The following is a 45,565-nucleotide window of genomic DNA, read 5'->3' as shown; positions in this document are numbered from 1 at the left end:
TCATTGCCGCCGTCAAACGTGGGCACCAAGTGTTAGATTCCATCCACTAGGCTAGACGCCGGCCAAACAAGGCTGTGTCGTCAAACCGCCAAAGCCGACACAGTTGTCGGATGTCGTATGCTGAGCGTGAACGCACCTACCGCTTGCGCACAGGAACGCTTCCTTCGCGCTCCTGCAAACGATTGGCTCGACTTGTACTGCCGTCCGCCAGGCAAGAGACGTGCCCGCCAAGGTTCATACGAGCTTCAAAGGCGACACCTGGAAGGATGTTATAAAGTGATGAACACCGCGGGTCTCAAATGGGCGAGTGCTGCGCATCACTTATTTATAAGCGGGCGTACCAGATCGATCTCGGCGCCCCTTCAAGAAATTCGTCGCGCATAGACGGTCCTTCATATTCGATTCGACGCAATCCTCTTCAGCCGGACATTGCGCCGCTTAGTTTCAAGTTCCGAACGCCAGTAGTCTGAAAAGGCATGCCCGGCAGGAGACTGAGCTCGCTGCCGGGCCGGGTACGCCTTGGGAGGTGGCGTAAGTCAGCGACTTCGGGGCGGTGGGGCCACTCAGTCCGAGCGTTTGCGGCAGCCAAGCATGTACCGTGCCAAGCAAAAAAGCATTAAAAGCAGCCGATGGGTCAGCTTCTTGTGCGTCGCGTACTCTACATTGTCGGCTATTGGACATGCCGAACGTACCTCTCGACAGACCGACGCTTGAACCAGAGCGCATCCGCAATGCGCTTCGCAGGCCTGTCGACCGCGCGAACTGGTGGTGACCGGGTATTAGCTCCGAAGTGTTCGCCGGTTGACCCTCAGTGCGGACTGTCACTTTTTAAAGAAGGAAATCTTTGTACCCTGCATTCATGAGCGCGCGGCCACGAGAGACGGCGCGGCGAATGCGGTCGCGCAGATGATCGCGAGGATCCCTCCAGTCGGCATGGACGCGCCGTTCACCAATCAGAGCTTCGGCGAGCTCGCGATGTGACGCCCCAGCAAGTGAGCCGTCGAGCGCACGAAGAACGAATGTCAAACGGGGACCGCGTTTTTCTGGCGGAAACAAGCGGGCAGGCAGCTGCTGCCCCAGACTTAGAGCATTGAGGCACTCGAGCGCCCTCAGGCGATGCTTCAAAAGCGTCGCGGGCCAGATCGCCTCGGTGCGGAGGCAAACAGGGTGCAAGATATCGGCGCCAGCGACGGCGAGCTGGAGCGTATGCTCCGCATTGCGAAGAAGAACATGCTGGCCCTTGTCGGGCGACAGCAGGACCGTCGCACGACATGGCAATGCCGAGAGCTCGAACGGCCATGTCGCCGATGATGCAGACAGTTGTTCTGCAATGATCGGCAGCACATGGACGCACCAGAGCGGACACCAGAATACGACCGAATTGCGCCCATAAGACTCTGCGAAACAGAACACCCCAGCGTGACAGGTCGCCGGCCGACGCGACCACGTCGAGCAAGGGTTGGTGAGACCAGCTATTGGCCTGCTGACGCGCTGCGATCAGATCACGCTGGAATGCTGGATTGCGGCGTAAGAACTCCCAGGCCCATTCGCGCGGCGTCAGACCAGTGGTGTAATCGTACGATCTTTCATCCCGCCAGTCAGCCTGATCAGCCCCAGTCACAAGAACTGTAGGCATGACTGTGCCGCCTGCCCCGAGGACGTCGAAACATCAAGCCACTTGGAGAGGCACAGGCGCTGAAAGCACGGGACGTCAATGGCGCCGTTTCGTCGAGCCGTGTGCCATTGGCACTGTCGAGGAAAGACGCACGCAAACAGCGACCAGACCGTTGAAACCGCGCAGCAACGGTCAGTGCGGTGTGAGCGGGTCAGAGGAATTGATTTCCTAGCGGCTATCGGCTCCTGCGCCCCGTTCCAGACGTCCCTTGAAGGCTCGATAGAGCGGACGATGGATTGCACGCCCTTCGTCGGCAAAGTTGTCGTAGCGAGCGCGATAGGGTGGGTCATTGAATGCCTCCTCGGGGGAATTCCCCGCTATTGGAGACGAACCTTCGCGCTATGGCATCCTGTGCAGTTGCACAGGTGAAGCCGACTTATCAGTGAACCGAAAAAACGAAACCGGCGAGAGGGGCAATGGCCTGTTTGGTGATGCTCGCCGAGCTTTCTCTGCGGCCGATATCGAGATCGAGCACGGCTGTGCGTTGCTTGAACCTAGGATGCAGCCGATTTCCCAGGCCGACTTGCCCCGCACTGCACATTGCAGGCAACGTGAGCGAGACACCAGGACCATTCACTGGCAGGAGAGCTTGCGGCAATCGGAAATATCAAAACAGGTTGCGAGGACCTGAAGACCTTGTTCGTAGCGGTCCGCGCCCGGAAACGCTCGAGTGCGCTCTTCGGCGGCAAAAGTCATGGCGGCAACCTGATGATCGGGATTCTCACACCACAGCAGGTGCCAAACTGCGCGCCTTTCTTGGAAAACCTTTTGCTGACGGGCGGATCTCCATGCGCATCATGGAAGCCGTACTTGTTAGAAATAAGCCTGTCCTCAGCCTGTGCTTGAGCCTTTCTGGCCTACGCCGACTATCCGGTCGAACTGTGGGCGGAAGGCATCCGGGAAAGGCGGATTTCTCGCGTGCACGCTGTGGCGGATCCTCGTGTCGTCGCTGTCATCCAGGATGGTATCGATTGTAAATGTGTTATTTGCATCTCGGTTCGAATCGCTATGTCCGATTCTCCGGTCTGCCGGGGACACGAACTGCGCCGCTAGCAATCAGCGCATCAATGCGGTCTTGATTGATCCCAGTCTCGCGCAGAACCTCCACTGAATGCTCGCCGAGATCGGGGGCAGGACGATCGAAAACGAGTGCAGAGCCTGAAAGCTTCAGCGGCTCCAGCGCGACGCGATAGCGGCCGCCGTAGCTGTGTTCGACGTCGCGGACCAGTTCGCTGGCCACATCAGGATCGGCCAGCGCCTGATCGATACTGCGTACAGGGGCCAGCAGGATACCGGTGGGTGCAAGGCGCGTAAGCGCATCATCGCTGGTCAGCTGACGCAGACGACCTGACAGGATACCGGCGATCTGGTCCCGGTTTGTCCAAGCCCCCTTCCCCTCCAGCAGCGGTATGATCTGCTTGCTGAGGTCCAACGCGGCGGCAAGATCGGGGAGGGATGCGGGGTAAGCCACCAGAGCAATCGCCCCGTCCAAGGTGGAATAGATGCCGTAAGGCGCTGGCTGGTGACTGTGGCTAATGCCATTTCGCCCTCGACTTGCCGGCTCCTGTGCGTTCAGCGCATAGCAAGACTCCGACGCCAGCAAGTGAAGCGCGCACGACATCATATCCACACGCACCCACTGACCAAGCCCTGTCTGATCGCGCTGGCGCAATGCCGCCTGAACGCCGATGACTGCTTGTGATGCCGTGTAGGTATCAACAACGTAGGCACCGGCAGGAACGGGCGGACCATCGGCTGCCCCACCCAGACTGGCGATGCCCGACAGGGCTTGGATAATCAGATCCAGCGCCGGCTTGTTTCGGCTTGGGCCGGCGGGATCATAAGCAGCTATCGAGCAATAGATCATTCCAGGGTGCTCCGCGAGAACGGCGGAACTGCCTATACCCATCCGCTCCAAGACTCCGGGTCGGAAATTTTCCAGAATGACATCCGCCTGGGAGATCATCTCGCGAATGACCGCTTGCCCCTCAGGCGTTTTCAGATCAATGGACAGTGAACGCTGGTTGCGATTCATGCCCAGGAAATAGGGACTGGGTGCGTCTGGGTCCGCCGTCGGCTCCTTGATCCATTTACGCTGATAATCGCCAGCCGGAGCCTCAATCTTGACGACTTCCGCCCCAAGCGAACCAAGATACTGCGCTGCGATTGGTCCTGCCGCATAGTGCGTGAATGCCAAGACGCGAATACCCTTCAGTGGACGCACGTGATCGTCCTCCTGCGGGCGGGCTTTCGCTCCTATAGAAGTATTCTGCATTTGAGTGCCTCCGTTGGTCGCCGTTTCCTTGCCGATTCATAGTTGCGGTTGTTCGCCGAGATGTGCTCACAGAAACCACCCCACTCGCGCTCCCCAGCCCAGACGGCAAACGCGGCGCACGCGTCAAGCGCCGGCGCGGCGCCCCATGATCGCCGCGATATGGACGACCGTGAATCAAATGCCTGTGGCCGAAATATCAGGGAACTGCTCAAGACGCGGGCACTCCGAGGAAAAGTGAGAGAAGTGTCCTGCGACTGATCAATTCGGGTGGTCGGGTCCGGTCCCGCTGGATTCGCAGCGGGACAAAAATTCCTGAGTGTGCTCGCCGAGCTCAGGCGCAGGAAGCCGAATTCCGGTTTTGTAACAGTCGAATTGCAGCGGCTGCTTCACGTGCCATTGGCCGCCGTCCTCTGGGCTAAGCCGGACAAATAGGTCTCGTGCGCGCAACTGCGGATCTGTTGCGACTTCATTCAGGTGAAGCACTTCGCCCCAAGGAATTTCGATACTACTGAAAATATCTGCCCACGCCTCTCGCGTTTCCTTGGCGATAGCGGCAGCAAGTTGCGCGCGATAGTCAGAAGCGTATTGCACCCGGTCCTGATGGCTTGCGGAGGCCAGTTGCGCCAGACCAGTCGCCCGGCACAAAGCCTGCCAGTAGTGATCTTCCTGCACGATGCTCAGCGTAATGAGCTTGTTATCTGCGCAAGCGAACGTCCCATTGGCGGGTTCGTCCGTGTATACCTCTGCCATTGGTCTTCCGTTTAGGCTCGCGTAGAGATACGGCGTCATCCATGACACCAGACTATCGGTCATAGCCAGATCGATGTAGCAGCCGTGTCCGGTTCGCTCCCGCGCCAGTAGAGCCGAAACGACACCCAGTGCTGCCAGGGTACCCGAGGCGAGATCGGCAAGGGGCAATTGAGACTGTGTCTGCGGGTGTCCGGTTCGACCCTGCTGAAATAGAACCCCGGCCAAGCCTTGGCAGGAGAGGTCGTGGGCTGGACGCCTGCGGTAAGGGCCATTCTGACCGAAGCCAGTCAATGAGAGATATATCAAACGGCGATTTACTGGACTGAGTTCCTCGTAACTCAATCCGAGTTTTTTCATCACGTCCGGCCTATAGCCTTCGATGAGAACGTCTGCAGTTTTACTCAACTCAAATAAGGATTCCTGACCGGCTTCTGACTTGAGATCGAGGACGACACTTCGCTTGTTGCGGCTCAACGAGGAAAAAAGGCTTTTGTGCTTTCGAGCCGGATCACCTCCGTTTGGCCTTTCGATAAGAGTGACATCCGCGCCTAGATCTGCAAGTAACAAGGTAGCATAAGGGCCAGGGTATTGTTCCGCCAGGCTGAGTATCTTCACTCCTTCGAGTGGTGATGCGGTCACTAGAACCTCCTGCCAATTTTTTACAAATGTTGAACACCGCGTTTGTGACGCACCGCTATTAGATGGAGGTTACCCTATTCAATGTTGCAACAGTGATAAGAGTTCGTTAAACATCGTAACTCTGCGATCAACAACGATTGTCTTCCGGGTATTCAGGTATGGAAGATCGATGGTGAGATCTTGTGCCTCCTAGGCACCTATGTGTTCGCCAGGGCTATTGCCATTACGGCTGGCCGACACGATCGCCAAGGCCAAAGCACTTCTTGGTCCCCGTCCCAATTCAACATGGGGCTCAAGGTGCTCGGTAAGCGCCCCGTAAAGGACGCGCAGGGCGGCGGCTCTACCGCTCTGCACGATGCCTAGGTGAGCCTGGCCAGCAAGAGCCATCGCAAGCTGCCCATTGCCCTTGCGCCGCCTCACCGTGCAGAGCCAGGGATCGATCGCGCCTCATGTCCATGATGTGCCTCGACACCCCTGCCCTGGCGGTGTGTAGATCATATGAGCAGCCGGTCTTCGTCACTCAGATCGTCCGCCAACTAATGGGTATCTGCCGATCGAAGCCGGATACGGGATGCCTGATGCAGCAGATGGTCCCAACCAACTTCGGTGTGAGCTTCACTGCTTGAGTTCTGCACGGTGACACCGAACTCGCGCCGGAGGTCGATTCTGTGACTACGGGTGCACTCCTTGTCGGATTCTCGACGATGTCGGACATATGACGCAACGCTGCGAGAGCGATCGCGTTGTTCCGAAACGGTTTTCCCAGTTGGCACGACAGATGCTGTTCTATGCCCAAAAGCACTGCGACGCCGCACCGACTGAGAAGGACCCAGCTGATGATCACGTTTTTGGAAGATGCGGGTGCCGCCGCAAACAATGAGCCTTCCCGAGCAGACCGAAGCCATCGTGCTTTCATTCCTCTGGCTGTCCAGACATGACTGAATTCGATTTCCGTCCAACACTGAATGCACCCGACGATGATCCCTATCTTTGGCTTGAAGATATAGAAGGCGAACGGGCACTTGAGTGGACCGCCAGCCAATCGGCCAGGACCCTGGGGCACTTCGGTGGACCCCAGTTCGACCGCGACCACGACGCCCTGACTGCGATTTTCGACCGTCCCGACAGGATTCCCCTGATCAGGCGCCGCGGTCAGTACCTCTACAATTTCTGGCAAGATGCCGGGAATCCGCGCGGACTATGGCGCCGGACCACCCTTGCCGTCTACATGAAGGCGGATCCCCAGTGGGAGGTACTGCTCGATCTGGACTTCCTCGCCGCGAGAGACGAAGAGGACTGGATCTGGGGCGGTGCGTCGATCGAACCGGAGAGACGGGAAAGAGCCGTTCTGCGCCTGTCGCGCGGCGGCAGCGACGCGGTCGTGCATCGCGAATTCGATTTGAACTCTCTGAGCTTTGTCGCCGACGGTTTCAATCTCCCGGAGGCCAAGGGCGACATTGATTGGCTCGACTCCAACACGCTTCTGCTTTCCAGTGCGCTTGGTGATGACATGGCCACCCGCTCCGGCTACGCGCGTACCGTGCGGTTGTGGAGGCGTGGCGTGGATGCGCTCACCGCACCGGTAATCTTCGAGACCGGTTCCGAATCCCTCGGCGTATCTGGTCATCTGGACCGCACCGCCGAGAATGAGCGCCTTTGGTTTATCGAAAAACCGGCCTTCTTCGAGGTGATAGGCCGAATCGGCGACAGGAGCGGGCCGAAGACGCAGATCGACCTTCCTCGGGACGCCCGGTGGGATGGATTCGGCGACTGGCTGGCGGTAAAGCCGCGCAAGCCCTGGACGGTGGGAGGGACGACCCATGCCGCCGACACGCTGATCGGCATCTCGCTGTCCTCCTTCATCGCCGGCGAGCGCAGTTTTGCCACCCTCTTTGAACCAGGCGACAGGCGCTCCCTGCAGTCGTTCTTCTGGAATGACGGGAAGCTCATTATCTCGTACCTCGTCAACCTCGTTCCGCGTTTCGAGATGTTCACCCCCGGCCGCCAGGAATGGACGCGCCGAGCGCTGGACACCGTGCCCGCCGAAGGGACTGTTCACCTCTGGTCGCTCGATGCGGGGGATCACGAGACGAATGGAGAGGTCCTCATTTCGGCTCAGGACCCAATCACGCCGCCGCAGCTTCTCCTGTTCGACCTCAATGCCGCCCCGCCTCTCGGCGCTCCAGTTATCCTGAAGCGCAACCCAGAGAATTTCGACGCATCCGGACTGGTGGTCACGCGCCACGAGGCGGTCTCGAGCGATGGTGAGATGATTCCCTATACGCAGGTCGGTCCGGCTGACGGGAACGGGCATGCCCCGGTTCACCTCACCGCCTACGGCGGATACGGCGTATCGCTCCTGCCCTCCTACAACTCCTCGCTCGGCAAGCTGTGGCTCGAACGCGGCGGCACGTGCGTAGTGGCGAACATCCGGGGCGGCGGCGAGTTCGGCACCCGTTGGCACGAGGCCGGGCGCAGGCAGGGCAAGCGCCTCACCCACGACGATTTCGCCGCCGTTGCCGCCGACCTGGTGCGACGGGGCATTACGCTGCCGAGGCGGATTGCCGCCGAGGGCGGCTCAAATGGGGGCCTGCTGATTGCCAACATGCTGACCCGCTATCCTGAGCACTTCGGCGCGCTGTTCTGCACAATTCCGGTTGTCGACATGCGCCGCTACACCAAGCTTTTGGCGGGCGCGAGCTGGATCGACGAATATGGCGATCCCGACAAGCCGGACGATTGGACTTTCCTGAAGGAAATCTCCGCCTATCATGCCGCGGCGCCGGGACAGCCCTATCCGCCTGTCCTGCTTGCCACCACGAAACGCGACGACCGCGTCCACCCGGGCCATGCGCGTAAGATGGCTGCAAAGCTGCAGGCCTTTGGATATCCCGCTTACTTCTACGAGCCCAGTGCGGGCGGGCACGGCTACGGCAAGGACAATCGCGAGCGGGCCGCATTCATTGCCTTGGGCACCAACTTCCTTCGCAGCGCGATCGGCTGGCAAGCCGAAAGCGCTCATTGACGACCGGGAGCGCGACAGGAGCAAAATAGGAATAAGTGAGTACAGATCGAATGGCCGAAACAATTGTACAAATAATGAGTGCCAAAGTTTATGTAAAGTTTGCGACGGCGCTCAGCCTATCCCACAAAATAGAGCAGACTATACCAAATGCAGCCTATCATGTCTGAAAAGCAAGGAGACAATACCATGGCAACAAAGCAAACGAACGTGGCGCGGGGAGTAGCAGCGGCCATCGTCCTGGTGCTGATGGGGCAGCAGGCCGTCGCGGCGGAGCTTGCACGAGCCCTGTACGTCCCTCCACCTCCCCTGCGCGACCCTCCGCCTCACCCGCGCGTCCCTTCGCCTCCCCCGTGCCTCCCGACTCCTTCAATCTGGATCATGGCAGAACCAAGCCCTTGCCATATCACAATCGCGAGCGGGCGGCATTCATTGCCCTGGGCAACAATTTCCTTCGAGCGCGATCAGTTGGCAATCCGATAGCGTAGATGGGGCGAGACGCACAAAAGCAAGGTCTCAATAAGTACGCCAATAAGTGCGAGAGTGGCGCAAATAATGCGTGCCTGCTCTCTGTCGATATCAATAAATGCAGAAGGACTATTCACATTGCAGTCTATCATTTCTGAAGAACAAGGAGACAATATAATGGCAACAAAGCGAACGAACGTGGCGCGGGGAGTAACAGCGGCCGTCGTACTGTTGCTGATAGGGCAGCAGGCCGTCGCGGCGGACCTTCCAGAAGAAGTCCCGTGTGACCCGGAGGAGGTTGCCTCGGTCACGGAATGGCCGAGCCCCTGGCAAATCCGCCTGCGTGGGTTGGGGGTCATCACGCAGGATTCGGGCTACGTTGATACGGTGCCTGGCTCCGGTCTTTCCTATTCGAACACCGTGACGCCGGAACTCGATATCTCGTATTTCTTCAGCAACAACGTCGCCGCCGAGCTTATCCTCGGCACCACCTATGCCAACATAGCAGGCGAAGGCGCGATCGGCGGGCTGGGGAATATCGGCAAGGTTTGGCTGCTGCCGCCAACGCTCACATTGCAATATCATTTTACCGATTTCGGCGCCTTCAAGCCGTATGTCGGCGCCGGCGTGAACTACACGGTCTTCTATAACCAGAATACCGGCAGTGCCGATGCTCTCAAGGTTAAGAACACGTTTGGTACCGCGCTGCAGGTCGGGTTCGACTACATGGTGGACCAGCACTGGGGCGTCAACTTCGACGTGAAGAAGCTTTTCTTGAAGCCAGACTTCGACGTCACCGTGGCCAGCGCGCAGCTGACGGGGAAGGCGAAGCTAGATCCCTGGCTGATAGGCGCAGGTGTCACCTACCGATTCTGATAGCGAACGGCGAAGGCGGCTTGCTGATAGCCGATCTGAAATGAAGGGCGCCTTGTGCGCCCTTTTTGCGGTCGTCCCTGCACGGGCGACACTTGGCGGCGCCCTCTTCCAGCGGACCAAAAGGGGGCTCCGGGTCAACGCGGACCTCGACTAACGCCTGAAATGGAAGTGCTTAGACGCGCTTTGGATCAGGATGGCTTTTGCTATTGTTGATGGAATGCTGCAACCAGGCTCTTTGCCGGCATCGGTCTCCCCGAGGTCATGTCTGAGCTTATGCGCCTGCGGCACTCCTCGACGCCGATAAGATGCGTTGTTCAGCCATGCTGTGACAGCTGGCTGATCTTTTGCTGCAGCAGCGGGGCTGGCGCCCGGAAGCATTCCTCGGCAGCCCAAGGCCGGCCGTTGTCCTGCCCCTCGCTTGACCCATGGCACGGTGCCGCGCTCCAGCTCGACAATGATGCGGTCTGTGATCTCCTGATTGAGGCTGGCGCCCGAGCGCCCGCCCCTGCCTGCACCAGCCACTCCGCCGGCGAAACGCTTGCTATTGCACGCATCGTTTTGTCCTCCGCTCGCCAATCGCGGCTTTCCGCGGAAGCGGGGTGGGCGGCGAGTCGCGACCGGAAGGGCCCGCCGTCGAAGGCGGACCGCATCCGAAGGACCGGAACGAAGAGAAGGACCCGAAGCGCAAGCGAAGGGTTGCGGGGCGCCGCGGCGGGCCTAGAAGGGCGAGCCGCCCACCCTGCGCCGCCGGGAAAAAGCCCAACAGAAAAGAATTGCGGGGGCCTGACGACCCATGCCAGGGGGCGGAGCCGAATGGCCGAGACCGCCTGAGCTTGCCGAAAAGCGGGCTCAGTTCACGAGCACCCGGCGCGAGCCGCTAGGCGCGCGGGCGCCCGCTACGTCCGCAGGCTGGACAGAAGCTCGCACGGATCAGCGTCAAGCACCGCAGTTACGTCGAGAAACTCAATGATATCGAGACGCCGCTCTCCACCCTCGTACTTGGCCACGAAGGATTGCGGGCGACCAAGCTTGTCAGCCACCTGCGCCTGGGTCAGGCCTTTGGCCTTGCGCAGCGATATCAGCTGGGCCAGAAACCGCTGGTGGCGGGGCGATCGAAGAGATTTGGGCATGTAGGCGAACCGGTCAGGTAAAGACCGGCTCAGCGACTAATCCCGGTTTCGGATTATCCCATTTTGGGATATTGTGCGTTGCATCCGGCGCTCAACAGGCGAGGTTCACAGCAGACATGAATCGATTAACGGGAACAGATGGGACTCAAAGCTCAACGCTTCGCGACGAGGTCCCCTGGTCCGAAAGCCTCACGCCGTACGACAAAGAGCATTTCACGATCTATATGCGGCTACTGGACGCATCAGCTGACGACGCCAGCGAAGAGGAAATGGCGCATCTGATCCTCGGCATTGATCCGGCAAAGGAACCGGAGCGCGCCCGAAAGGCTCTCCGCAGTCATCTCGACCGTGTGAACTGGATTGTGACCACCGGCTACAAGGAATTGTTCGGCAACTGACGAATTGCGCAGTGCGCGCTTTTCAAAAACGAACTCCCTGCCCCGCCATTCATGAGCGCCGCGGCCAGTGGCGCGGTGGACGGATGCGGCCAAGCAGATGGTCGCGAGGATTTTTGAGTCGACCTGGACCCGCGGTTTGCCAATCAGCGCTTCGGCAAGTTTCCCGGTGCGAAGCCTCCGCAGGCGAACCGTCGACAGCCTGGAAGACGAAGCGGAGATGGCGGCCACCCGCTTACGGTTGAAAACAGGGTCTTTGGCGAGCGTCCGTCCGCACTTAGACTGCTGAGACATTCGAGTGCCATAGACGTGTTTCAACTGCCCAGTGGGGCCAGATCGCGTCGATGTGGAGCTGGACCGACAGCAAAAAGCCAGCGCCCGCACGACAGGCTGGACGTCCTAGTCAGTAAGTATGGGCATTCGGCTTGAACACCAGCATACCGCTGCATCACGCCTCAAAGAGTTGCGACGAACGTCCCAACACGCCAAGCTGACGCGCGGCACAATGATATCGAGCAATTTCCGGCATTCCCGCCATGCGGCCCCAAGTTCTGCCGGAATGCGGATTGCGCAGCCAGAACTCCCAGGCCCAGTCTCACCGGGCCAGATGGGCGGTGTAGTTATATGACTCTTCATCCCACCAATCCGGCTTGTCGGCTGCATTCCCAATTCATGAGCTAAGCCCGCACAGAGCACAGAGGCGTCGGTCAGGCATCACGCGGCCATCGGGTCGAAATAACAATAATGCGGCTTCTACGCCATTTCGTCCCGCACGTCCCCAGTCGAGCCAGCCCTTGGAAACTCGGTATCGCACACGCCCATTGGAGAATGCGCCAGCCGAAACAGCCTGTGTACGGGCATAGGCTGAACCAAAGGACGAATTTCAGTTTCTTAGAGAATTGGCCAAAGGACGAATTTCAGTTTCTTAGAGAATTGAAGACCGTGAGGAGGCCAGCAGCGATATGGCCTGGTTTTGCGTGCGCACGCCAAGCTTCTTCTTGGCATTGTCCAGATGGAAAGCGGCGGTGCGCGGCTTGAGGCCCAAGATGCAGCCGATGTCCGAGGCGGACTTGCCGCGCGCGGCCCATTGCAGGCACTCATATTCGCGGGGTGTCAGCAAAACGCCGTCGACCATTCGATTGCCCGAGAGTTTACGGCGAACATGAATGTGAAAGTACGTCGCCATGAGTTGGAGCGCCTGCTCATACTGCTTGGCAACACGCAGGAACGCGGAATTGGGCTCATCCGCGGCAAAGGTCATCGCTGCAACACAGCCCCTGCGATCGACAATCGGGATCGTCAATCCACGGCAGATGCCGAACTCTGCCGCTTCAGCGAACAGCCTTTGCTGAACCTGCGATATCTCAGCGCCACGAAGATCCGGTTCCCATAGAAAAGGACATCCGCCACACCGCGCACGCAAGACGATTGGATCGAGGTTCTGATACCGGTTTTGCAGATAGTGCGCGGTCCAGGGAGGCGGATAATTCGAGATCAGCTTGGGCTCGCCGGAAGGTTGCAGTGGCAAGGACAGATAGGCAAACGTAAGTAGATCAAGTCTTGTGGCCACGCTGGCCATTGCTTCCCGGAAATCTGTCTGATCGACACTCTCCGACAGCTGTTCCAGGAATGTCTCGAAGATACCTGGCAGGCCCCTCGTCATTGTCCTGACTCAATCGCTCCATCTGTCTGCTGCGCGCCACCCGGCCTGTAGATCAATCGTAAGCTGGCCCGCACAAACGTGGCCGGGCTTTGTCCGAGATGCTGCAGCATCCTCCCAGCGCAATAATGCAGACACGGCTTTCTTGGGATGAAATGAAATCATCGCCGCCCCTGCATCATACAATCGTGAGAAGTCATCCTGCGCCACCATGGTCGGCGGCATCGAAAGGCGTCATCAATCCAATGATTGCCGCGTCAACGTCGGTCGGGACAAAGAAGAGGACAACTGATAGGCGCTCATCTTCGCCGCTTTGAGCGCTATGATCCGGAACGTATCGTTGCGCCGCTTTCTGTTTATTGGTGGGCAGATCGACTCCGAATATTGGCATGGATAGAGGTGCCGCTGTTCTCCGCTAAATTCAAGTACCAAGCTATCAGCTTAACCCGAGCCCAACCCAAGCCGGCACTATCGCTCGACACTGCTGCGGCGACATTCCATTAAAGGCTCTGAAGCACTTTGCGAAGTGCGAAGCAGACATGAACCCGCAGGCCTTGGCAACGTCGATAATGGGCATCCGCGTGCCTTCGATCAGGCGCTTCGCATGGTCTGTGCGAATCCGGAGATAGTGACGCACCGGCGGAAGTCCGATATGGGAAGCGAACAAGCGTTCCAGCTGGCTGCGCCGCGGACTCTTTGCCGTCGATGATCTGAGCGGTCATGTTACCTTTCCTGTAGCCGCGTCGCCGTCGTTTCCAGGGCATGCCAGAGCGATCCGGCGGACGAGCGCGCGCCCAGCACGGCGATATGAGCGTCGCTGCGGCGGATGACGAAACAGCTCATATGCTCAAGCCCGGTACGCGTCGCGCGGCCCGGGCCAAAGTCCGCGAGATCGACGTTAACAAGCTTCGACAGCAATGCCTCGACAGGCCTTGAGCCGGCGGGCGAAACGATCTCGAACGCGACCCAGCCATCGGTCTGCTCGGTCACCGAGCAGCCGGGGGCGAGTTGCTTGAGCTCGGCGGCAAAATCCAGCTCGGCGCGGCCTTCGTACTCGATCATCCACTGATCCGGTCCGGTCCACAGCGCGGCAACCCCCTGCCCTGCAACCCAGCGACCGGGTCCGGGAAGAGTGAGGCCGAACGGCGTGGGCTCAACGGTTCCGCGGCGCAGCGCCAGAGAGGCAAGCGCGAGACCCGCGTTCTCACGGATCTCCAACGCCCCGAACGATGCGAGGCGTGGAAGTGCGGCGCCGAGCGCAGTGATGGGTCTCAGGTCACTCACGAAGACGTGCTCCTTCAGGATCGACAAAATGCGCCGGCACGACGCGCAGGCGTGCACTTTCGCCTTCGAGCGGGTTCGCGGCCACGATCACCTCGCCCAGCCGTTCATCGCCGTTCTCGAGGAAACCGAGCCCGATCATCGAGCCGACATGCGGACTGTAGCAAGCCGACGTGATCCAACCCTGATCGGTATCGAATTTCCTCGGTGCGACTTCCGCAAAAAGATGCGAGCCGCTGACCACCTTCCCGGCAGGATCGACGGGCCGCAGGCCGACCAGGCGTCGCCTGTCACCCGCAAGGCCCTTGCGCAGCGACATCACGGCGCCGACGGAATCCTTCTTCTGCGACACCATACTGCCAAGGCCAACCATGAGGGCCGTCGCCTGTCCGTTCAACTCAGGGCCGGCGGCGTGTCCCTTCTCAATCCGCAGCACGCCCAGAGCCTCGGTGCCATAGGGCGTCGCTCCGAGATCGGCTCCCAGTTCCATCAGCCGCTCCATCAATGCGTGGCCGTATCGTGCGGGAACCGCAATCTCATAGGCGAGTTCGCCCGAGAAGGAGATGCGGAAGAGCCGCGCGCGCAGGCCGTCGCAGACGGTGAGCTCCGCGCAAGCCATGAAGGGGAAGGCCTCGTTCGACAGGTCGAACTCGTCAACGATGCGGGCGAGCAGAGCGCGCGACTTCGGCCCGGCGACGGCGATCTGCGCCCAGGCATCGGTCGTGGAGGTGAGCTGGACGTCGAGTTCCGGCCACAGGCATTGCCGCGCGAACTCCATGTTGCGGTAGACCAGACCGGCGTTGGCGGTCGTCGTGGTGACTACCCAATGATCCTCGGCCAGGCGTGCGCAGGTGCCGTCGTCATAGCCAAATCCGTCTTCGCGCAGCATAAGCCCGTAGCGGACTCGGCCGACTTTCAGCGTGGCCATGATGTTGCAGTAGAGCCGGTTGAGAAACTCGCCCGCGCCCGCGCCCTGGACATCGATCTTGCCGAGCGTCGTCACATCGCACAGGCCCACCGCGCTGCGCACGGCCCTGGCCTCGCGGTCCACGCTCTGGCGCCAATGCGTTTCGCCCGCACGCGGGAAATATTGCGCGCGCATCCACTGGCCGACCTCGACGAACACCGCGCCTTGCGCTTCTGCCCAATGATGCGTCGGCGTCAGGCGGCGCGGTCGGAAATGCGGCCCTATATCGCCGCCGCCCAGGACCGAGAGCGTCACTGGAGTGTAAGGTGGGCGGAAAACCGTTGTTCCAGTTTCCGGGATCGACCTCCCGGTCAGCTTCGCCATCACGGCAAGCCCGGTCACGTTTGCGGTTTTGCCCTGGTCCGTCGCCATGCCCAGTGTCGTGTAGCGTTTCAGATGCTCTACCGGCCGCATGTTCTCGGCATGGGCGAGCTTGATATCCTTCACTGTCACGTCATTCTGGAAATCGACCCAGGCGCGCTTCTTGCCCGGTACATGGAAGACGGGCGCAACCGTGTAGTTTGCCTCCTCGGCGCGCGGCAAATCGGGCAACGATGCCGCGATTCCAAGTTCGTCCATCGCACGCTGTGCGGCTCGCGCGCCGGAACGCAAGGCGTCGGCGGTGGAAAAATTGCCCGCCGCTGCACCTGCCGGAATTAATCCCAAGGGCCCCTCCTCCCCAGGCAGGAACGCCTGCAGCGGTTCATTCCAAACAGGCCGACCGCGATGATGCGAAGCGAGCTGCACATTTGGGTTCCAGCCGCCGGACACCCCCAGCGCGCCGCACTCGATCCATTCGGACCTGCCGTTTGCCTGAACCTCGATCGACTTCAGGACAAGCCCGCCGCGTGAGCCAGTGACCATGCCGCCCGCGATCAGTCGGTAGTCACCGCGAGCCTTCGCCTCGGGGCGCGCGTCGATCACGGCCGCGACATGGACGCCCTTGGCGGCAAGGTCGCGCGCGGTGCGGTGACCGTCGTCATTGTTGGTGAAGACGGTTACCGTATCGGACGGACATGCCGCCCAGCGATTGGCGTAAGCCCGCATCGCGCCGGCCAGCATGATTCCCGGACGGTCATTGTCGGCAAAGGCGATGGGGCGCTCTGTCGCGCCCGCCGCCAGTACCGCGCGTTTCGCCGTGATACGCCAGAGCGTCTGGCGCACACGCCCGCTCGCCTCTGGGAGATGATCGGAAACGCTCTCCACCGCGCCATAGATGCCGTGATCATAGACCCCGAAAACCGTGGTTCGACGCATCACGCGAACATTCGGCAGGCTCTCGAATTCAGCCTCTAACGCTGAGATCCAGTCGGTGGCTTGCCCTCCGTCCAGCGTTTCTGTCTCGGACAGAAGCCGCCCGCCCAGGCGGAAATCCTCATCTGCCAGTATCACGCGCGCGCCTGAGCGCGCCGCCGTCAGCGCCGCAGCCAGCCCGGCCGCACCCCCTCCGATCACCAGCAGGTCGCAATGTAGGAAGCCCTTGTCATATGCATCCGGGTCGGCCTGCATTGAGAGGCGTCCGAGGCCCGCCGCCTTGCGGATCGCCGGCTCGTAGAGCTTTTCCCAGAAGGCTTTCGGCCACATGAAGGTCTTGTAGTAAAAGCCGGCGGTGAAGAAAGGCGACAGCAGGTCGTTCACCGCTAATGCATCGAAGCCGAGTGAGGGCCAGCGGTTCTGGCTTCGCGACTCCAGACCGTCGAACAGTTCCACCGTCGTCGCGCGCGTGTTGGGCTCCCGCCGCGCGCCCGAGCGCAGTTCTACCAAGGCGTTCGGTTCCTCCGAGCCGGCAGACAGCAGCCCGCGCGGGCGGTGGTACTTGAAGCTGCGCCCCATCAGACGAACGCCATTGGCCAGCAGCGCCGAGGCGAGCGTGTCGCCGGGATGGCCCTGGTAGCGCTTGCTGTCGAAACTGAAGTCCAAGGTCTGCGAGCGGTCGATCAGCCCTCCGGCAAGCCGTGTCATGTGCCGCACCTCGTCCGCGAAAGGGCGACATTGCGGGCCAGCTCCGCACCGAGGACTTCATGGGTGACCGTGTCGCGCGTCACCACCAGCCATGACCGGTCACCCTGCTCGTGGAACCACAGCTCGCGATGCACGCCCGCCGGGTTGTCGCGCAGGAAGACGTAATCGCAAAAGGCGGCCTCGGCATCGGGCGCGGTTGGGTCTGGACGGTCGATGAGCCGCGCGTCGCCCAGATAGGTGAATTCCTGCGCATCGCGCAGGCCCAGAAGTGGATGTGGGATCAGCATTGGACCGCCTTAGTGGAGATTGGGCTGGGCACCGGCGCCGCGCTCGTCGACCACATGGCCGCGTGCGAAACGATCGATGCGGTAGGCGCGCGCGGTCTCGTGGGGTGCGCCGGTGGCAAGAAGATGGGCGAAGGCATAGCCGCTGGCTGGCGTCGCCTTGAAGCCGCCATAGCACCAGCCGCCGTTGAAATAGAGGCCATCAATATGCGTGCGGTCGATGATCGGCGAACCGTCCATCGACATGTCCACCACGCCCCCCCACATGCGAAGGAGCCGCGCCCGCCCGATCATGGGCATCAGTGCCATGCCGCCTTCGGCGACGTCCTCCACCACCGGCAGGTTGCCGCGTTGGGCATAGGAATTGTAGCCGTCGATATCGCCGCCGAAGACAAGTCCGCCCTTGTCGGACTGGCTGATGTAGAAATGGCCTGCCCCGAACGTGATCACACCGGGAATGGTGGGTTTGAGCCCCTCCGTGACAAAGGCCTGCAAAACATGGCTTTCGATCGGAAGCCGCATTCCAGCCCTTGCCATGACGCGGCCCGAGGAGCCCGCCACCGCCACGCCAACGTTATCAGCGGCGATATAGCCGCGCGATGTCTCCACGCCACGCACCTTGCCGCGATCGACCCGGAAACCGGTCACCTCGCAATTCTGGATTAGGTCCACGCCGTGGCTGTCGGCCCCGCGGGCATAGCCCCAGGCCACGCCGTCGTGCCGCGCTGTGCCAGCACGCGGCTGCATCAGGCCGCCTTTGATCGGGAAGCGCGCGTTGTCGTAGTTCAGGAACGGAACCATGGCGCGCAGTTCCTCTCGACCTAGCAGCCGGGCGCCCGCCCCCGCTAGCATCATGGCGTTGCCGCGGCGGCGAAAGGCATCACGCTGCGCATCCGTATGAAAGAGATTGATGATGCCGCGCTGGGAAACCATCGCGTTGAAGTTGAGCTCCTGCTCCAGTCCTTCCCAGAGCTTCATCGAGAACTCATAGAAGGGCTGGTTGCCGGCAAGCAGGTAGTTCGACCGGATGATCGTCGTGTTTCGCCCGACATTCCCGGATCCGAGCCAACCCTTCTCCAGCACGGCGATACGGGATCGCCCGAAGGTCTCGGCCAGGTAATAGGCCGTCGCCAGGCCGTGGCCGCCTCCACCGACAATCAAATAGTCATAGGAAGGCTTTGGATCGGGATTGCGCCAGAGCGGCCGCCACCCGGTGTGCCCCTTGAGCGCTTCAGCAAAAACGCGGAAGCCCGAAAACTTCATGTCAAGAACTCCTTGGACTGCCGAGACTATGTCACGGCAAGGGCAGTGTGGTGTTTTCAAAATTGACTCATGTGTGCTTTTGCCGGACATGTGCGAACAATGTGGACGATAGGATTTCCCAGGGGATGATTGACGGGAATCACGGCAGCGCGCAGCGATACGGCTTCCTGTTGATCGAAGGCTATGCCCTGATGTCCGCGGCCTCCGCGGTCGAGCCGCTGCGCGCCGCCAACCTGCTTAGCGGGCGCACCCTTTACGATCTGAACTTCATCTCGGCCCAGGGCGGGTGGATGCGCAGTTCCGTCTCGGGCGCGTTCGAGACAGAACCTGTTTCAGAAGCAGGCTCTGATTTCGACATTCTGTTCGTCGTCGCCGGCGGCAATCCGCTCACCTATCGGGACGAAAGAATCCTGGCGTGGCTACGCCGTCTCGCCCGGTCGGGAGTGCGTTTGGGCGGGATCTCAGGCGGGGCGGCAATCCTGGCCGCGGCGGGTGTGATGTCGTCACGCCGGTTTACGATCCACTGGCAACACATCGATGCAATGCGCGAGATCTATCCTGAGGCGCTGATCGAACGTCGCCTCTTCGTCATCGATCGCGACCGCTTTACCTGCGCCGGCGGCATGGCCCCCCTGGACATGGCCCACGCCCTGATCGCTTCAGATCACGGTGTGGAATTGGCCCGCGCGGTCAGCGATTGGTTCATCCATACCGGCATCCGGCAGGCCGAGGCCCCGCAGCAATTGGACCCGGTGCGCAGGTATGATCTGCACCATCCCGCTCTGGTCGCCATGGTGGAATTGATGACGAGCCATATCGCGGACCCGCTAAAGCTGGAGGATCTGGCTCATCTGAGCGGTATCGGGGCGCGGCAATTGGAGCGGCTGACAAAGAACCAGCTTGGACAGAGCGTGATGCAGTTCTATCGGTCTCTGCGGTTGGAGAAGGCCGACGAGATTCTGCAGCAGTCGAACCTTCCGCTCGTCGAGGTGGCGCTTGCCACGGGCTTTTCCAACCGTAGTCATTTCTCACGCGCCTTTCAGGCCCACTTTGGCATGGGCCCCGCCACTCGACGCAAACGGCGCGGCCGCGAAGAGGCTCCGGATCAGTCTGACCGAAGAATCCTGGGGGAGAAACTAAGCAGCGGGGCCCAGTAGAGCGTTCCAAGCAGGCTCTTAGCCTTCGGCACACACCGGTCCCAGTGATCTCAACTTATTGAGGAAGGGTTCGGGAAGCGGCGTGCTGCGACCATTTTTTCGATCGACCAGCACGTGAGTGACTTCAGCTGTAGCCATTGGCTTACCTTCGATCCATAAACCTTGGCCCACAAGAAATGATGATCTGCCAGTCCGGAGTAACAATGATCCCACAACGATCTTGTTTGGATACTTTATCTCTGCGCGCAGGTCCATGGCTATCCGCGCAATCGGCAGTATATAGTCGTCGGAAGCCAGCATCGTGTCGAATATTGCCCTGCCAGCGGCAAAATAGGACGAGTATACACCGACGTTCACATGACCCAGAGCGTCGGTATCACAGAACCGGACATGCTCGTCAGCAAAATGCTGGAAAAGCTCAATATCTAGGAGTCGTGCGTCGTTCATCTTGTCACCAACGAAGTCAGTTGGATACGCAAGCTGCGCCCGTCATCTCGAGAAGCGTCCATCGGCTGTGTCCCCACTCACCAACCCGCATTCAAACGCCAGTCACTGTACCTGGGAGGTTGTGCCGCTGAATATATCTCTAGTGATTACCTGCCCCTCCACTGGGGCTTGCGCTTTTCCATGAAAGCCCGTGGTCCTTCGAGGCTATCTTCAGAGTTCGCTATAGCTTTGTACTTTTTCAATTCACTTGGCGGGTTTCTAACCGCCGCAAACCCGTCCTTTGCCGAGAGGTGCGATGTATAGCGCATAACTTCTTTGAGACCTTCAATGGCGAGCGGGGCCGATTCGCAGATCTTCTCGGCATGGCGCATCGCCGCAGCCAGAGCCTCTCCCCGGGGAACAACCTCGTTCACAAGGCCCCATCGAGCAGCCTCAGACGCCGAGATCGCCTCGCCCGTCATCATGAGGTGCATTGCGACATTGTACGGTATACGGCGATGCAGGTTCTGAATGCCGCCCGCCATGGGCAAAAGCCCGATCCGCGTCTCGGGGAGAAGGAAGCGCGCATGCTCGGCCGCTACGATCATATCGCACGCGAGCGTGATCTCGAAGCCCCCTCCCGCTGCGGCGCCGTTGACAGCGGCTATTACCGGCTTTGTCAGACCCCAGAACTCCGAAATGCCACCGAACCCCCCAGGGCCATTACCGACTTGCGTGTCATAATAGAGGTCAGCGGTTAGGCTTTCATCGGACTCCTTCAAGTCCCAACCGCCGCTGAAGATGCGGTCCCCGGCGCCTGTGAGGATTGCCACTCGTAGGTCTTCGTCTTCCTGAAACGCTGCGAACGCAGCATAAATTTCTCGGCTCGTACGGCGAGAGATGGCATTCGCCGGCGGGTTGTCGATTGTGACAACAAGTATCTGTCCGTGGCGCTGAGTGCTAACTAGTGCGGTCATAGCGGCAGCCTTCTGATTAGTGCTTCGTATGTTGATTTTTGATGGCGGCTCTAACCGGCAGCGCGTCTACCGCAATCACTTCAGTGTCAGTAATAATCACAGGATTCACATCGAACTCAGCAAGCTCGTCCTTCAGAGCATCAGCCATAATCGAGAATTTCGAGAATGCTCGGGCCAGTGCATGGACATCATACGGTTTCTCGCCACGACGGCCGTCGAATATTGGTCGAATCTTGAGGCGGTCGATTAGCTCTCGCGCGCGCTCCTCGTCGAAGGGCGCTAGCGCAATCTGCCGGTCGGCAAACAACTCGATCCATTTCCCTCCCGGAGAGACGGTTACCAGCACGCCGAACTGAGGATCGACAACCATGCCAAAGCTCATCTCGACGCCGGAGGGGCTCATCCTCTGGACCATCACCTTAGGTCCTAGACGCTGCGTCAAATCCTTGTACGCTTCGGTCACCCGAATAATGCTGTCCAGATTCAGCAAAACTCCACCGACGTCGGACTTATGATGGATCCCCGGCATCGCAGTCTTCAACACCACAGGAAAACCCGTCCTGTCGATCGCCGTCAGCACCTCCTGCAGATTCTCGCACTCGTAGTATGCCACCACCGGAATATCAAAAGCCTGCAATACCGACAGGCCAATCTTCTCACCATCGGAACCCGGCTGCGCGAGCAGGGCTTTAGCATTTTCAAGAGCTGATTGTGGGACCGAGAGGCCGACCTCCCTCGCGGCATTTTCTAGTCGCGCTTTAAAGGTGTCGACGGCCTTCACCGCCGTCATCGCGCAATCGACCCCGTTGATGAGAGGAACGTCGCAATCCAACAATCGCGTAGCTATCTTAGAGTTCGCAATCCCCGAAAAGCTGCTCATCATAAACATCGGTTTTCCGGTCAACCGCTGCGTCTCAGCCACGATCTCGGCATAGACGGTCCCAAATTGAAAGGCGTCCCCTGCCTCGGTTGCAATAGCGCCAAATGCGCTGTTGGGATCACGCATCATCAACTCTAAACAACGCGCAAAATGTGCTTTGGCGTCGGTACGGCTACCCCATGCATCCAGTGGGTTCTCCGCGATCATACCGTCGTCCAACTGGTCCTGCAGTTGGGCCAGCGTGGACTTACTAAGCTCAGCGAAAGTGGCGCCCTTGTCTTCTGCGATATCAACCATGAGTTCGCGCAGCCCGCCGGAATCCATCGCCACGCAGAGCCCACCTGAATTGGCATCCTTGACGTGCGCGAGTAACTGGGCTGTCGCCGCCAAGTCATCGAGCGTCTTGACCGAGATCACATTGTAACGGTCGAACAGCGCTTCATAGGTCGACGCATCGCCGACGACCGCTCCACTATGACTTATGGCCATAGCTGCGCTCTTTGCCGTCCGGCCAACCTTGAGCGCGACAATCGGTATGCGCTTGCTAGCGGCCTTTCGTAGCACTTCCACGAAACGTGCGGGGTCACGGACCGTCTCGATAAACAATGCAACTGCTTTGGTCGAGGGCAACTCTAGCGCATAATCTAAGTAGTCCGCCAATGTGGTATTGATTTCCTGGCCGGACGACACGGTTAAATTGTACCTAAGACGCGTTAGATCTGTGGCTAGCGCTTGAATGACAGACCCGGAATGGGCGATCAATGAAACGTTTCCAGGCGCGGCCTTGGTAACCGGACAGGAGCTAAACGTTGCATGCGTGCCGTTGGTGAAGTTCTGAAACCCCATCCCGTTACCACCGCAGATCGGCATTCTCGCTTCGGCGGCGATACTGGCCAGACGATCGCGTTGTTCCATATTCCCGCAGTCCGCGAATATGACAGCAGCTCGTACGCCTAGCGCTACACATTCCGAGAGCACTTGCTCCAAGAGTCTCTGATTGACTGCAATTACCGCCAGGTCTGGCGCCTCTGGCAGTTCAGATACCGCGCTGAAGCAGTCGACATTTCCGATCTTCTTATACTTGCTGTTTACGGCGTAGAGTCGCCCGCGGTACCCACGCTCAACCATGTGATCAACTGCGCTTCTGCCTAGGCTTCCTTCAGTTGCCGAAGCACCGATAATCACGGCGGAACGAGGTTCAAGCAATGGCTTTAGCCAGTGGTTGGAGGGCACTTCGGAATTCTCCTTGAGGGGCAATTTCTTACAGCCAACATAGCCATGCTGACCCACATGCACATTGACATTTCATGCCACATTTTCGATAGTGCCCGCCAACAGGGGTCGTTGTCGACACCTAGGAGTACATCATGACGATTGCAGTTCTGAAGCTGCCCACTATTCCAATGCGCGTCTGCAAACCGGTCCTGGCCCATATGCGCGATCACGGCGTGGCGATCCCAGCACGTGATGCGCGTACTGGGTTTGACCTTTCGAAATTTCAAGTTGACGGTAAGCGTGTATTCCTCTGCGAGTGTATCGCTCTTATGGAGTTTGCCGCGCGGGAGATTTCCGAGCCAGCGTTTGGCCTGAAGCTCGGCCGCACCTATAGTATTTATGACCTTGAGATTATCGGCTACATGATGCTGAACTCAAAGGATGTGGGAGACGCTCTACGGACGTTTGTGCGGTATTTCAAACTTCGTGCCGACGGTTGTCGATTCGACCTTATTAGAAGGCCAGACGCGACTGCAGAGTTGACTTATTCAATAATCGCCCCCGGCGTCGCTGAATGCAGACAGGATGTTGAACTGGCGCTCGCCTGGGGCATGCAGATAATACGCACGCTATCAAGCCGTACCTGGCGCCCGATTCGCGTGCAATTCGAGCATACTGCCTTGGCCCCTATCGAGGATTACAGGGAGGTTTTTCAATCGCCAGTTCATTTCGGACAGGGTTCCAGTTCCATTCTTTTCGACAGTAGGGTGTTGGAACATCCCGTCGCCAACGCAGACCCAAAGTTGTTGGGCATTCTGCGGGACCAGGCTGAGAGCCTTATATCACGAGATACCTACTCCGCTGATCTGGCTTCGCTCGTAGGCGCGCAGATTGACCAAGCTCTGCTGCTGGGTAAGGCTCCTCGAATCGACTGGATTGCTAAGCAGTTGGGCATGACCACACGAACGCTTCAACGTCGCCTGGACGAACAGGGATTAATGTTGCGTGATTTAGTCGACGCCAAGCGGAAAGCCGTCTCGACCGATCTACTGGAGAAATCTGATTACGGTCTTGCCGACATCGCGATGATCTTGGGCTACTCGGAGGTCAGCGCATTTGTTCGAGCTTTCACACGCTGGACGGGTATGCCCCCAAAGGCATACCGAGTTCATTGGCGAGAACAGGCGGTCACCAATGCCTGAGATCGCACAGGTCGGCTCTCGTCGGCGTGATTAGTCTCTTAGAGGCTGTTTTGAAAATCGGCTTGCTGGGGGTTCGGTCTGAGGCTGGGTTATGATTCAATCGTTGGATGTGGACAGAGCAGAGCCGTGGCCGGATGGCCCAGATCGCCAAGAAGACCAAGCGCTACCCGTCTGATTGGCCGACTAGGAGTGGGAGCAGTTCGCGCCGCTGATGCCCAAGCCTGGGCGGCGTGGGCGTTCGCGCGAGGTTGATTTTCGCGAGGTGATCAATGGGGTGCGCTACTTGGTTCGTTCGGGGTGCGGCTGGCGGATGCTGCCGATTCATTTCGGGCCCTGGCAGACGGTCTATGGCTGGTTTCGCGAGCTGGCGCGGCGGTTTCTGTTCCAGACCATCCACGACATGGCGCTGATGCTGGACCGCGAGCGGACCGGGCGCGAGGCCAGTCCCACGACTGGCGTGATCGACAGCCAGTCGGTCAAGGCTCCGCAAGCCGGAACAAGAGGGTACGACGCCGGAAAAGATTGTCGGCCGCAAGCGCCACATCGCCGTCGATACGGATGGGCGGCTGTTGATGGTCAACCTGACGCCGGCCGATATCTCCGACAGCGCCGGGGCTCAGGCGGTCCTGGACGGCATCCGCAAACGTTGGCCCTGGGTGAAGCATCTGTTCGCCGACAGCGCCTATGACAGGCTGAAGCTCATGAACAAGGCCGTCTATCTGGACTTCGTGGTAGAGGTCATCCGCAGATCCGACGACCAGAAGGGCTTCGAAGTCCGAAGTCCTGCCCGCCGCCGGGTTGTCGAGCGCACCTTCGGCTGGATGGCAAGATGGCGCCGCCTCGTGCGCGACTACGAGCAGCGCATCGACGTCTCTCACGCCATGATCCTTGTCGCTATGGGCGGCAATCTCATCCGCAGAAACGCTCATCCCTGAATTTCAAAACAGAGAGGACTCTTAGGTCGCTATTCGCCGTACCGGCGCTCCAGCGCGTTGGCAATTCGCTCGCAAAGCAATTCTGAAGTCACGGCTGTGAGGTGGAGACGAAGGCGAACTCCGTGTGTATCGACTAGGGTCGTGACAATACCGCGATCAGAGTACTCGGCGAGGTCGAGAACATCGTTGATGATGAAGTCTGGTGTTTCGCGGAGCCTCTTAGGGCGCTCATCCATCGGGTTCTCCTCCTAATCCAGGTTCAACGCTTGTCAACTGATCGGTGGCCTTCCAGGCAGGCCGAGCCTAATTCGCTGGCCTTCGGCGTAGCTCTCGGCAACGGCTTGAGCGTTGAATAAATGCCGAGTTATTTTGCCATTTTCGACGACATGGACAATCCATCGGCCGTCAACATTTTTCAATCGCACGTCATTCGGTTCTCCGGCAACCACCTTCGTCTTCCGTTTCCGCAATCAAGATCGAGGAATGACAAGTGGAAGTCCCAAGCCGCTGTACCGCTCTGTAGACAACAACATCCCCCGACGTGATATTCAAATCTAGATTTTCTGACAGCAGGTCGTCTCTACACGACAGCAATCCCTTCGATTCAGTCAGAATGCTCGACGCTGTAGAATGAAGGGCGCCTTGGTCAAGGGCGCCCTTCGCATCGGCGGCAGGCTTCGATCCCGGAGGTACGGACCTAAGCACTTTGGAAGGAGCCGCCGATGTGCCTTTTTGGGTATCCCGCTAAGCCAACACCGGCTGGACGGGCGAGTCTAGCGCACGCAATCATATGCGATGGGCGCTATGGTTCAATGCTTCGATCCGTCAGAACGAGCGCTGGAAGCGGAGGATACCGCCGACAGCGTTGCTCTTGCCAGCGGGGATGCCGGTCCAGTTGTAACCGTTGCTGTCGTGGTCGTTATGAGCCCAGTCAACTTCGGCCGTGGCCGTGAGGCCCGGGACGATCTTGTAGGCGACGTTCGCCGCAACGCCAAACTCTTTGGCTTCATCATACGACACTTGGAGGTTGAATGCAGTCTTCTCGTTGAAAGTGTAGGTGGCACCACCCCACACTGCCCAGTTGCCGCCCCACTGCTTGTAGAAGCCGCGGTCGCCTGCAGGGATCGCATAGGTCGGGTCATTGAGATTGTCGTCGGTGCCGTAGCCGGCCATGATGAACAGCGCCAGCGCCTCGGTCGCATTCACGTCCAAGCGAACCTTGCCGGCCACTTCTTCGTAGTTGCTGTCATAAGCAACGACGCCGGTGATGGCGCCCCAGCCCTGCGTGTACTTCACGCCGCCGACGACATGCGGAACGTAGCTGTCGATCGTGCCGACCGTGCCAGAGCCTTCTTCGAGGGAGACCACGGCCGAGAAGCCGTTGCCGGCATCAAAGTAGTATTGCACGACGTTGGTGTCGAAATCGCCATAGGGAACCAACGTATCGTTGATGACGTTGCCGGCGTAACCGATGAACGTGTCGAAGGCCGATTCGTCCTTACCGACGCGCAGCCCACCCAGTTGAATCCAGGCAAAGTTCAGCGAGCTGCTGTTACTGCCGTCGGAATAGTTGAAGCGGGTGTCAGTGTAGGTCTTCAAGGTCCCGAGTTCTGTTTCCTGACCAGTCCAGGTCCTCAGCGTGAAGCGGGCCTTCTTGTGCCAGGTATCGTTGATGCTGCCGTCCTCATGGTCGACAGCACGACGGCCGTTGTACGAACCTTCCTGGCCAGCCGAAGCATCCCAGCGGACATAACCACCGATGCGCAGACAGGTTTCGGTGCCAGGGATGTAGAAATAGCCGGCGCCATAGACGTCGCAGATCTTGACGTACTCAGCTGGTTCCGGCTCGGCGACAGTGACGGCATCGGCTGCGCGTGCGCCGGTGACTGCTGCCAAGGCGGCAGCGGAGCCGAGAAGGCTCTTGATGTTCATTTTTTTCTCCAGTCAAAAGATTAAAAAAAGGGTCAGGGCATCTTCTTTGCTGAAAGACGCATCCATCCCCATTCCCCATGATCGAAAAAGATGCGCATCGCGCTGCTTCTTCGCAGTTTGACGCTATCCGCGATATTGAATTATGCAATATATACTGCGCAGCACGCAGAGATATATGCGCAAGACGTTGCAATTAAGTCACGGAAATCAAATATATACTGTACAATTTGCGCAAACTATACAAACAGCACAAGCTGGACATTTCGCACGATATTGCAAAATACATTGCGCAGCGCGTAGTGGCGCGCGCGACCCTCAATGGGCTTTCGCAGGCTCACAACGGGATCAACCGATTGCCGCGGTGCACGGATTTGCAGTTGGTTTTGTCAGCTGGACTTCAATGTCGAGGAAAAGTCTCGTGCAGCCGAGATGACTTCGGCAGCCAGATCTTGCCGGAGCATCTCTATGGGAATTCGGCCATCAAGCCGCGGTGAAGGGGAGGTCAGCCAAAGCCATGCCGGTCTGGAATTGGGGATCCAGGAGAGCACTTGTCGTATCCCCGGTGCAGGCCTGCCGTCGATGAACTGAGCCAAGGGGAACACATGCTTGCGCGCGCCTTTCCGCAACGCAACTACATCATTGTGCCGTTGCCACCAATGCAATGTCGATCGCGGTATGCCGAAGTGTTCTTCCAGATAGGTGGGCCCTGCAACCGCGCCCGCCCAGTCTTCAATTCGCAGGCAATCGCTTTGCTGATCTCGCGCTTTTAGGACTTCGCACCCACGCGTGCCCTCGGTCGGCGCCGTGAGCGAAGCCGCCTCACGGGCGCTTTCATCGGAACGATGCGCTGCATCGGCTGCGAGCCTGCGAACAAATTCCGTGGCCAGGGCGGTCAAATCGTCATGGATAGCCTGTTGGGGCGTTGCCGAAAGCAAATCGGCAACAGCGGTATTGCCAGTCAACATGCGCGATGAGATTGAGCTCCGTTCCTTTAGAACCTCATCGTACTTAGCCAGAACGCGCTCGACTTCTTTCGCTACCAAGCATGAAAACTCGTCCTGGCGAGGTTCATTTCCACAATCAAAGGATTTTGTCATGTGTGGCTCCCATGCCGCGTAAGAGTCCGGTTGATTGCCTGCGCGATCGAATTGTGATTATGGGCTACGATTTCGTCATCGAAGTGATGCGCCGTATCGATACCGAGGCCGGCTTCAAGGCGCTGCTCAGGCGTTGGATGGTCGAAAGAACGTTCGGCTGGCTAATACGCTGGCGCCGCGCGTGCGCGACTACGAACCACGCATCGACGTCTCCAAGCCATGATCCACGTCGCCGTGGGCAGTCTTTTGATGCGCAACAGCCATTGAACCAATTCCCAAACGGACTCTTGGCGAAACCCCATTGATGTGATGGCCTAGCTAGGAGGCCATTGCAAACCCACATCACGAGCCGCTTAACGGTCCCTGTCTGGACGCATTGTGAGAAATGTCAGGATTTCCTCACGACCAATCATGCCGACGTTCGTACTGCCTCTCGAAACGAGAAGCGTTCCAGTTGCAGAGATACCCCTCCGTATGACCTCCGCCACTGGCGTTTGGGCGTCGATAGAACCGCCGTCACAGGCGACATTTACGGAATCGACGATCTCGGAGGTTGATTGCATGATGTCACCGGCAACCAACTTATCCAAGAGGGTGACATGGCTCACGAACTCTCGAACGTAGGGTGTCGCAGGTCTCAGTAGAATATCCTGCGGCGTGCCGATCTGTTCCACCTTTCCTTTGTTCATGATGGCAATACGATCACCTAAACGCGCGGCCTCCTCAATGTCGTGAGTGATGAATACAGTCGTTTTTGTCGCTTTTGCCGAGATCTCTATGAACTGATCCTGTAGCTGCCTTCTGATAATGGGATCCAACGCGCTGAACGGTTCGTCCATCAGCAGAATTTCAGGATCTGTTACCAAGGCGCGCGCTAGACCCACGCGCTGCTGCATCCCACCGGACAGCTCGTCGGGATAGAACGCTGCCCACTCTGGCAGTTGGACTCGTTCTAGCGCCTCCTGGGCCAGCTGACGTCGCTCGGCCTTCTTGACTCCCCGAATTTCTAGGCCCAGCGCCACGTTCTCTGTCACAGTACGATTCGGTAGTAGTGCAACATGCTGGAACACCATGCCTATCTTCCGCGAGCGCAACTGCAGCAAACGTGCCTCGCTCAAATCGTTAATCGACGCCCCATCGATAACGATCTGTCCGGCGGTAGGCTTAATCAGGCCATTGATATGGCGCAGCAGAGTGGATTTCCCACTTCCGGAAAGGCCGATTATGCAAAATATCTCGCCTTGATTTATATCGAAACTAACGTCTTCGACGCCGACGACATATGGTGGTACCGGGGCGCCGGACAGACGTGATCGTTTTATCTCCTCCAGCGCATCGCCTTCGCGCGCCGCGTAGACCTTCCAGACATTTTTGAACTCAATCTTCTTGACTGACAATTTCGAGGTCCTAACCAAGCGTGGGGACAAAGGCGCTTTGGTGGTGCTGGCGTCTATGGCTTGGCTGCTTTCAGCGCCTCGCTTACCCAGCCGTCGAACGCAGCGCGGTTTGCCTTGATCCAGTCTTGAGTATGGCGCTCAATATCTTCGGGAGACTTCTCGCCTTGTTCAATGAGGCTGTTCTCAGCTTCAATGTCCGCGACTGGCACCGTGGCGAGTTCGAAGAATTTCCTGGCTGCGGGATTCTCCTCCAAAAACTGATTGTTCGCGAGGACACGAATCGTATTAGGGGCAAATCCAGTGTTCGTGCCGTCCGGAGATTCCGTGTTCGCGTTCGGGTCGTCGGGGCTTGCCGAGAAGGGCACACTGAGCCAAACGACATCCGTTCCAGGCTTCAGACGATTATTGAGCCAATTTGGCGACCACGTATAGTACAAAATTGATTGATCACTCTTGTACCTTTCGAGCATATCAGCCACCAAAGCAAAGTACTCGCCCTGATCATGATGGGTTGTATCCCGCAATTTATAGGTCGTCAGATGATGCTCAATTATCCGCTCGCATCCCCAACCTGGGTTGCATCCCACGAGATTGGCCTTCCCGTCACCATCACTATCGAAAAGTGCTGCAAGCTTCGGGTCAGAGAGCTGCCCGATGTTCGATATGCTGTATTTGTCAGCTGTGCGTTTGTCGATAAGATATCCCTGTTTCACGTTGGGCGTGAAGTTTCCTAGCCGCGTCATCACCTTATCGCCACCAGCATTCTCGAAGAACGCGTCATGAAGGGGTTGCCAATGGTGCACCGTGTAATCGACGTCGCCGTTTGATACAGCGATGTGAATTGTGGGATAGTTCGCTATCTGAGGCTCCTCAACCGTATAGCCGAGTGCTTCTAGCCCATGCTGAACAATCAGGTGTTGGAACACCGAGGTGTAATCTTCGCCTTTAATCTGTCGGACTACTATCCCTTTTCCTGGGAGATCTTGAGCCAAAACGCCGGGTGCGAGCGCAACTGTGAACACCGCAACGGCGGTTGCCAACTTTTTCAAAACTGACGTGATCATTTCATCCTCCTTGAGATCTGCTTATTTTCATTTTGTTCCCCGGAACAGGAAGCTCAGGATCGCGAGAGGCCGTGATCCCAGTCCCGCGCCGCCAACACGCTGCCTGGTCGCCTGCGCAAACGACTGTGATAGGCGGTCGATCGCAATCGCCAGCATCACAATTCCAAAACCCCCAACGGTTGCCTGGCCGAGATCTAAGCGGCCTATACCGCTCAACACGAGTTGCCCCAGCCCTGGAACAGAGATCATCGAAGAAACAACCACCATCGAAAGGGCAAGCATGATTGTCTGATTGACGCCAGTCATTATGGCCGGTCGCGCCTGTGGCAACTGAACCTTCAACAGGACCTGCCAATCATTCGCTCCGAACGCACGAGCGGCTTCAACGAGATCGTGACTGACCTCACGGATACCAAAGTTTGTCAGTCTGATCACCGGGGGCAGCGCATATATCATCGTAACGATCGCACCCGGGACCTTGCCAATGCCAAACAGCATCACAACTGGCACCAGATAAACGAATGAAGGGATCGTTTGCATGAGATCCAAAACTGGCCTCATACCGGCTTGGATCTTGTCACTACGCGACATGAGGATTCCGAGAGGAATGCCGATGATCAGACATGCGAGAACGCAGCTTACGACGAGCGATAGCGTCGTCATCGCCTCTATCCACGCGCCAATGAGGCCGATCACGATCAACGGCATAACCACCGCTACCGCCACGCCAGCCCCACCTGTCTGCCACGCGACTAACCCGACCACCACGAGCAAAATTGTTGGCGGACAGCTCAGCAATGCTTGTTCCACGGCGTTGAGAAGAAGCTGAAACGGAACCTTGATAGACTGGAACACCTCACGATAGTTTGAGGCGACCCAGGCCATTCCGCTGTTAACCCATTCCCTGACCGGAATGTCGATCGAGGCAAATGGGTCAAGAAGGTCAATTCTTTCGGACATCGCGACCACTCGCTGCTTCAAACAGTGCGCCCGCCCCCATACCGCCACCAACACACATTGTGACGACAAGGTATTTGCCACCTCTTCGGGACAACTCAATAAGTCCGTGGCCAGTCAGACGGGCGCCCGTCATCCCGTATGGATGTCCAAGGGCAATCGCACCACCATTCACGTTTAATCGTTCAGAGGGAATCTCCAATCGATGCTGACAGGGGAGTACCTGGGCAGCGAAGGCCTCGTTGAGCTCCCATAGGTCGATATCGCTGGTTGTAACTCCCGCCATCCTAAGCAGTGGCGGCACTGCCAATGTCGGTCCTAGTCCCATCTCGTCCGGCTCGCATCCCACGACCGAGTGTCCCCGAAAAATGCCCAGAACAGGCAGCCCCGATCGCACCGCGTAATCTGCGTCAGCTAGAACGCATGCTGATGCGCCATCAGACATCTGGCAGGCGTTTCCGGCCGTAATCGTGTACTCACTTCCGAGGATCGGCTTAAGTCCGCTCAAGGTTTGCTCGGTTGTGCCAGGCCGGATGCCTTCATCTCTCTCGATGCTTGCCGAACCTGCAGGGTCAAGCTCGTCATCTATGTTGATCGGCGCGATCTCGCTGCTGAATAGACCTGCTTCCCGCGCGGCCGAAGCGCGACGTTGGCTTTGCGCCGCATACGCGTCCTGATCTTCTCGTTTGATTCCGTATCGCTGAGCGACGACTTCAGCGGTATGGAGCATTGGCATGTAGATTTCGGGCTTATGGCTTTTGAGCCATGGCTCGGGGATCCAGCCTTGACGTATCTGCTCGTTATCCACAATGCTAATTGAGTCCACCCCCCCCGCAACACCGACGTCAATCTCTCCACATGCGATGCGATGAGCAACCTGAGCGATTGCCTGCAGCCCGGAGGCACACTCTCGGTTTACAGTTGCAGCCGCAACCGACGTCGGCAGGCCTGCGCGAAGTGACGACAGGCGCGCAATATTTCGTCCCGCGGCGGCTTCAGGCAGTGCGCATCCAATGATCGCGTCTTCGACCCGACCGGGCTCAATTCCAGCACGCGCGACAGCGTGAGAAATAGCGTGCGCAGCCAGCGAAACGGGATGAACCGCGCGTAGCGCTCCCTTGTACGCTCTGCCCACGGGAGTCCGAGCTGTTGAAACGATAGCTACCGTTCGCATCTTTCACCTGACATCCGCAAATCGCATACCGCTCTTGGCAAGGAATGCCAGTAGAGGGGCAGGCTCCCATAGCACCGGGCCATGTTCTTCTCTAAATTCGATGACCCGCTCGTAGACTCGTTTTGGGCCCAAATGATCGGCCCAGAACATTGGACCTCCCCTGCGACGTGGAAAGCCCAGCCCATTCATCCAAACTACATCGATATCTCCGGAACTCCTCGCAATGCCGTCTCCGAGCAGCCAAGCCGCGTCGTTAACCACAGGCAGCAGGCATCTTTGCAGTATCTCGTCATCGGAGATGTTCCGTCTTTTGAACCCGAGTTCGGAGGAGGTCGACTCGATCAACTTCGCGACCTCGATGTCCGGATGCGCCTCGCGCTGTCCCGGCTCATATCGGTACCAACCCTTGTTTGTTTTCTGACCATAGCGGCCCGCTTCGTAGATCCGGTCCGCAACGTGCGGATAACGCATTCCGGCGGGATATGACGCCGCCTGCCTTACATGATAGCTGATATCGTTTCCGGCCATGTCGTTCATCACGAATGGCCCCATCGCGAACCCAAACTCTTGAAGCACTCTGTCGACCTGTTCCGGAAGGGCACCCTCTTCCAACAGAAAGAGTGCTTCGCGTTGGTACCCGGCAAGTAGCTTGTTAGCTACAAACGCGAACTGGTTACCGACGACCACCCCGACCTTACCAATGTGCTTGGAAACAACTCTCAGTTGCTCAATAGTCTCTTCCGCTGTCTCCCTGCCTGGAACTATTTCCACCAGCTTTAGGAGATGAGCAGGACTGAAGAAATGCATCCCAGCAATGCTTTTCGGCCGCCCTGTTGCAGCTGCAATCTCATCGATATCAAGCGATGACGTGTTTGTGACCAAAGTCGCGTGGTTTGAGCATATGCTGTCTAGCTTGGCGAAGATCGTTTTCTTTAGTTCAAGGTCTTCGGAGACCGCTTCGACAACCAGATCGGCCTCATCTAGCGCCTCCATATCGCCAATCGCTATGATATTGTTGCGTGCAGTCTCGGCCTGCTCCTGAGATATTCGACCACGCCTAACCATGGATTTCAGCGACGCACCAACAGCCTCAAGGCCCTCAGCTAGCCGATCTCCAGCTTGATCGTGAACCAACACCTTCACGCCGCCTGTCGCAAAGCTGATAGCAATTCCGCGACCCATGAAGCCGAAGCCAACCACTGCAACGCATTTCGGAAGACTTATAGTGTCGGACCCAGACCGGAAATGAGGCAGATCAGTTGCAAGCTCGACATTGCTTGCATGTAATAGTGCTATTGTCTCGGCTTCCGCGAGCAGCTTTTCGTTTTGTCGGTTTTCAATGGCGATGTTTTCTTCAAGGGAAGCTGACTGGGCTCCTAAGACGCATTCCATAGCCAGCTTCCCAGCCGGCGCCTTCAAGGAAGCTGGAAACGATTGCTTGAAATCCTCAATGATAACCTGCCGGCACTTCTCAGTTGGGCTTTTTGAACGCCTCGGACTGCGATCCGTCCCGACCCGAATCGCCTCATCCACCAACGCTTCACGGCTGCTGACCAGTTCGTCAACCACTCCGAGCGCATGCGCGGCATTTCCGGTAATGTTCTTCCCCCCGACGATCATTTCAAGGGCGTATTGCAATCCTGCCAATTCACTCAGATGAAGAGCGGCGGCACCTGAAGGAACAAGCCCCCATGTCGCCTCGGGAAACGCAAGCTGTACGCTCCGTGTCGCAACCCGCGCGTGGCAGGCGAGCGCTATGGACAGAGCCTCCCCAATAGCACGACCCTCAAGAGCCGCGACAATGGGGACCGCAGACGCCTTAATCGTGGTTATCAGTTCCGGCAAGCCGCTAAAGTCTACCTTCTCTGAGGATCTTGAAATGTCGGTTCCAGAAGAGAATTCCGGCCCTGCGCCCGTCAGAATGATCGCATCGATGCCTTTGCTCGTCGCAAACCGCTCGATCAGAATTTTCAACCGAGCACGAGCAACGGCAGTGATCGCATTCACCGGAGGATTGTCTAAATAGATGACCGCAGCCCGACCAAATAGTTTGTAGTGAGGGGCACCCAACATCAAGCATTCTCCAGCAAAGCGATCTACATATGACGGGGCTCGCAACACCAGTTTACACGAGCTCCATCGGTTGAGATTAGACCGCGCGATTAGGATCGCATTGACACGTTCAGCCACTTTTTTGACATCTGCCGCCATCGGCCCTTGATATTGCCGTTTGCCGAGCATGCGAGCTTGAGGCGGGAGCGAAGATGGGCGATAGGCTCACAAGCACGGGATATCCGAGGCGAAGGTGAAGTCCTCCAGCGCCCGCTCCCGACGCGAGGTCATCAAGGCAACGCCGAAGAACGGCTCGCCGGTCGCCGACCCGATTCTGAGGCAGATCACCCGCCTCATGGCTCGAGCAGGAGAGCGGATAGGCCCCGAGTTGCGCCACGCGGTGGGCCAGGCGCAGTCTCGGCCCGATGCCCAAACGCTGCTCAGGGCGACACTGCCGCGGTTCTCACCGGTCCGGCAAAGTCTGATGACGGCACTCCTTGGAAAGCCCATTGTGGGACGAGGTACAGCACGACGTCCCTAGCTTAGCCGTGATTGGCAGTCTGGTGGACGAAGAAGCTCCTGGAGTATCTCGCACAATCCACTTGTCCCGTCGGCGAGCCTGAACACAGCATCTTCAATACGTGTCATTCTGCCGGCCTCAAGCGAAGTGCTAGCCAGCGCGCGATACTTAGAACGTAGTTCATCGGTCCGGAGCGGACATTCCGGGTCACCGCGTGGTGTCGCTGGATCTGAAGCTAGCCGGCGTCCGTCCGTCGTGATGATGACGACCTCAGCCCATCGCTCAGCCGGAAACACGTTGCTGTAGGGTCCGTGTTCCACCAGTACAATGCGCTTTTGCAGGGCGGCGGTGAGCGGGTCGCTCAAACCACGTCCGGTGATTTCTTCGGTGCCCACCTGCCCGTGGGCCAGCGCTGCGGCAACGGGGAAGGCTGTGGAATACTGCGCGACATCGGTCTCGGTCGGTACCCGCGAGCCGAGGGCGACGGCCGCGGCAAATGTTCGGATCTCAACCCGCTCGATCTGTTGTGGCGTAAGCGCATACCGGTGCTTCAGATCGAGCGCGGCATCAATCGCCGGATGCGCCCAACGGCAGACCGGATATGGCTTGAAATACTGCTCCTCGATGCGCCAGCGCACGCCCAGATCGGCCCAAAGCGCCCCCGCCTCTTCGCTCTCGATGATGGCGGCAGGGGCGCCCGAAAAGCCCTGCCGCGCAAGGTAGGCCGCAGAGACACCAACCATTGCGCCCCAGCCGGAACCGTCCTTCACCATGGTCGGATGAGCCACCATGCGCATCATGGGACTGCGCGGACCGTAATACTCAGCAATCCCAAGCGCATGCCGAAGCTGCTCCTGGCTTAGATGCATCAGGCGCGTTCCCAGGGCGGCGCAGGTGATGGAGTTCCAGGATCCCGATGAATGGAAATCGGAGGTGCTCGCATGCTGTACAATCCCCGCGCGGGTGCCGATTTCGTAGCCTTGCACCAACAGCGTGAGAAACTCGCGGCCGGTGGGCGTCACGACCAAGTCCTGAATCAGCGCGAGAAGCGCCGGAAGCACGGCGCATCCGACATGCCCTTTCACCAGACGATGACCATCATGTGCATCGATGGCATCGATTGTGATGCCGCCAGCCAGCGACGCGCCGACCGCGCTGCATCGACGTCCGTCGAATAAGAGACTTGCTCCTAAGGTTCCAGCACCGGCGGCGAGAAATGTGGCCGAGAAGTCACGAGAAATTTGAGACGCAGGAGTAAGGGCGCCGGTGGCAGCGGTGCCAAGCAGGTCGATGAGACAGCGCTCGGCTTGCGCGACGACCGTTTTCGGTAGGTCCTCGAACCGAAGTTCGAACAGAAACGCGGTTAGGCGTTCAAGCGCCGCGCTCATCGCCCCCTCCACACGAGCTTGCGCTTCGCAGCGATTGTGATGCGGCGAGGGTAGTAGGGCTGCCTGCCTATCTCTTGGTATTTTGGGTTAACCGTGAGGATTCTACCGGTTAGATCCAGAAACTTTCGCACTTTTCTCAGGCGACGGCTGCTCCGTGGGCTGAGGTCTGATCCAAGTGGAGAGGGTCCAGGGTCATGGTAGTTTCGGGCGGACCACTGGCTGCTGGTGATGTGCCTGCGCCGTCCAGCTGTCCGGTTCAGGCAGCTCTGGCCGAACGGGAAGGTTGCCACGACCCGAGTGCGGCTTGTCGGTCCAAATCTCGAGCCAACACGGCTGTCGGAGAAGCTGTAATAGCTAAGCGTTTCCTCGACCGTCTCGGCCATCCAGTCGCTGATCACTCCGAGCATCATGGCACGAAATTCGACAGAAAGAAGGATCAGGCGCGAGCCGTCGAGCGTGATCAGCTCCACCCCCGCTTTCATCGTCGTCCGGCAATTCGCCTTCATAACTCGTCTAATCCTTCGGCACGAAGAGCTTCACCTGGATGTGCTCCCCTTCTCTGCCGCGCAGCAAATCAACCAAAGCTTGGGGGACAGGCGCCGGCCGATAAATGGTACGGTCGAAACTCACCCAAACGATCTCGCCCGAGCTAAGCATCGTCTCACCGTCCCTAGGGTAGATCTCGAGGGCGAAGGCAACGCTCGTCCGTCCGATGCAGGATGCGCGGGCGAAAATCTCCACTTCGTCATCGAAATGGAGGGGGACCTTGAGCTCAGCACCGATCTTGACGGTGTGGAAATCAATATGATCTTCACGATCCACGAGACGGAACCTGAGCGCCCGCATGTACTCCCATAATGCAATACTGAAATAGTTGACGTAGTTTGCGTTGAAGACGACCCTCTGTGCATCAACCTCCGCCCAGCGGACGCGATGCGGCATCGAGAATGTGAAATCGGTTTTAGCCATTTCGGGACCCTACCCCTGCATGACCGATCGGTCCGCTCGGTGTGGAGGCTGTGCGGGTAATCATCGAACATACTGTTGCAGCTTAGCAGGGGATGCTATCGCTTCACCGGATCTGTGCTCAACGCCAATTTCCCCAGTTGCACCAAACCTCAAGAACGCCAATGCCAATGCTACGATGCCCAACGTAACCGCTATAGTGATTACTCCCACTGCGGTAATTTCGGGAGTGAAGCCAGCCCGCATCATGGACCACATATGCATTGGCAGCGTATTTTCCTGCCCGGTGAGGAAAAATGTGATCGCTATGTCGTTAAAGGAAAGTGTCGCGACCAAGAGGGTGCTTCCAACTATAGCCACCCGAATGTTCGGGAAGACGACTCTCCAGAACGTCTGCCATTGGTTTGCCCCCAAATCTAAACTTGCTTCCTCCAAACGTCGGTCGAACCGTCGCAGTCGCGCGTATATCTGGGTCACCACTACAGGCAGCCACGCCACGGTATGACCGAGAATCACCGTGCCAAGCGACAACGAAGCACCCAGCTGTTTCAACAAGAGTAATATCGCCAAGCCTGTAATTAACCCAGGTATTATTAGGGGGATCAGGACTACGTGCGCCACAAACTCCTTCCCGAGAAATTTAAACTTATAGCATCCATACGCAATAGGTATACCTAATGCCAAACTTGCTGGAACAGCACCGGCGATCACTATCACGCTATTAAAAATAGAGTGCTGCAAGTCGGCGTGACCAATCAACACTTTGTACCATCGTAAGCTAAAGTCACTCAGCGGGAATACTAACAGCGGAGATCCATTGAACGAAAATACGACTAATAGGGCGACCGGCAGATAGATGTAGAAAAGCACAAGCCATGCAAGGAACTGGATCCCGGTACGCGTGGCCAAGCTGTGCCGATGCATCAGTCCCAATCCTGCCATACTCATCCCACAACATCCTCGGCTTTGTGCCGCTCCGCTACTGATGCTGCTGTAACGATAACAAGGACGACGCTCAGAACAACGGCGGCCAGAGCACTTCCGAAAGGCCAATTAAACGCGCCACCAAACTGTTCAATAATAACATTTGATACCATTACACCCGTGGGTCCGCCCACTAACGCCGAAACAACAAAGTCCCCTGAGCTGAGACAAAACGTAAATACCGCACCGGCGACAATGCCGGGCATGCAAAGCGGAATAACGACTTTGCGAAGTGTCACCAACGCCGAAGCACCGAGGTCAAAACTGGCTTCAACATAGGCGACGTTCAACTTCTCTAACGCTGTATAGATAGGCAGAAACATAAACGGGATGTAAATATAGGTGAGTGTCACGTAAACAGCCAATCGACTGTACAAAAGGAAAGATACGGGTTCATCAATCAAACCACTATAAGACAATGCGCCGTTGATTACTCCGTTGCGTCCCAATATTAGCTTCCACATGTAAACACGTAGCACGAAGCTCGTTAAGAGCGGTGCTACAATCAGAAAATAGAACACCTTTGTGCCCTTGGCGATAAAGCACAAATAGTATGCGAGTAAGAATCCAAGGGGCAAGGCTGCGAATGTTACAATCAATCCTGTCTTAAAGGAATGGACTAGGACATCAAAGTATAAAGGTTCTCTTAGGATGCGCGCGAAATTTTCGTACGTTGTGGAGTATACGATGTTGTATCCGCTCGTCGACGCGAGCGAGAATCGGAATATATAGGCGTAGGGCGCTACCATGAAGAAAAGCACAAAGACCATCGGCAGCCCAAAGACAATGACGGCGGGTCTGTCAGTGCGTGGGATCATAGATCTCATTATCAAGAACGAACCTCGACTAGTTTTCCGCTGGGTAAATCAATACATCAGCCGTCTGGTACTCAATTCTTAGACGATCACCAGGTCTAAGGCCCTGATAAGGAATCGGTAAGCTTGCCGGCGAAGCATCTAGCTGCAGTGTGCGGCCAGAGTGAAGGCGGACAACAATGCGCACTGACGTGCCTAGATAAGCGAATTCTACAAACTGAGTATCGATCTGGTTCGTGGCAGTTGGCTCGGAACCTGTATGCAATACCCGGAACTTTTGTGGTCTGATTGCTATTGTTGCGAGCTGGCGCGGCGCGAGACTGCTGCGCGAGCGACCTTCCCACGCGAACCCTTCCTGATCAATGAGCGAAACGGATTCCCCGTTCTGACGGTGGACTATTGCGGGTATAAAGTTGCTGACCCCAAGAAAATCGGCGACAAAAATGCTGTTAGGCCGTTCAAAAACCTCAGCTGGCGTACCCAACTGCGCAATTCTTCCATTTCGCATTACAGCGATTCGGTCGCTCAATACGAGAGCTTCCTCCTGGTCGTGAGTTACATTGATGAATGTGCGGCCGCTTGCTTGCTGAATGTGCTTGAGCTCTATTTGCATGGCTCCTCGAAGCTTTGCATCAAGCGCGCTCAGCGGTTCATCGAGGAGAAGTACGTCCGGCTCATTGACAAGTGCGCGGGCCAACGCTACGCGCTGCATCTGCCCCCCACTTAACTGCCTTGGCAGACTACCCGCCTTGTCACTCAAGCCAATGCGCTCTAGCATTGTATCGACTTTTTGCTTGATGGTGATGCTGCTGAACCGCTTTATGACCAGACCATAGGCGATGTTTTCAAATACTGTCATGTGTGGGAAGAGGGCGTAGCCTTGGAACACCGTGTTCACGCTGCGTTTGAATGGGGGCAGCTCATTTACGCGCTTTTCTCCGATGCGGATTTCTCCCGCATCGGCCATTTCCAACCCGCTGATCATTCGGAGGACCGTAGTTTTTCCGCAACCGCTCGATCCGAGGAGGGTGAAGAGTTCTCCCTGGAGAATGGAAAGACTGAGTTCGCTTACCGCGGCATGCGTACCGAAATATTTGCTCACATGTTCTAGGGAGACGATAGTTTCCGTTTCGCTCGCACCATGCTTAGAGACTGGTCGCACGCTAGCCGTTTGTTTGGCGGTTTGTCTGAACACTCTCTCTATTCCCAACCGTTGAGCAGGCAGTAATCAAGGAGCATGTTGCCCTTCCTTTCAGTGTTCGCAAATCATGGTTCCGTGCGCATAGGGAACTGCTATGAACCCGAGTTCTGGGGTGCTGCGCTAGACGAACGCCAAGGCCTCAATGGCCAGCGCGTCACGAAGGCGAGGCACCCGATGCCGGCCCTTGCCCATGCTTTGAAAATAGCTCCTTAAGCAGATTTTATCTCATTCCAAACTTCGACATATTTGCTGCGGCGTGGAACCTCACTCCAAAATTCTGTCGTACTCAACCGTTCTACTACCTGATCCATGCCAACTACTTTCCATATTTCGGGGTCCATGTGTTTTTGGGCTTCTGGGGTGGTCACCAAATATTTTTGTTCGGTGCAGAATTTAGCCTGCGTTTCGGGGGCTATCGAATAGTTGATAAATTGGTGCGCTATATCACGGTTGGGCGTTCCTTTCACAATCGTGTAAGAATCGACCCAAGCGAGCGCTCCCGGATAAAGTGTTTCCCGTACGTTGTAACCTTGCTTCAGCAATTGTTGGGTAACGTAGCTCCAGGAAAGTGAAGCAACAATTTCGCCGCTTGCGAAAAGCTCAATTGCCTCACCAGATTGTGTCCAATATTTCCGGATGAGCGGCTTTTGCTCGATCAGTTTGGCCTTTACCGCAGCCAGTTCATCGTCCCCCAGCTTCCAGGGCTCCTTGTACCCCATCCATTTCGCAACTTGCGCAATTACGGCAATGTCATCCCACATTGCGATTTTCCCTTTGAACGCCGGATCAAAGAGAATATCAAAGTCATTCCGCGTTGGGATAACATCGGCATTCAGCGTGAGCGGTAGATAGCCGTAAAATGCGGGAGCCCCATAATTTTTATCCCCATCCTTGAAGTAACTGAGGTTCTGAAATTCTGGGTAGAGTAATTTGAAGTTCGGAATTTTTGCAATATCTAGCGGCTCGATGAAATTTGACTGGATCGCCCGCTGCATAAGAGATGAAGTGACATCAACAAGGTCATAGTCAACCGTACCTACGGCAAGTTTCGCCATGTATTCGTCGTTTGAGCTGACGTACGTGCGAGACACCTTGACGCCGGTTGTTTTTGTAAACTCCTCAACAATGTAGTCCGGGGCTAAGCTTTCCCAAACCAACACTCGAAGCTCCGTGGCCGCATTTGCTGTCTTGGAAGTGAAGGGTGAGAGAACGGTAGTGGAAGCGGCTGCTGCGGCCATGGAAGCTGTATTCAGGAATTTCCTGCGGGTGAGTTGCATAACTTCCTCCCGTTTGTTGTCATGAATCTTTGCAGTTCTTTGTGCCAGTGTTTTGGAACTGCCTCAGTCGCTACGCCAAGCTGCACACCCTGTCGCGTTCATCGGCTAGGTGAGCGCTGCCCGGGCGGTGCTCGCGCGCGATGGCAATTCACACGCGCTCTATCGAGCATAGTTAGATCGTGCTTCCGGAATCGCGTTGACACTTTCGGTCATATTGTTGACATTTGCCGCCATTGCGGGCTGGCATGCTGAAGCTGAGGCGCGATTGCTGCCTCCAACAATAGTCGGCCGTCTTTGAGCCACAACGTACGCGTCCGGCGAGGCTTTCAATTACCCGTAAGTTCGGCTCCGATGGTTGCGCCGAGCTTGATGTCCGTGAGGCGCATAAGGCCGCGCACATGACGGTGTTGCCCGGCGGCGGGTCGCTGGCACGCGCGAGATAGCCACCCATTCGCGCGATCTTGACCAGATAGCTCGATAAGGTTCCGGCATGGGAGGCGGTCGGATCCTTGTCGGGAAGAAGATGATCGAGGAGCTTCATTTCGACATCGGTTATTGCGAGATCCGGTTTAGCGTGCGGCTGTGAGCGGTTGATCATGGTCATCCAAAACACCCGCCAACCCAGGATGCAGAAGACAGCAATGAGCTTCACGAGGCGCTCGGCAGTTCGCAGCCTTGCCTCTTCGGCTTTGCAACCGGATTTCAGGATCTTGTGGAAGGTCTCGATCTTCCCGCGCAGGGCGTACCAGTCGAGCTTCTCGATGGCGTCGTCGTGGGCATGCACGGGCAGATTGGTGATCAGCTTCCAGTCGATCCTTGGCCGATGCTTTGGTTCCTCACGCTCTGGGCGTACAGCACCGTGAGGTCGAGCGCGGGATAGCGCTTCTGCTTGCCGATCGGCGGCAGGACATGGATGCGGCGGTATTTGATCTCGACCGCGACGGTCTCAGGCTTGCCCTTGGCATCGCGAACCTCGACCTCATGCAGCCCGCTGATCTCTTCCTCGTTCATCTCCGCGGCGATCGTGTGCTCGCCATCACCCGCCAAGCGATCGACGCAAGTCCTCACCAGGAAATGGGTGCCGAGTTCATGGGCCGTGCAGAAAAGCTCGTAGATGTCGCTCTCGCGATCGCCGACGTGGATGCATCGCGCGGGATCGCCGAACAGCGCGATCGACTGGCGCTTGTTCTCCAACCAGCGGAAGCTCTCCTTCTCCTCGATGGGCACCGCGTCGGATTGATCTTCTTTTTGAGCGCGGCGGTTCCCTTGAACTTCGTCCGCGTCCAAAACTTTATGGCGGAAAGGCCAAGCGGCAGGCCGTCCAGCGTGACGGCCAGGCTCGAATGCATCAAAAGCCCGCACACCGTGTGCATCCGGAAACGGCCGGCCTTGTCCTTGCCGCTGTTGACCCGGTACGTGATGCCGATCCCCTCTGACCGTTCTCTTTGAAACGTGAACTCCGTCGTATCCTGCAGAACCAGGATCGGACCGCTCGGCAAAACGGCTGCGCGTGGAATGAAAGTGACCGGCGAGAATCTCCTCCTCGCTGACCCGATCATTCAAAAAGAAACGATAGCCAGCCTTGGTGTTGGCCCAGTCCTGGCACGCCAGCGGAATGCTGGCTCCCATGGCGCCCTCCATGCAACTCCACAAGCTGGCGCAACCGCTTGCTCAAACGCTCGTCCGCAAACCTACATTCGGAAAGCTCACGATCAAACCATGCGTCTGCCGTTCCCTCCATGGCACCGTCCTCCGCGATTCGGTGCCAGACAAGGAATCACGCATGATTCATGCCCCGCAAGAGATGTGGGTAATCGAAAGCCGGCGAGGGCCGCCTTGCGCGAGCATGGCATGGTAGCGAAGCTGCGCTCTTAAGGTCGTCCTTACGAGCGTAGTTAGCAGCACAGCATGAGCCATGTGACGTTGTTGACCGGGCCTGAGCGTCGTCGTCGTTGGAGTGAAGAGGATCAGTGCCGGATACTGCGCGCGGCATTCGCGCCCCGGGGCCACAGTGGCGGCTGTAGCGCGTCAGTACGATGTCGCGACCAGCCTGATCTATAAGTGGCGCCGCACGGTGAGAGCCCGCGAGACGGGCTTTGCCGAAGATGTCGTGGTTCCCGATGAGCCGCATGCATCCGGTGAAGACCGCAGACGTGCGTATCCGGTGGCCATGAGCACCTGAGCACCGCGGTGCGTTCGTCTGAAGTGTTATAGGCGCGGGCATAGGCCCATTCGCGCAAGCTGCTCTGAATAAAGCGCTCGGCTTTCCCGTTGGTCTGTGGCGTATAGGGCTTGGTGAAGATCTGGCGCAGGCCGAGACGTTTGCAGGCTGCCCGGAAAGTCCTTGAGCGGCAGCACGAACCGTAGTCCGTCATGACGCGTTGCACGTAGACGCCGAGGCTAGCGTAATAGGCGACGGCGGCTTGAAGGAAGGCAACGGCACTGTCCTTTCGCTGGTCGGGCATGACTTGGACGAAAGCGACGCGCGAGGCATCGTCGATGCAGACATGGACGAACTCCCAGCCGATGCCCAGACGGCGGTTGACTGCGCCCGGATATTGCCCGGTGATGCGATGTCCCACGGCCGATCCGACCAAGCTTTTTGATGTCGAGGTGGACAGCTCGCCGGGATGCTCTCGCTCATAGCGGCGCACAGGTTCCGGCTCCAAGGCGCTGAGCTTGTTCCAGCCCAAACGGTGTAGAACACGGCTGACGGTCGCGGGCGAGACGCCGGCCTCGAGGGCGATCTGCTTGCCTGTCCAGCGCTGGCGACGCAGCCGTTCGATCGTCTCGATAGCCGCCTGAGGCGTCGGCCGACGCAATCGATGCGGCCGGGAAGAGCGGTCCTGTAAGCCCGTCCATCCTTCGCGCCGATAGCGGTCGACCCACCTTCGAACCGTCCGCGGGCAGACGCCTGCGGCTTGTGCGGCGGCCTGTGGCGTCTGTCCGCTCTCGACCTGCATTACAATTCGCTCTCGACCGTGCGGCGTCAGACGGGCATTCTTATGGATGTTCATCCGGTCCCCCTGGAATCACTGAAGCTTCGACAACCTCAGCTTTCCCGGTCCGGACCGGATGGACAACCTACTGAAAGCCCACAGCTAGTCCGTGTCCCGAGCAAATGGCGGCAACCCCAGAAATCGCCGCGGTTAAGTACTTTATGCCCGACAGAAGACGCAGATGAAGTGTCTTGCGCACCTCAGTATTGCCCGGTACGACGCCACAATCGGCATCGTCCGAGCGGCCAAATGTCAGCTCCAGGGGAATGGCGAGTGGGACGTCGGATGCAGCTCGCCTTGGGC

At 57.9% G+C, this 45,565-nt stretch carries 38 protein-coding genes and 4 pseudogenes; 8 read left to right on the top strand and 34 right to left on the bottom strand.

Going from position 1 to position 45,565, the window contains the following annotated elements; genetic code table 11:
- Positions 1 to 828: 828 nt before the first annotated feature.
- The 5 genes and pseudogenes from AU465_RS03365 to AU465_RS03355 form a co-directional block, all read right to left on the bottom strand.
- Positions 829 to 1,344 (bottom strand): DUF2285 domain-containing protein, encoded by a 516-nt coding sequence (locus AU465_RS03365; protein ID WP_192244018.1) that lies wholly within the window; start codon positions 1,342 to 1,344, stop codon positions 829 to 831.
- A gap of 115 nt (positions 1,345 to 1,459) precedes the next feature.
- A pseudogene (locus AU465_RS37645) lies at positions 1,460 to 1,636 on the bottom strand (transcriptional regulator domain-containing protein); the annotation flags it as partial.
- A gap of 612 nt (positions 1,637 to 2,248) precedes the next feature.
- A complete protein-coding gene (locus AU465_RS37060; RefSeq protein ID WP_281396668.1) occupies positions 2,249 to 2,371 on the bottom strand; it encodes a hypothetical protein in 123 nt (40 codons plus the stop codon).
- A 310-nt stretch (positions 2,372 to 2,681) separates the two neighbouring features.
- Positions 2,682 to 3,950, bottom strand: coding sequence for a CaiB/BaiF CoA transferase family protein (locus tag AU465_RS03360; protein ID WP_192244016.1), 1,269 nt, complete (start codon positions 3,948 to 3,950; stop codon positions 2,682 to 2,684).
- A gap of 258 nt (positions 3,951 to 4,208) precedes the next feature.
- Complete coding sequence (locus AU465_RS03355) at positions 4,209 to 5,339, bottom strand: CaiB/BaiF CoA transferase family protein (protein ID WP_192244014.1); 1,131 nt, start codon at positions 5,337 to 5,339, stop codon at positions 4,209 to 4,211.
- A gap of 934 nt (positions 5,340 to 6,273) precedes the next feature.
- On the opposite strand from AU465_RS03355, the gene AU465_RS03350 reads away from it, so the two are divergent.
- Both AU465_RS03350 and AU465_RS03345 read left to right on the top strand, forming a co-directional pair.
- Positions 6,274 to 8,364 (top strand): prolyl oligopeptidase family serine peptidase, encoded by a 2,091-nt coding sequence (locus AU465_RS03350; RefSeq protein ID WP_192244011.1) that lies wholly within the window; start codon positions 6,274 to 6,276, stop codon positions 8,362 to 8,364.
- A 642-nt stretch (positions 8,365 to 9,006) separates the two neighbouring features.
- On the top strand, positions 9,007 to 9,705 hold the full coding sequence (locus tag AU465_RS03345; protein WP_192244009.1) for an OmpW/AlkL family protein: 699 nt from the start codon (positions 9,007 to 9,009) through the stop codon (positions 9,703 to 9,705).
- A gap of 896 nt (positions 9,706 to 10,601) precedes the next feature.
- Here AU465_RS03345 and AU465_RS03340 read toward each other — a convergent pair.
- Complete coding sequence (locus AU465_RS03340) at positions 10,602 to 10,835, bottom strand: helix-turn-helix domain-containing protein (protein ID WP_192244007.1); 234 nt, start codon at positions 10,833 to 10,835, stop codon at positions 10,602 to 10,604.
- A gap of 116 nt (positions 10,836 to 10,951) precedes the next feature.
- On the opposite strand from AU465_RS03340, the gene AU465_RS03335 reads away from it, so the two are divergent.
- A complete protein-coding gene (locus tag AU465_RS03335) occupies positions 10,952 to 11,233 on the top strand; it encodes a hypothetical protein (RefSeq protein ID WP_192180339.1) in 282 nt (93 codons plus the stop codon).
- 922 nt (positions 11,234 to 12,155) lie between these two features.
- Here the strand turns inward: AU465_RS03335 and AU465_RS03330 are convergent.
- The 6 genes from AU465_RS03330 to AU465_RS03305 all read right to left on the bottom strand — a co-directional run bounded on the left by AU465_RS03330 (position 12,156) and on the right by AU465_RS03305 (position 18,647).
- Positions 12,156 to 12,893 (bottom strand): LuxR family transcriptional regulator, encoded by a 738-nt coding sequence (locus AU465_RS03330; RefSeq protein WP_192244005.1) that lies wholly within the window; start codon positions 12,891 to 12,893, stop codon positions 12,156 to 12,158.
- Positions 12,894 to 13,326: 433 nt separating this feature from the next.
- Complete coding sequence (locus tag AU465_RS37640; protein WP_376774809.1) at positions 13,327 to 13,566, bottom strand: helix-turn-helix domain-containing protein; 240 nt, start codon at positions 13,564 to 13,566, stop codon at positions 13,327 to 13,329.
- 47 nt (positions 13,567 to 13,613) lie between these two features.
- Positions 13,614 to 14,201, bottom strand: a complete 588-nt coding sequence (locus tag AU465_RS03320) for a sarcosine oxidase subunit gamma (protein ID WP_246505831.1) — start codon at positions 14,199 to 14,201, stop codon at positions 13,614 to 13,616.
- Positions 14,167 to 17,100, bottom strand: a complete 2,934-nt coding sequence (locus tag AU465_RS03315) for a sarcosine oxidase subunit alpha family protein (protein ID WP_192244001.1) — start codon at positions 17,098 to 17,100, stop codon at positions 14,167 to 14,169. The genes AU465_RS03320 and AU465_RS03315 overlap by 35 nt, the downstream gene beginning before the upstream one ends.
- Entirely contained in the window at positions 17,097 to 17,387 is a 291-nt protein-coding gene (locus tag AU465_RS03310) for a sarcosine oxidase subunit delta (RefSeq protein WP_192243999.1), read from the bottom strand. The genes AU465_RS03315 and AU465_RS03310 overlap by 4 nt, the downstream gene beginning before the upstream one ends.
- A 9-nt stretch (positions 17,388 to 17,396) precedes the next feature.
- The gene (locus AU465_RS03305) at positions 17,397 to 18,647 is read right to left on the bottom strand and encodes a sarcosine oxidase subunit beta family protein (protein ID WP_192243997.1); all 1,251 of its coding nucleotides are present in this window, start codon (positions 18,645 to 18,647) and stop codon (positions 17,397 to 17,399) included.
- 125 nt (positions 18,648 to 18,772) lie between these two features.
- Between AU465_RS03305 and AU465_RS03300 the strand changes: the two genes are divergently transcribed.
- A complete protein-coding gene (locus AU465_RS03300; protein ID WP_210324975.1) occupies positions 18,773 to 19,804 on the top strand; it encodes a GlxA family transcriptional regulator in 1,032 nt (343 codons plus the stop codon).
- Positions 19,805 to 19,822: 18 nt separating this feature from the next.
- Here AU465_RS03300 and AU465_RS03295 read toward each other — a convergent pair whose 3' ends face one another.
- The 3 genes from AU465_RS03295 to AU465_RS03285 all read right to left on the bottom strand — a co-directional run bounded on the left by AU465_RS03295 (position 19,823) and on the right by AU465_RS03285 (position 23,272).
- Positions 19,823 to 20,251 carry an acyl-CoA thioesterase gene (locus tag AU465_RS03295; RefSeq protein ID WP_192243995.1) on the bottom strand — a complete coding sequence of 143 codons (429 nt, stop codon included), beginning with the start codon at positions 20,249 to 20,251 and terminating at the stop codon, positions 19,823 to 19,825.
- A 146-nt stretch (positions 20,252 to 20,397) separates the two neighbouring features.
- On the bottom strand, positions 20,398 to 21,207 hold the full coding sequence (locus AU465_RS03290; protein ID WP_192243993.1) for an enoyl-CoA hydratase-related protein: 810 nt from the start codon (positions 21,205 to 21,207) through the stop codon (positions 20,398 to 20,400).
- Positions 21,208 to 21,223: 16 nt separating this feature from the next.
- Complete coding sequence (locus AU465_RS03285) at positions 21,224 to 23,272, bottom strand: acetate--CoA ligase family protein (RefSeq protein WP_312891182.1); 2,049 nt, start codon at positions 23,270 to 23,272, stop codon at positions 21,224 to 21,226.
- Positions 23,273 to 23,454: 182 nt separating this feature from the next.
- Between AU465_RS03285 and AU465_RS03280 the strand changes: the two genes are divergently transcribed.
- Entirely contained in the window at positions 23,455 to 24,504 is a 1,050-nt protein-coding gene (locus AU465_RS03280; RefSeq protein ID WP_192243989.1) for an AraC family transcriptional regulator, read from the top strand.
- Positions 24,505 to 24,611: 107 nt separating this feature from the next.
- Positions 24,612 to 25,439: pseudogene (locus AU465_RS03275) on the top strand (IS5 family transposase).
- 29 nt (positions 25,440 to 25,468) lie between these two features.
- Here the strand turns inward: AU465_RS03275 and AU465_RS03270 are convergent.
- The 3 genes from AU465_RS03270 to AU465_RS03260 all read right to left on the bottom strand — a co-directional run bounded on the left by AU465_RS03270 (position 25,469) and on the right by AU465_RS03260 (position 28,468).
- The gene (locus tag AU465_RS03270; protein WP_192243986.1) at positions 25,469 to 25,675 is read right to left on the bottom strand and encodes a hypothetical protein; all 207 of its coding nucleotides are present in this window, start codon (positions 25,673 to 25,675) and stop codon (positions 25,469 to 25,471) included.
- A gap of 589 nt (positions 25,676 to 26,264) precedes the next feature.
- Positions 26,265 to 27,371: a porin gene (locus AU465_RS03265; RefSeq protein ID WP_192243984.1), complete on the bottom strand. Its 1,107-nt coding sequence runs from the start codon at positions 27,369 to 27,371 to the stop codon at positions 26,265 to 26,267.
- A gap of 386 nt (positions 27,372 to 27,757) precedes the next feature.
- On the bottom strand, positions 27,758 to 28,468 hold the full coding sequence (locus AU465_RS03260; protein ID WP_192243982.1) for an antitoxin Xre/MbcA/ParS-like domain-containing protein: 711 nt from the start codon (positions 28,466 to 28,468) through the stop codon (positions 27,758 to 27,760).
- A gap of 44 nt (positions 28,469 to 28,512) precedes the next feature.
- Between AU465_RS03260 and AU465_RS03255 the strand changes: the two are divergent.
- Positions 28,513 to 28,735, top strand: a pseudogene (locus AU465_RS03255) (transposase); the annotation flags it as partial.
- Between the two features lie 86 nt (positions 28,736 to 28,821).
- Here AU465_RS03255 and AU465_RS03250 read toward each other — a convergent pair.
- From AU465_RS03250 to AU465_RS37055, 14 genes are all read right to left on the bottom strand, one after another.
- The gene (locus AU465_RS03250; protein ID WP_192243980.1) at positions 28,822 to 29,865 is read right to left on the bottom strand and encodes a betaine/proline/choline family ABC transporter ATP-binding protein; all 1,044 of its coding nucleotides are present in this window, start codon (positions 29,863 to 29,865) and stop codon (positions 28,822 to 28,824) included.
- Between the two features lie 53 nt (positions 29,866 to 29,918).
- Positions 29,919 to 30,929 (bottom strand): glycine betaine/L-proline ABC transporter substrate-binding protein ProX, encoded by a 1,011-nt coding sequence (gene proX, locus AU465_RS03245; RefSeq protein WP_192243978.1) that lies wholly within the window; start codon positions 30,927 to 30,929, stop codon positions 29,919 to 29,921.
- 27 nt (positions 30,930 to 30,956) lie between these two features.
- Positions 30,957 to 31,889, bottom strand: coding sequence for an ABC transporter permease (locus AU465_RS03240; protein WP_192243976.1), 933 nt, complete (start codon positions 31,887 to 31,889; stop codon positions 30,957 to 30,959).
- Entirely contained in the window at positions 31,873 to 33,060 is a 1,188-nt protein-coding gene (locus AU465_RS03235; RefSeq protein ID WP_192243974.1) for an acetyl-CoA C-acyltransferase, read from the bottom strand. The genes AU465_RS03240 and AU465_RS03235 overlap by 17 nt, the downstream gene beginning before the upstream one ends.
- 3 nt (positions 33,061 to 33,063) lie before the next feature.
- Complete coding sequence (locus tag AU465_RS03230; protein WP_192243972.1) at positions 33,064 to 35,301, bottom strand: 3-hydroxyacyl-CoA dehydrogenase NAD-binding domain-containing protein; 2,238 nt, start codon at positions 35,299 to 35,301, stop codon at positions 33,064 to 33,066.
- Positions 35,302 to 35,649: 348 nt separating this feature from the next.
- On the bottom strand, positions 35,650 to 37,020 hold the full coding sequence (locus AU465_RS03225) for an MmgE/PrpD family protein (RefSeq protein ID WP_192243970.1): 1,371 nt from the start codon (positions 37,018 to 37,020) through the stop codon (positions 35,650 to 35,652).
- 513 nt (positions 37,021 to 37,533) lie between these two features.
- Positions 37,534 to 37,989 carry an acyl-CoA thioesterase gene (locus tag AU465_RS03220; protein WP_192243968.1) on the bottom strand — a complete coding sequence of 152 codons (456 nt, stop codon included), beginning with the start codon at positions 37,987 to 37,989 and terminating at the stop codon, positions 37,534 to 37,536.
- Positions 37,990 to 38,049: 60 nt separating this feature from the next.
- Complete coding sequence (locus AU465_RS03215) at positions 38,050 to 38,934, bottom strand: ABC transporter permease (protein WP_192243966.1); 885 nt, start codon at positions 38,932 to 38,934, stop codon at positions 38,050 to 38,052.
- Positions 38,931 to 39,719 (bottom strand): ABC transporter permease, encoded by a 789-nt coding sequence (locus AU465_RS03210; protein WP_246505833.1) that lies wholly within the window; start codon positions 39,717 to 39,719, stop codon positions 38,931 to 38,933. The genes AU465_RS03215 and AU465_RS03210 overlap by 4 nt, the downstream gene beginning before the upstream one ends.
- Positions 39,720 to 39,816: 97 nt before the next feature.
- Positions 39,817 to 40,980, bottom strand: a complete 1,164-nt coding sequence (locus AU465_RS03205; RefSeq protein WP_192243962.1) for an ABC transporter ATP-binding protein — start codon at positions 40,978 to 40,980, stop codon at positions 39,817 to 39,819.
- 215 nt (positions 40,981 to 41,195) lie between these two features.
- Positions 41,196 to 42,263 (bottom strand): ABC transporter substrate-binding protein, encoded by a 1,068-nt coding sequence (locus AU465_RS03200; protein ID WP_192243960.1) that lies wholly within the window; start codon positions 42,261 to 42,263, stop codon positions 41,196 to 41,198.
- A 172-nt stretch (positions 42,264 to 42,435) separates the two neighbouring features.
- Entirely contained in the window at positions 42,436 to 43,047 is a 612-nt protein-coding gene (locus AU465_RS36135; protein ID WP_246505830.1) for a hypothetical protein, read from the bottom strand.
- A 14-nt stretch (positions 43,048 to 43,061) separates the two neighbouring features.
- The gene (locus tag AU465_RS03195) at positions 43,062 to 43,892 is read right to left on the bottom strand and encodes a transposase DNA-binding-containing protein (RefSeq protein WP_281396665.1); all 831 of its coding nucleotides are present in this window, start codon (positions 43,890 to 43,892) and stop codon (positions 43,062 to 43,064) included.
- Positions 43,819 to 44,004 carry a transposase DNA-binding-containing protein gene (locus AU465_RS37055; protein ID WP_281396664.1) on the bottom strand — a complete coding sequence of 62 codons (186 nt, stop codon included), beginning with the start codon at positions 44,002 to 44,004 and terminating at the stop codon, positions 43,819 to 43,821. Before AU465_RS37055 ends, AU465_RS03195 begins: the two co-directional genes overlap by 74 nt.
- A gap of 216 nt (positions 44,005 to 44,220) precedes the next feature.
- Between AU465_RS37055 and AU465_RS36130 the strand changes: the two genes are divergently transcribed.
- Positions 44,221 to 44,445 (top strand): transposase, encoded by a 225-nt coding sequence (locus AU465_RS36130; RefSeq protein ID WP_312891181.1) that lies wholly within the window; start codon positions 44,221 to 44,223, stop codon positions 44,443 to 44,445.
- Between the two features lie 58 nt (positions 44,446 to 44,503).
- On the opposite strand, the pseudogene AU465_RS03185 reads toward AU465_RS36130, so the two are convergent.
- Positions 44,504 to 45,226: pseudogene (locus AU465_RS03185) on the bottom strand (helix-turn-helix domain-containing protein); the annotation flags it as partial.
- 121 nt (positions 45,227 to 45,347) lie between these two features.
- Positions 45,348 to 45,565, bottom strand: a 218-nt coding sequence (locus AU465_RS35895; protein ID WP_210324972.1) for a hypothetical protein, incomplete at its 5' end; no start/stop codon positions are given.

The organism is Mesorhizobium silamurunense, from assembly GCF_014843905.1.
GTDB lineage: Bacteria > Pseudomonadota > Alphaproteobacteria > Rhizobiales > Rhizobiaceae > Mesorhizobium > Mesorhizobium silamurunense.
This window is presented reverse-complemented; position numbering and strand designations above follow the sequence as displayed.

Coding starts and splice junctions, on each gene's coding strand:
- AU465_RS37060 (WP_281396668.1), bottom strand. CDS start 2,371: ATGACTTTTGCCGCCGAAGAGCGCACTCGAGCGTTTCCGGGCGCGGAC.
- AU465_RS03360 (WP_192244016.1), bottom strand. CDS start 3,950: ATGCAGAATACTTCTATAGGAGCGAAAGCCCGCCCGCAGGAGGACGAT.
- AU465_RS03350 (WP_192244011.1), top strand. CDS start 6,274: ATGACTGAATTCGATTTCCGTCCAACACTGAATGCACCCGACGATGAT.
- AU465_RS03345 (WP_192244009.1), top strand. CDS start 9,007: ATGGCAACAAAGCGAACGAACGTGGCGCGGGGAGTAACAGCGGCCGTC.
- AU465_RS03340 (WP_192244007.1), bottom strand. CDS start 10,835: ATGCCCAAATCTCTTCGATCGCCCCGCCACCAGCGGTTTCTGGCCCAG.
- AU465_RS03335 (WP_192180339.1), top strand. CDS start 10,952: ATGAATCGATTAACGGGAACAGATGGGACTCAAAGCTCAACGCTTCGC.
- AU465_RS03330 (WP_192244005.1), bottom strand. CDS start 12,893: ATGACGAGGGGCCTGCCAGGTATCTTCGAGACATTCCTGGAACAGCTG.
- AU465_RS03315 (WP_192244001.1), bottom strand. CDS start 17,100: ATGACACGGCTTGCCGGAGGGCTGATCGACCGCTCGCAGACCTTGGAC.
- AU465_RS03310 (WP_192243999.1), bottom strand. CDS start 17,387: ATGCTGATCCCACATCCACTTCTGGGCCTGCGCGATGCGCAGGAATTC.
- AU465_RS03305 (WP_192243997.1), bottom strand. CDS start 18,647: ATGAAGTTTTCGGGCTTCCGCGTTTTTGCTGAAGCGCTCAAGGGGCAC.
- AU465_RS03300 (WP_210324975.1), top strand. CDS start 18,773: ATGATTGACGGGAATCACGGCAGCGCGCAGCGATACGGCTTCCTGTTG.
- AU465_RS03295 (WP_192243995.1), bottom strand. CDS start 20,251: ATGAACGACGCACGACTCCTAGATATTGAGCTTTTCCAGCATTTTGCT.
- AU465_RS03290 (WP_192243993.1), bottom strand. CDS start 21,207: ATGACCGCACTAGTTAGCACTCAGCGCCACGGACAGATACTTGTTGTC.
- AU465_RS03280 (WP_192243989.1), top strand. CDS start 23,455: ATGACGATTGCAGTTCTGAAGCTGCCCACTATTCCAATGCGCGTCTGC.
- AU465_RS03270 (WP_192243986.1), bottom strand. CDS start 25,675: ATGGATGAGCGCCCTAAGAGGCTCCGCGAAACACCAGACTTCATCATC.
- AU465_RS03265 (WP_192243984.1), bottom strand. CDS start 27,371: ATGAACATCAAGAGCCTTCTCGGCTCCGCTGCCGCCTTGGCAGCAGTC.
- AU465_RS03260 (WP_192243982.1), bottom strand. CDS start 28,468: ATGACAAAATCCTTTGATTGTGGAAATGAACCTCGCCAGGACGAGTTT.
- proX (WP_192243978.1), bottom strand. CDS start 30,929: ATGATCACGTCAGTTTTGAAAAAGTTGGCAACCGCCGTTGCGGTGTTC.
- AU465_RS03240 (WP_192243976.1), bottom strand. CDS start 31,889: ATGTCCGAAAGAATTGACCTTCTTGACCCATTTGCCTCGATCGACATT.
- AU465_RS03235 (WP_192243974.1), bottom strand. CDS start 33,060: ATGCGAACGGTAGCTATCGTTTCAACAGCTCGGACTCCCGTGGGCAGA.
- AU465_RS03230 (WP_192243972.1), bottom strand. CDS start 35,301: ATGCTCGGCAAACGGCAATATCAAGGGCCGATGGCGGCAGATGTCAAA.
- AU465_RS03225 (WP_192243970.1), bottom strand. CDS start 37,020: ATGAGCGCGGCGCTTGAACGCCTAACCGCGTTTCTGTTCGAACTTCGG.
- AU465_RS03220 (WP_192243968.1), bottom strand. CDS start 37,989: ATGGCTAAAACCGATTTCACATTCTCGATGCCGCATCGCGTCCGCTGG.
- AU465_RS03215 (WP_192243966.1), bottom strand. CDS start 38,934: ATGAGTATGGCAGGATTGGGACTGATGCATCGGCACAGCTTGGCCACG.
- AU465_RS03210 (WP_246505833.1), bottom strand. CDS start 39,719: ATGGTAGCGCCCTACGCCTATATATTCCGATTCTCGCTCGCGTCGACG.
- AU465_RS03200 (WP_192243960.1), bottom strand. CDS start 42,263: ATGCAACTCACCCGCAGGAAATTCCTGAATACAGCTTCCATGGCCGCA.
- AU465_RS03195 (WP_281396665.1), bottom strand. CDS start 43,892: ATGGGAGCCAGCATTCCGCTGGCGTGCCAGGACTGGGCCAACACCAAG.
- AU465_RS37055 (WP_281396664.1), bottom strand. CDS start 44,004: ATGGAGGGAACGGCAGACGCATGGTTTGATCGTGAGCTTTCCGAATGT.